The sequence below is a fragment of the Gardnerella phocaeensis genome (assembly GCF_048545075.1).
GTDB lineage: Bacteria > Actinomycetota > Actinomycetes > Actinomycetales > Bifidobacteriaceae > Bifidobacterium > Bifidobacterium vaginale_J.
In genome coordinates, this window is sequence record NZ_JBKQXS010000001.1 from 287,047 (window position 1) to 344,717 (window position 57,671).

General features: G+C 44.8%; 44 protein-coding genes and 2 tRNA genes (1 of these 46 running past the window's edge). 33 read left to right on the plus strand and 13 right to left on the minus strand.

Features of this window, described 5'->3' with window-relative positions; genetic code table 11:
- Positions 1-1,441: the 5' portion of a phosphoglucomutase (alpha-D-glucose-1,6-bisphosphate-dependent) gene (gene pgm / locus ACJV2T_RS01305; protein WP_004134346.1), read on the minus strand. The gene continues 233 nt to the left of window position 1, outside the view; the window shows 1,441 of its 1,674 coding nt (coding positions 1-1,441); it begins with the start codon at positions 1,439-1,441; its stop codon lies beyond the left edge, outside the window.
- 35 nt (positions 1,442-1,476) lie between these two features.
- Positions 1,477-2,601: a diacylglycerol/lipid kinase family protein gene (locus ACJV2T_RS01310; protein ID WP_419398911.1), complete on the minus strand. Its 1,125-nt coding sequence runs from the start codon at positions 2,599-2,601 to the stop codon at positions 1,477-1,479.
- Between the two features lie 280 nt (positions 2,602-2,881).
- On the opposite strand from ACJV2T_RS01310, the gene ACJV2T_RS01315 reads away from it, so the two are divergent.
- From ACJV2T_RS01315 to ACJV2T_RS01335, 5 genes are all read left to right on the plus strand, one after another.
- Positions 2,882-4,705: a L,D-transpeptidase gene (locus ACJV2T_RS01315; RefSeq protein WP_419398912.1), complete on the plus strand. Its 1,824-nt coding sequence runs from the start codon at positions 2,882-2,884 to the stop codon at positions 4,703-4,705.
- The gene (locus ACJV2T_RS01320) at positions 4,702-6,213 is read left to right on the plus strand and encodes an App1 family protein (RefSeq protein ID WP_419398913.1); all 1,512 of its coding nucleotides are present in this window, start codon (positions 4,702-4,704) and stop codon (positions 6,211-6,213) included. Before ACJV2T_RS01315 ends, ACJV2T_RS01320 begins: the two co-directional genes overlap by 4 nt.
- 136 nt (positions 6,214-6,349) lie before the next feature.
- The gene (locus ACJV2T_RS01325; protein WP_419398914.1) at positions 6,350-8,842 is read left to right on the plus strand and encodes a S9 family peptidase; all 2,493 of its coding nucleotides are present in this window, start codon (positions 6,350-6,352) and stop codon (positions 8,840-8,842) included.
- Between the two features lie 467 nt (positions 8,843-9,309).
- Positions 9,310-10,020, plus strand: coding sequence for a Crp/Fnr family transcriptional regulator (locus ACJV2T_RS01330; RefSeq protein WP_415683309.1), 711 nt, complete (start codon positions 9,310-9,312; stop codon positions 10,018-10,020).
- A 58-nt stretch (positions 10,021-10,078) separates the two neighbouring features.
- Positions 10,079-12,400 carry a transglycosylase domain-containing protein gene (locus tag ACJV2T_RS01335; protein WP_419398915.1) on the plus strand — a complete coding sequence of 774 codons (2,322 nt, stop codon included), beginning with the start codon at positions 10,079-10,081 and terminating at the stop codon, positions 12,398-12,400.
- Positions 12,401-12,581: 181 nt separating this feature from the next.
- On the opposite strand, the gene ACJV2T_RS01340 is transcribed toward ACJV2T_RS01335, so the two are convergent.
- A complete protein-coding gene (locus ACJV2T_RS01340) occupies positions 12,582-13,736 on the minus strand; it encodes a quinone-dependent dihydroorotate dehydrogenase (protein WP_419398916.1) in 1,155 nt (384 codons plus the stop codon).
- Between the two features lie 242 nt (positions 13,737-13,978).
- Between ACJV2T_RS01340 and ACJV2T_RS01345 the strand changes: the two genes are divergently transcribed.
- The 17 genes from ACJV2T_RS01345 to rsmD all read left to right on the plus strand — a co-directional run bounded on the left by ACJV2T_RS01345 (position 13,979) and on the right by rsmD (position 35,650).
- On the plus strand, positions 13,979-14,836 hold the full coding sequence (locus tag ACJV2T_RS01345) for a DeoR/GlpR family DNA-binding transcription regulator (RefSeq protein ID WP_064621441.1): 858 nt from the start codon (positions 13,979-13,981) through the stop codon (positions 14,834-14,836).
- A 481-nt stretch (positions 14,837-15,317) separates the two neighbouring features.
- Positions 15,318-16,520 carry a hypothetical protein gene (locus tag ACJV2T_RS01350; RefSeq protein ID WP_419398917.1) on the plus strand — a complete coding sequence of 401 codons (1,203 nt, stop codon included), beginning with the start codon at positions 15,318-15,320 and terminating at the stop codon, positions 16,518-16,520.
- A 122-nt stretch (positions 16,521-16,642) separates the two neighbouring features.
- Positions 16,643-17,191 carry a hypothetical protein gene (locus ACJV2T_RS01355; protein ID WP_419398918.1) on the plus strand — a complete coding sequence of 183 codons (549 nt, stop codon included), beginning with the start codon at positions 16,643-16,645 and terminating at the stop codon, positions 17,189-17,191.
- Positions 17,192-18,684: 1,493 nt separating this feature from the next.
- Positions 18,685-19,989 carry an AMP-dependent synthetase gene (locus ACJV2T_RS01360; protein WP_419398919.1) on the plus strand — a complete coding sequence of 435 codons (1,305 nt, stop codon included), beginning with the start codon at positions 18,685-18,687 and terminating at the stop codon, positions 19,987-19,989.
- A 552-nt stretch (positions 19,990-20,541) separates the two neighbouring features.
- Entirely contained in the window at positions 20,542-20,838 is a 297-nt protein-coding gene (gene rpsF, locus ACJV2T_RS01365; protein WP_004574062.1) for a 30S ribosomal protein S6, read from the plus strand.
- A 158-nt stretch (positions 20,839-20,996) separates the two neighbouring features.
- Positions 20,997-21,596: a single-stranded DNA-binding protein gene (locus ACJV2T_RS01370; RefSeq protein WP_419398920.1), complete on the plus strand. Its 600-nt coding sequence runs from the start codon at positions 20,997-20,999 to the stop codon at positions 21,594-21,596.
- 151 nt (positions 21,597-21,747) lie between these two features.
- A complete protein-coding gene (gene rpsR / locus ACJV2T_RS01375) occupies positions 21,748-21,996 on the plus strand; it encodes a 30S ribosomal protein S18 (RefSeq protein ID WP_004105399.1) in 249 nt (82 codons plus the stop codon).
- A 16-nt stretch (positions 21,997-22,012) separates the two neighbouring features.
- Positions 22,013-22,459 carry a 50S ribosomal protein L9 gene (rplI, locus tag ACJV2T_RS01380; protein WP_004105397.1) on the plus strand — a complete coding sequence of 149 codons (447 nt, stop codon included), beginning with the start codon at positions 22,013-22,015 and terminating at the stop codon, positions 22,457-22,459.
- 552 nt (positions 22,460-23,011) lie between these two features.
- A complete protein-coding gene (gene mvk / locus ACJV2T_RS01385; RefSeq protein WP_419398921.1) occupies positions 23,012-24,367 on the plus strand; it encodes a mevalonate kinase in 1,356 nt (451 codons plus the stop codon).
- 135 nt (positions 24,368-24,502) lie between these two features.
- Entirely contained in the window at positions 24,503-25,600 is a 1,098-nt protein-coding gene (gene mvaD, locus ACJV2T_RS01390) for a diphosphomevalonate decarboxylase (protein ID WP_419398922.1), read from the plus strand.
- Positions 25,601-25,609: 9 nt separating this feature from the next.
- Positions 25,610-27,925, plus strand: a complete 2,316-nt coding sequence (gene fni / locus ACJV2T_RS01395; RefSeq protein ID WP_419398923.1) for a type 2 isopentenyl-diphosphate Delta-isomerase — start codon at positions 25,610-25,612, stop codon at positions 27,923-27,925.
- 128 nt (positions 27,926-28,053) lie between these two features.
- Positions 28,054-28,248 carry a 50S ribosomal protein L28 gene (gene rpmB / locus ACJV2T_RS01400; protein WP_012913853.1) on the plus strand — a complete coding sequence of 65 codons (195 nt, stop codon included), beginning with the start codon at positions 28,054-28,056 and terminating at the stop codon, positions 28,246-28,248.
- 102 nt (positions 28,249-28,350) lie between these two features.
- Positions 28,351-30,843, plus strand: coding sequence for an ATP-dependent DNA helicase RecG (locus tag ACJV2T_RS01405; protein WP_419398924.1), 2,493 nt, complete (start codon positions 28,351-28,353; stop codon positions 30,841-30,843).
- Between the two features lie 290 nt (positions 30,844-31,133).
- Positions 31,134-32,282, plus strand: a complete 1,149-nt coding sequence (locus ACJV2T_RS01410; RefSeq protein ID WP_415683319.1) for a PfkB family carbohydrate kinase — start codon at positions 31,134-31,136, stop codon at positions 32,280-32,282.
- Between the two features lie 72 nt (positions 32,283-32,354).
- On the plus strand, positions 32,355-33,293 hold the full coding sequence (uriH, locus tag ACJV2T_RS01415) for a uridine-preferring nucleoside hydrolase UriH (RefSeq protein ID WP_419398925.1): 939 nt from the start codon (positions 32,355-32,357) through the stop codon (positions 33,291-33,293).
- A 116-nt stretch (positions 33,294-33,409) separates the two neighbouring features.
- Entirely contained in the window at positions 33,410-34,843 is a 1,434-nt protein-coding gene (gene uriT, locus ACJV2T_RS01420) for a uridine transporter UriT (RefSeq protein ID WP_419398926.1), read from the plus strand.
- Between the two features lie 222 nt (positions 34,844-35,065).
- Positions 35,066-35,650, plus strand: coding sequence for a 16S rRNA (guanine(966)-N(2))-methyltransferase RsmD (gene rsmD, locus ACJV2T_RS01425; protein ID WP_415683323.1), 585 nt, complete (start codon positions 35,066-35,068; stop codon positions 35,648-35,650).
- A gap of 458 nt (positions 35,651-36,108) precedes the next feature.
- Here the strand turns inward: rsmD and trmD are convergent, their stop codons facing one another.
- The 7 genes from trmD to cysS all read right to left on the minus strand — a co-directional run bounded on the left by trmD (position 36,109) and on the right by cysS (position 43,137).
- On the minus strand, positions 36,109-37,002 hold the full coding sequence (trmD, locus tag ACJV2T_RS01430) for a tRNA (guanosine(37)-N1)-methyltransferase TrmD (protein WP_419399077.1): 894 nt from the start codon (positions 37,000-37,002) through the stop codon (positions 36,109-36,111).
- A 68-nt stretch (positions 37,003-37,070) separates the two neighbouring features.
- On the minus strand, positions 37,071-37,670 hold the full coding sequence (rimM, locus tag ACJV2T_RS01435) for a ribosome maturation factor RimM (RefSeq protein WP_419399078.1): 600 nt from the start codon (positions 37,668-37,670) through the stop codon (positions 37,071-37,073).
- A gap of 1 nt (position 37,671) precedes the next feature.
- Positions 37,672-37,905 (minus strand): RNA-binding protein, encoded by a 234-nt coding sequence (locus tag ACJV2T_RS01440; RefSeq protein ID WP_004105376.1) that lies wholly within the window; start codon positions 37,903-37,905, stop codon positions 37,672-37,674.
- A 2-nt stretch (positions 37,906-37,907) separates the two neighbouring features.
- Positions 37,908-38,378 carry a 30S ribosomal protein S16 gene (gene rpsP, locus ACJV2T_RS01445; protein WP_033888579.1) on the minus strand — a complete coding sequence of 157 codons (471 nt, stop codon included), beginning with the start codon at positions 38,376-38,378 and terminating at the stop codon, positions 37,908-37,910.
- A gap of 116 nt (positions 38,379-38,494) precedes the next feature.
- The gene (locus ACJV2T_RS01450; protein WP_419398927.1) at positions 38,495-39,700 is read right to left on the minus strand and encodes an endonuclease/exonuclease/phosphatase family protein; all 1,206 of its coding nucleotides are present in this window, start codon (positions 39,698-39,700) and stop codon (positions 38,495-38,497) included.
- The gene (gene ffh / locus ACJV2T_RS01455) at positions 39,697-41,367 is read right to left on the minus strand and encodes a signal recognition particle protein (protein WP_415687283.1); all 1,671 of its coding nucleotides are present in this window, start codon (positions 41,365-41,367) and stop codon (positions 39,697-39,699) included. The genes ACJV2T_RS01450 and ffh overlap by 4 nt, the downstream gene beginning before the upstream one ends.
- Before the next feature lie 132 nt (positions 41,368-41,499).
- Positions 41,500-43,137, minus strand: coding sequence for a cysteine--tRNA ligase (cysS, locus tag ACJV2T_RS01460; protein ID WP_419398928.1), 1,638 nt, complete (start codon positions 43,135-43,137; stop codon positions 41,500-41,502).
- Between the two features lie 308 nt (positions 43,138-43,445).
- Here cysS and ACJV2T_RS01465 point away from each other — a divergent pair, with 308 nt between their 5' ends.
- From ACJV2T_RS01465 to rpmF, 6 genes are all read left to right on the plus strand, one after another.
- Entirely contained in the window at positions 43,446-44,783 is a 1,338-nt protein-coding gene (locus ACJV2T_RS01465; protein WP_419398929.1) for a nicotinate phosphoribosyltransferase, read from the plus strand.
- A gap of 223 nt (positions 44,784-45,006) precedes the next feature.
- The gene (locus ACJV2T_RS01470) at positions 45,007-45,336 is read left to right on the plus strand and encodes a DUF3039 domain-containing protein (protein ID WP_419398930.1); all 330 of its coding nucleotides are present in this window, start codon (positions 45,007-45,009) and stop codon (positions 45,334-45,336) included.
- A gap of 127 nt (positions 45,337-45,463) precedes the next feature.
- Entirely contained in the window at positions 45,464-46,012 is a 549-nt protein-coding gene (gene coaD, locus ACJV2T_RS01475; RefSeq protein WP_119527010.1) for a pantetheine-phosphate adenylyltransferase, read from the plus strand.
- Between the two features lie 15 nt (positions 46,013-46,027).
- Complete coding sequence (locus ACJV2T_RS01480) at positions 46,028-47,062, plus strand: SPFH domain-containing protein (RefSeq protein ID WP_419398931.1); 1,035 nt, start codon at positions 46,028-46,030, stop codon at positions 47,060-47,062.
- A 2-nt stretch (positions 47,063-47,064) separates the two neighbouring features.
- Positions 47,065-47,694 carry a YceD family protein gene (locus ACJV2T_RS01485; protein WP_415683328.1) on the plus strand — a complete coding sequence of 210 codons (630 nt, stop codon included), beginning with the start codon at positions 47,065-47,067 and terminating at the stop codon, positions 47,692-47,694.
- A gap of 329 nt (positions 47,695-48,023) precedes the next feature.
- Complete coding sequence (rpmF, locus tag ACJV2T_RS01490; protein ID WP_004574042.1) at positions 48,024-48,218, plus strand: 50S ribosomal protein L32; 195 nt, start codon at positions 48,024-48,026, stop codon at positions 48,216-48,218.
- 81 nt (positions 48,219-48,299) lie between these two features.
- On the opposite strand, the gene rnc is transcribed toward rpmF, so the two are convergent.
- Positions 48,300-49,139: a ribonuclease III gene (rnc, locus tag ACJV2T_RS01495; RefSeq protein WP_419398932.1), complete on the minus strand. Its 840-nt coding sequence runs from the start codon at positions 49,137-49,139 to the stop codon at positions 48,300-48,302.
- 138 nt (positions 49,140-49,277) lie between these two features.
- Between rnc and ACJV2T_RS01500 the strand changes: the two genes are divergently transcribed.
- From ACJV2T_RS01500 to ACJV2T_RS01510, 3 genes are all read left to right on the plus strand, one after another.
- Positions 49,278-51,452, plus strand: a complete 2,175-nt coding sequence (locus ACJV2T_RS01500) for an ABC-F family ATP-binding cassette domain-containing protein (RefSeq protein WP_419398933.1) — start codon at positions 49,278-49,280, stop codon at positions 51,450-51,452.
- A gap of 66 nt (positions 51,453-51,518) precedes the next feature.
- On the plus strand, positions 51,519-52,280 hold the full coding sequence (rph, locus tag ACJV2T_RS01505; RefSeq protein ID WP_116971322.1) for a ribonuclease PH: 762 nt from the start codon (positions 51,519-51,521) through the stop codon (positions 52,278-52,280).
- Positions 52,281-52,302: 22 nt separating this feature from the next.
- Positions 52,303-52,989 carry a non-canonical purine NTP pyrophosphatase gene (locus tag ACJV2T_RS01510; RefSeq protein ID WP_415687957.1) on the plus strand — a complete coding sequence of 229 codons (687 nt, stop codon included), beginning with the start codon at positions 52,303-52,305 and terminating at the stop codon, positions 52,987-52,989.
- A gap of 13 nt (positions 52,990-53,002) precedes the next feature.
- Here ACJV2T_RS01510 and ACJV2T_RS01515 read toward each other — a convergent pair.
- A tRNA-Leu gene (locus ACJV2T_RS01515) sits at positions 53,003-53,083 on the minus strand.
- A 70-nt stretch (positions 53,084-53,153) separates the two neighbouring features.
- Positions 53,154-53,226, minus strand: a tRNA-Thr gene (locus ACJV2T_RS01520).
- 572 nt (positions 53,227-53,798) lie between these two features.
- Between ACJV2T_RS01520 and pgi the strand changes: the two genes are divergently transcribed.
- Positions 53,799-55,493: a glucose-6-phosphate isomerase gene (pgi, locus tag ACJV2T_RS01525; protein WP_419398934.1), complete on the plus strand. Its 1,695-nt coding sequence runs from the start codon at positions 53,799-53,801 to the stop codon at positions 55,491-55,493.
- 987 nt (positions 55,494-56,480) lie between these two features.
- Entirely contained in the window at positions 56,481-57,668 is a 1,188-nt protein-coding gene (locus ACJV2T_RS01530) for a hypothetical protein (protein ID WP_419398935.1), read from the plus strand.
- Positions 57,669-57,671 lie beyond the last annotated feature (3 nt).

Genomic DNA, 57,671 nt, shown 5'->3' on the forward strand with positions numbered 1-57,671 from the left:
CGTCGTCACCGCTCAAAGCTGCGAACTTCTGCTTTTGCTCAAGCGTGGTTGGGGTATCGACGCGCTTATACCAGCTTTCGCCAAAGCGAGCAACCTGATCCTGGTGAAGCTGAGCTGGGTTCTTGCCAGTCTTTGCAGTAATTTCCGCAGCGAGCAAATCAGGAATCAAACCATCCTTATCGGTGGTCCACACGCGGCCATCCTTGCGCAAGAAGCTCATGCCGGAGCTTTCCTCGCCGCCGAAAGCAACTTCGCCGCTAAAGAGTGGGTCAACGAACCACTTGAAGCCAACAGGAACTTCCACAAGCTTTGCGTTAATAGAAGCAGCCACGCGGTCGATCAAGGAAGAAGACACAAGCGTCTTGCCGATAGCAGTATTCTTTGGCCAATCCGGGCGAGCGCCGCCGAACAAATACTCCACGCACACTGCAATGTAGTGGTTCGGGTTCATAACGCCCCAGTTCGGGCACACAATACCGTGGCGGTCAGCATCTGGATCGGTGCCGCCAACCAAATCGTACTTATCCCAAGCGCCAGCGTTAAGCTGATCAACTAAGCCCTTCATTGCGTAAGGGGAGCTTGGATCCATACGAATCTTGCCATCGTGATCAATAGTCATGAATCGCCAAGTTGGGTCAACTTCTGGACGCACAACGCCGATGTTCAAGCCATACTTTTCGTTCATAAGTGGCCAGTAGTTTACGCTTGCGCCGCCGAGTGGGTCAATTCCCAAACGCACGCCGCTGGAGCGAATCACATCGAAGTCAATTACATTAGCCAAATCGCTAACGTAGTGTTCGCGGTAATCGAAGCCTTCAACCAAGTCAGACTTGATTGCTTCCTCGAAAGGTACGCGCTTTACGGACTTGTAATTGTCGAGCAATTCGTTTGCACGAGCTGCAATTGCGTTAGTTACATCTGCAGGTGCAGGGCCGCCTGTTACAGGATCGTACTTAAAACCACCGTCGGTTGGTGGGTTGTGCGAAGGAGTGACGACAATGCCGTCAGCCAAGCCGTCGCCGCTAAAACGCTGAGTGCCGTCGGCTGCGCGATTATGCGTCAAAATAGCTTGAGAAACAACAGGAGTTGGCACGAAGTCGCCGCGAGAATCCACGCGAACGTGAACTCCGTTAGCAACCAAAACCTCAATAGCGGTTTTTTGAGCAGGCTCAGAAAGAGCGTGCGTATCGCGACCAATATAAAGAGGACCAGTTACGCCAGCTTTTTTGCGATATTCAGCAATAGCTTGCGTAATTGCCACAATATGAGCTTCGTTAAACGAAGTTTTCAAAGCAGAACCACGGTGACCGGACGTGCCGAAAATCACGCGCTGTTCTGGAATGTTGGAATTTGGAACTTCATCATAGTAAGCGCCAACCAAAGCGTCGACGTCGACTAGATCTTCTGGGGTGGCGGGCATTCCCGCATTTTTTGCTACCATAATTTTTTATTTTGCCACGGTGCTTGTATTTTATATTATTTGCTCACAGCAACGCTGGTTTTTACGCTTGCTGGCACTCTTACGCACAATGCTTGCTTGTCAACAGTGAAGCGCAAATGTTTCGTATAGCCCAAAATGTCGCCATCTACTTGCACTGGAGCAGATTTTTCTAATAGCACTTCTGCGCTAAAACCTTGCGTTTGGTCAATTCTTGAGCCTGCAGAAAGCGAATCCTGCTGTAGCGCGCGCCCGGTTAGCGTTTGATGTATTACTCCTCGGAACAAATTAGCCCAACCAATTAAACCGCCCGAAGTGTCAATAATCTCAAAATCAAGCACGCCATCGTCGTACGCTGCTTCTGGCATAAGCGAAAACATAGGAATCTGACCGCAATTTCCAGCCATAAGTGTGCGGAAAGACAATCCTTTTAGCACGCTTTCGTCGCCATTCGTACGCTGTAAGGTGACGGTTGCGCGATATTTTGGCATAAACAAATGCTTTACGCCAGAAACAAAATAAGCAAGCCAACTAATATTCTTTTTTAAGTTTGGATCAGTGTCGTCAATCATTAACGCGTCAAAACCAATGCCTGCAATAATTAAGAATGCGTGTCCATGATCTTCTTCTGTATTGTCGAGAATCGTTACGCGCCCAACGTCAACCTGCCTAGAGCCGTGAGAAGTTGCAACACGCAACGCAGCATCCACGTCGTTTACTGGAATTCCCATATTTCTAGCAAAAAGATTGCCAGTTCCAATAGGAATAATTCCCATCGCATGACCTTTACCGCTTACTGCGCTCGCAACAGTACGAACTGTGCCATCTCCGCCTACTGCTACTACTACGTTAGCTCCGTTTGAAAGCGCTTCTAAAGCGCATTCGCGCCCATCTTTATCTAATTGCGTATCAATAATTTCGTAGGTTAAATTGCGTTCTTTGCAATAATTTTTAATACTTTCGCGATACGATTCCGCTTGCGGTTTTGAAGGATTAAGTATGAATGCGTAATGCACTGAGTCGCCGTGTCGTTTAGCAAGTTTTTCTGCCAAATGATGACGTTTTAAAGCGCGCGAAACAATCATGATGACGAATGGCGCGAGTACAAGCGCGAATACAACCATCATAAGAGCAATAGTCGCTTGAATAGGCATAGTTGGCATACCTCCTATTCTTGCACATTATTTTTTCTACAATACTAAATTTTTCGGCATATTGCGAATATTTACGTTTTTTACACATTTGTATATTATTTATTGTTTTTTATAAATATTGTTTTGATTGCTTTCGCGCATTTTTCGTGCGCATTTTATAGCCATTTATATATCCGGTTATTTAGCCATTTATGCTCCTATGCATCGCTAATACTAATTTCGTGCGTCGCTAGTGATAAACTATTCAAACGTGTCTGTCGCATACAATTATTGAGCAGAGGTTTTGAATATGGCTGAATTACAGCAAAATTTTGAGGGAGATGAATCCTTCAATATTACATCTAGTAATATGCCTGATGATGCTAGTGACGATACTGTTGCTTTTATGCAGGTTCCTCAAAGTCATGCAGAAGATCAAATGGTTGATGATTCTGATAATTCTGTTAATTATGAGGGAACTCTTGCCGATAATTTAGGCGAAGTCGCAGATGAAGAAGACACTTCTGGAGATATTGTTGACGATATTGTTGACGATATTGCTGGAAACAAGAAGAACATGTTTGGCAATAAAAATGCATATGGCGTGTATGAAAATGCAACTCCTGCCGACTCAACTGCAACCGATTCATTTAGAGTAGTGGAGCCGAAAGCAAAGAAGCATCGTGCGAACCGTTCCGCATTGGCGTTAATGTATTCGCTTCTTATTTTTGTTATTTTGTTAGCTGCAGCATTTTTTGCACTTCATTTGTATTTCAACAACCGAGTTGCTCCAGGTATTGATTTTGGTGATGCTTCTATTACGCGTAATCTCACTGGATATCAGGAAGATGCTGTAAGCAAGACTGTTCAGAATGCTATAGATAATAGCAAATTAGAAATTAGTGACGATCAAGGCAATAGTATTGATGCAGATTTGAGTCAGCTTGGTGTCAAGATTGATAAGAACGCAACTGTAAAAGCTATTATGAATGCTAAGCGAGATAATTTATTTACTCGCATTATGCCTTGGGTTCGTCAAACTGTGAGCTTGAAGGCTGTGCGAGATGATTCCGCTTTGGATTCGTACTTATTGCATAAGTTTATTCGTGAAAGTGATCGCGCTGTACCTTATAGCGCAGTTTTCGACAAGGATTCTGGATCTTTCAAAGTAGAAGATGGCGTACCTGGTCGCACTATAGAAACTATGTCTGTTCGCGAAGCAGTAAAAAAGTTAATTGCTCACCCTGGTAAAACAGTAAAAGTTTCTGTTACATCTCGACGTACTGACGCTCCTATTAAGCTTGATGCAGCGCAAAAATTTGTAAACGATTTAAATAAACTTCTTGAGAAAAAAGTCACGTTTAATAACGGCGATGGCAAAGATTTTACTGTTCCAAAAGAAGCGATTGCGTCTTGGATTAGCGTAAACGCAGATACGACTCGCCGTAAGCTTTCTTACACAATTGATGCAGATAAAGCAGATTATTATTTGTCTCAAGTTCTTCCAAAAGAGCTTAATCAGCAAAAAATTAATCAGGAAGATGCAATCGATAAAGAAGGTAAGTTTATTTTCACAACGCTTAAAGGTTCTAACGGTGTTGAAATTAACTATTCCAATAATGTTGCGAAAAAGGCTGTAGAATCTTTGCGAAATGGCAATGATTTCAAGATGGCTGTTCCTGCAAAAGTCACTAAGTTTACAGTTGAAAAGAAGCTTGTTGAAATGCGCATTGTTGTTGACAAAACAACTCAAATGGCTTCTGTATATAGGAATGATGAACTTGTAAAAACATTCCCTGTTTGCACAGGTAAGCGCGGTGCTGATGATTCAGCTTCTGGCACATTCTTTATTTACTTGCGTTATGCTTCACAAGATATGCGCGGTAGGAACGGCGATGGCTCTCCTTACTTCTCTCCTGGAGTGCGTTGGGTTAGCTATTACCATGGTGGAGAAGGCTTCCACACTGCTTCTTGGAATTATAAGGGTATTGCAACTGGCGATGCTGCAAATCACGGCTCTCATGGTTGCATAAACATGTATGAGCAGGATGCTCACTGGATTTTTGACAATTGCCCACGTGGCACTATTGTGCAAATTGTTGGCACGACTCCGGATGGTCCGGTGCGCGAATGAGCGAATCTGTGGGTAACTCACTTAACAAAGATGAACGCGCTGAAGAACTTTCACTTTCTGCGCGTTCTAATCTTGAGTGTGTGCAAAGCCCACAATCTGTTCCGAAATTAGCTGCGTCTAGACGAATTAGCAGCGCGCCAATTCCTGTGCATGTTACTGCGACATTGTTTGACGCTCCTTCTAAAGCTGAGCGTATTGACAATAAGCCATTGCTTGTGCGTTTTGGTCGCAGGATTGTTACGTCTATTTTCGGCACGTGGATGCGTCTTGCTGGTCGTGTTGCTCGTCGTTTTGGCTGGTTTCCAAGTGTTGAGCCATATATTGGGTATGGAACGCATAGATATGCTCGATTGATTTGCAGGACTGTGTATGCTCCAAAGCTTGGTCATCATTCTGCTCTAAAACGCGGAATTTACGCTATGCTTGTTGTTCCTGCTGTGCGCGTGCGCGTTGCTTTGTCTATTGACGGTATTCCTGTAGAAACGGCTCAAATTGGCGATTCTGAAATATACGATAAGCCTGAAGGTTCGCGCGATGGCAGTGCAGAGTATTGTATTTCTGACCGTGCAGGATATTTAGATTTAATTACCGAGCGCGCTTTAGAGCCTGGTCGCCACGTTGTTTCGTATTCTGTTAGTGACCGTGAGCCTGTAAAAGCGAGTTTGTTTGCTATTGACGCAAATGTTCCTATTGGTGTTATTTCGGATGTTGACGACACTATTATGGTTACTCAAGCGCCTTCGCCAATTCGCGCTGCTTATAATTTGCTTATTATGAATCCTGCTCATCGTTCGCCAGTTGCTGGAATGTCTGAGTTTTTCCAGTCTTTAGAGCGTTTACGTGACGATATTCCATTTTTCTATCTTTCTACTTCTCCGTGGAATGTTGAGGCTTCAATTCGTCACTTTATTGATCGCGAAAAGTTTCCTGAGGGTCCTCTCTTGCTCCGCGATTTGGATCCGCGCCCTAAAACTTTTATTCCAAACGGACCGCAACATAAATTAGAATTTGCAACTCAGCTTATGGATGATTTTCCTGGTATGCGTTTTGTGCTTATTGGCGACGATGGTCAAAAGGATCCTTTAACGTATGCGAATATTATTCGTAAGCATCCAGGTCGCGTGCTTGCAGTAGGTATTAGGCAATTGCGCAAGAGTGCTACTGTTGAGGATTTCTGTCGTAAATTATCTCGTGATTTTGCTGTTGCTTTAAGTGCGTCTAAGCGCGCGTATATTTTTTCGGATGCTTTTGATAGTGCGTGCAAAGATGCGCAAGAAATTCCTACTATGGCGATCGAAAAATTAAATAATGCTAGCGAGTTTTCTGGTGATATTGATGACTTGGATGGTTTGCATGGTTTTGATGATTTGGATGATACTCAAATGCGCATAATTGAAGCAGAAGGTGCTGCTGGTACTTTGCAAGGCGTGCCATTTTTTGCAGCTCCGCAAGGCAAAGATTTAGCTAAAGTAATGCTTCCGTTTATAGAGGAAGCGATTGCGAAATAGCATAAGATAATTGCAAAATAATTTTGTAATATTAAAGAATTGCAGAAAATATTTCGTTACTAATATATAAAAGCTGAAGAAAATAGTTAATGAAATACTTAATGAAATACGTAATGAAAATAAAAGAGGTGTAGCTATGAATAATCAAGATTTCGCAAAGCCAAAAGCAGCAGAACGCATACCGTCGGCACGTGAATTTCATGGCGACACTTATATAGACGAATATGCTTGGATGAAAGATCGCAATAATCCTAAGCTTATGGAATACGTCAATAGTCAAAACGCTTATACTGAACAGCGTGTAAAGCACTTAGAAAACTTGCGTTCTACATTATTTGACGAGTTGCGCTCAAGAGTTAAAGAAACAGACATGTCTGTTCCTGTGCGCATGAATAATTACTGGTATTACGTGCGCACTGAAAAAGGCAAACAATACGCTGTGCAATGCCGTATGAAAGTCGAAAATAGTGACGATTGGAATCCGCCAACTATCGACAATTCTGCAAAACCTGGCACAACTGATGGTGAAGAAATTTTATTTGATGCAAACCTTGAATCTGAGCGCTCTGGTGGCAAATTCTTTAAAGTCGGTGGAATGGATTTGAGCACCGACGGTTTGCGAATGCTGTACGGTGTCGACACTCAAGGCGATGAACGCTTTAACTATTTTATTCGTGACTTTTCTACAAAAACATGTTCTTGGTCGCAGTTGGATGAATCGTGGGAAAATCTTGCTTCTGCTTCACTTTCTCCAGATGGAAAATGGGTGTTTTATGTAAAGCTTGATGACGCTTGGCGTCCTTATCAAGTTTGGAGGCATAAGGTCGGCACTAAAGTTTCCAGCGATGTAAAAGTTTTTGAAGAAACTGACGAGCGATTTTTTGTTGACGTGTATGAAAGTTTTGACGAACGATACATGATGATCAGCAGTAGTTCAAAGACTACGTCGCGCGTGCTTATGCTTCCTTTGAGCAATCCTGAAGGCGAATTCCGCATGGTTATTGAGCCGGTTGAGGGAGTGGAATACGATATTTCTTTCGCTTGCTTTGAGAATGCTGGCGAAAATGGTGAAGATATTCCGATTGCGATTGTGTGTCATAACGCTAAAAATCCTAATTTTGAAATTGACATTATTGATATGAGAGGAAATTCCGGCAAGTTTGATGAGCATGTAACGTACAAGCTTTCGGATGGAGTATGTATTGCTTCGGGTTCTCCTTATGGTTGCGAGCAGGGAGATGCTTGGCAAAAAGGTGCCGGAAGTGAGCCTATTACAAAGCCTTATAATTCGCCTCAAAATCCTGAAATATTGCAAAATGCAGTTGGATTGAGCATAAGCGGATTGTCAATGTACAAAAATTATGTGGCACTAGCTTACCGTTCTCAAGGTTTGCCGCATTTGGCTGTAATGAGCAAAAAGCGTGCTGTTGAAGATTTTTTGCAAGCAAAACCGTGGCGTTTTTGCGAAGTGCGACCGCTTTCTTCTAAGCTTGCAAATCAATTTACGGATCGACTTGCGGATCAACTTTCTTCTCAACTCACGGATCAACTTGCGGATCAACTTACGAATCAAGCGCAAGCCGAATCACGCGCTGCGCTCGCAAATATTTCACAAGAAGAAATCAACAATAATCGCTTATTTAGTATTTCTATGACTGGAAATCCTTCGTACGAAGCTCCGCATATGCGTTACGCTTTTGGCAGTTACGCAACTTTAGGTCAACTTCGCGAGTTGGATCCTTTAACAGGCGAAGATGTGTTGCTAAAGCAAGGTAAAATTTTAGGCGAATTTAATGAGCACAATTATGCTGAAAAGCGCGTTTGGATTACTGCTCGAGATGGTGAGCGTGTGCCAGTGTCTCTTGTGTGGCGTCCGGATAAAATTTCCAAAACTGACTCAATGTTTGTTACTGGTTATGGCGCGTATGAAATTAGTTCAGACCCTACTTTTTCTGTCGGTCGCTTGAGTTTGCTGGATCGCGGCGTGTTGTATGCGCAAGTGCATGTGCGAGGCGGCGGAGAAATGGGCCGCGCGTGGTATGAGCAGGGTAGACGCGTTAATAAAAAGCATACTTTTGAAGATTTTGTTGATGCCACGCGTGCTTTGCAAAATGCTGGTTTTGCTTCCGCTTGCCATACTGTTGCAAACGGTGGTTCAGCAGGAGGCTTGCTTATGGGTGCTATAGCAAATATGGCTCCGGAATGTTATGCAGGAATTGAAGCAGACGTGCCTTTTGTAGATGCTCTTACGTCTATGCTCGACTCTTCTTTGCCGCTTACTGTAACAGAGTGGGATGAGTGGGGCAATCCGCTCGATGATCCTGAAGCTTACGCTTATATGAAATCGTATACTCCTTACGAAAATGTGCCTTGCGCAAAAACGGAAGAGGGTCGCAAAAAGTTAGCTGATTTTCCGAAAATCTTAATCACGTCCTCTATTCACGACACGCGCGTGCTTGTTACGGAACCTTTGAAATGGCTAGCTAAATTGCAAGCTTCTGGTGTTGACGCAATTGCTCGTATTGAAACTGACGGCGGTCACGGTGGCACTTCTGGCAGGTACAGGCAATGGCAGGAGTTAGCTTATGAAAACGCGTGGTGCTTGCATGTTATGGGAGTAAATAGTTAGTCGGAAGCGGCAGAAACTTTACGCGACTGTAAAGTTTTGGTCGTTTGCGCGCCTTAATCCGGCAGAAACTTTACAGTCGTCGCAGTTTATGCCGCCTGTGCGTCTTAATTCGGCAGAAACTTTACAGTCGTGCGCAGTTTATGCCGCCTGTGCGTCTTAATTCGGCAGAAACTTTACAGTCGTGCGCAGTTTATGCCGCCTGTGCGTCTTAATTCGGCAGAAACTTTACGCTCGTGTAAAGTTTTGGTCGTATTCCGCTTTAAAAGCGGCAGAAATTTTACGCGACTGTAAAGTAAATGTCGTTTCCTCGCCTTTCGTGATATCATAGGTCAAGTGATGTGCGTTTTTCGTATGCGTCTTTCACTTGCGTCTTTCACTTGCGTTTTTCGCTTGCGTTTGCGCTCATCCACATACAGGTAGTTCAATGGAGATATCTACTTATTGCTTAATGAAGGGGTAGAGCAGCAATGACAACACTCAGCGTTGACAGCGATGAATTTTCACTGCAACATACCGCATTGTTTAAGCAAGTTCCAGCTGATCAAGTAAAAGAATTGATGCAGTATTTGCAAGAATCGACATTTAAAAAAGGTTCGGCAATTTTTAATGAAGGCGATACTGACCATCGAATGTACTTGCTTGAGCGTGGAAGAGTTAAATTAGTTCGTCATTCAAACGACAATCGTGTGCAATTGCTAAGTATTCACACTCCTGGCGAAATTCTAGGCGAAATTCCAGTTTTTGATCCTAGCGGCGGTCCTCGTACAGCTTCAGCAATATCTATTACGAACAACACTAGAGTTTTATGGCTAGAAAATGACGTGTTATTCAATTGGCTAAACAATCACCCTAGCGTTGCGGTAGATATGCTTCAAGTGCTTGCAGCGCGCATGAGAGCAAATAATGAGCGAATTTCCGACTTAGTTTTTATGGATGTTCCTGCTCGTTTAGCAAAGACTTTGCTGAATTTAGCTTCGAGATTTGGCGAGCCTATGAGCGACGGCTTGCTTGTGCCGCATGATTTGACGCAAGAAGAGCTTGCACAACTTGTTGGCTCTTCGCGCGAAACAGTTAACAAAGCACTTATGGATTTTGCAAACAGAGGCTGGATTATGCGCCAAGGCAGGTCAATTATTATTTATAAGCCTGGCATGCTTATCCGTCGAGCTGAGCGTTAAAGCGCGAATGTTTATGATCTCGGTTTCCAAGTAGAGGCAAACCTTTAGAATAGTACGCATGCCGAAAAAGAATTCACTGACTGTTCGCCGTGTGCTAGCGCTGTTCCTTACCTACATCACTTTGTGTGTTGCAGGAGGTGTTGCAACAAGTATTATGTTTGTTCCTGGCGTAATGAGCGTGAATAGCATAGTGAAAACAGTAGTGCCTTCACTTCGCGTTGACGGCATCGATTTTGACGTAACTGCTTTGCCGCAAAAATCGCGACTTTACGCTTCTGATGGCAAAACTATTATTGCAACTTTTTATGCTCAAAACCGCACTGTAGTGCCGCTTAGACGCATATCGCAATATATGCAGCGAGCAATGGTTGCTCGTGAAGACCGTCGATTCTTTGAGCATTCCGGCGTAGATATGCAAGGTGTTATTCGCGCATTCGTGCAAACATTCGTTAAAAAGGGAGATATGCAAGGTGGCTCTTCCTTAACTCAGCAATATGTAAAAAATGTGCTTATGATTAAAGCTCACGAAAATAACGATCCTTTAGCTGAGTACCACGCTTCTGAAGGCACTATTGCTCGTAAATTGCGCGAAATGCTTATTGCAATTCAAATGGAGAAAAAATACTCCAAACTTGAGATTTTGCAGGGATATTTAAATATTGCGCAGTTCGGTAGCAATAATATTTACGGCGTAGAAACTGCAGCTCACCGCTACTTCAATACGAGCGCTGCAAAACTTAATCTTGTGCAATCGGCAACTATTGCTGCAATTACAAAGAATCCTTCGCATTACGATCCTTCTATTGAAGAAAATCAGCCTGAAGCGCAAAAGCAGCGCAATATTGTTCTTGATTTAATGCTTCGCCAAGGTTTTATTACTAAGAGCGAGCATGATTCCGCTGCTGCTATTCCTCTTAAAAGCACTCTTAATATACAGAGGGAAGTTTCTAAGATTGGATGTCAAGCTGCAGGCGATGCAGCATTCTTCTGCGATTACGTGACGAAGAAAATTTTGCACTCTCGCGAGTTTGGTAAAACTGCTGCCATGCGCGAAAAGTTGCTTACTGAGGGTGGTCTTGATATTTACACAACTATGGATTTGCGTGCTAGCAAGGCTGCTATGAAAGCTGCTAGGGATACGATTCCTGTAAACGATAAGAGCGGTTTTGAAGTTTCAATTGCGGCAATTAAGCCTGGAACTGGTGAAGTTTTGGCGTTTGGTAGCAATCGTATTTATGATGCTACGGATGCTGCAAAATCAGATCCTACGCATACGGCTTTGAACTATGCTGTAGATGAGCGCGATGGTGGCGGTCTTGGTTGGCAGATTGGTTCTACGTGGAAGCCAATTAATATGGTTGCGTGGATGCTTGCTGGAAAGTCAATTAATCAGCCTCTTCGCACTTCTATGCTTTATAACAATGCTGATTTTAATTGCAGCAAATTCCGCGGAGTTGGTAGTTGGTCGGTTCAAAACTCCGGCGGTGGCACTGTTAACCCAGAAACGCCTTTGCAAGGTCTTGTTCGTTCTCACAATACTACGCAGGCGTCTATGGCTCAGCAAATTAAGCTGTGTTCTATTGCAGACGCGGCTAAAATTCTTGGATACCATAATTCGCCTCTTGGTCAGGAAAGTGTGTATTCTGCTAATTCTTTGAACCCGCCAATGACCATTGGTTCTGTGCAGGCTTCTCCTTTAACTGTTGCTAATGTGTATGCAACTTTGGGTGCAGATGGTGTTGCTTGCGATCCTATTGCTATTAAGCGAGTTATTGATAAGAACGGCAAGCGTTTAAGAGTTCCTAGTGCGCATTGCCATCAGGCTATTCCAAAGGGTATTGCACAAACTGCTGCATACGCACTTAATCAGGGTGTTGTTCAACCTGGTGGTGAGGCTTCAACAACTCAGCTTGACGGCGGACGTAAAACCTTCGCAAAAACTGGTACTAACGAACAGTACTACATGACCACAGCAGGATTTGTGCCGTATCAGGTGGCTTCGTTTGTGGCCGTCGGCAATACCGAATCGCAAAAGAGCTTCAACGGCATGACTATTAACGGCCGCACAATGGCAGGTTGGTATGGTATGTATATTGCAACGCCTGCGTGGAAGCAGTTTATGAACGACTATTTGAAGGCTGCCAACATTCCTGTTGACAACGATTATGGCAAGCCTGATCCAAAGTACACTGCCGGCGGAACGCTGCCTGGTATGCCTAAAACTACTGTTAAAACTGATCAGCAGAAGCGAGATGAAGACGCTAGAAAGCAGGCAGCGCAAGAACAGCAGGAAGAAGCTAAGAAGCAAAAGAACACGCAAGATCAGTACGGCACTGCTCGTCGCGACGACTATAACAATTCGGAAGGCGATAATTACTAAACGGCATTTGTTAAACTGCATTTGACAAACGGCATTTGTCAACTCGTAATTGCTAGTTAACTTGCTAAATACTGAGTTGTCTTATGCTGTTCCTACAAATAGACCCTTACTTATGCTACTTGATTGTGAGCAAAGTAAGGGTCATTTTTAGTGCAAATACGCACTGTGCAAATACGCACTGCTAGTTCAAATCAGCACCGACTGCATCTGCAACATGCTCAAAGCCGTCGCGTTTCAGAAGATCCGCAAGTCCGCGTTTCAGCGTCGTAATTTGTTGCGGTCCTCTGTACATAAGTGACGTAATAAACATAACCAAGTCAGCGCCTGAGCGAATCTTCTCATATGCTTGCTTTGGCGTAAATACTCCGCCAATGCCTGCAATAGCAAAGCGTTCGCCAAAAGCTTTGCGCGTGCGTCGAATAAGCTCGTTGCTTGCGCTGTAGGTAGGACCTCCGGAAAGCGCTCCTTGCCAATCTTGCGGAACGTCAAGTCCTGCGCGATTCTTTTGCAAGTTCGCAATACTTACTCCGTCAACTTTATGTTCTGCAAGTACGTCAAGCAAAGACTTGAACTGTTCCCAACCACCGTGCAAATTAAGCGGCATCTTAACTAATGTTGGCTGAGGTCGCTTAATAGTGTCAAGATCGGTGAATAATTTGTCAAGCGCTTCCGGCTGACTAAACGGTTCGCCAACGCGCGTGTTCGGGCATGAAATATTTACTTCGATTATTGAGCTTCTTCCTGCTGCGCGTTCCATGGAAATATGGTAGTCTTCAATTCCTTCTTCCAAGTCGCCAACTAAGTCGTCGTTTGTGCGCGCAATAGAAATAGACATATTCATAGACTTTGCATGCGTCCAAGCTTTTTCGGCTCGTGCAATAACGGCTTCGCTGCCATCGTTTGCTAGTCCTGCGTGCACAAGAATTGAGTCATATTCTGGAAGGCGATGATACCAAGGTTTTTGATTTCCTTCGCATGGTCGGCTTGTAGTAGAGCCAACTGTTTCAAAACCAAAGCCTGCGTTGTCTAGTACGGTTGCCATTTGGCAGTTTTTATCTAGTCCCGCGCTTAAGCCAAACGGGTTCGCAAAATCCACGCCCATAACGTTAGTTTCTAACACCGGGTCTGTGTAGTTAAGCATTTCGCGAAGAAGCCACATTAATCCAGGAGTGCGCTCGCTAAATTTGCAAAAATTAATCATGCGATCATGCGCTTCGTCTGGAGGAATGTTAAAAACAAAATGCGGTTTAATAATGTGTTTGTATGAGAATGTAAAAAGGTCGGTCGTTGCTTTATTGACGACATTGTGCAATGAATGTTCAGAAACGTAGTACATATTTATATAGTAGAGCATTATTGTTATATGCGCTATTATTTAGTGTTTTTGTGCGTTTCCTCACTTAGCGTAATTTCTTTAGTGTATTTTGTGCGTTTCCTCACTTAGCCCGCGTTCGTTTTTGTGCGATTTTTCACAAAACCTGCTTTGCTTGACAACAAAATGTGCGTTCTTTTCGTTTTAAGGCATTAAAACGCTCAATTACGTTTGTTTTTTGCGTTTACGTGTGCGATAATGTTCGTATGATTTCTTCGCAGCGTCAACATTTGATTTTAAGCCGTCTTCGTACGCGCGGTGCTGTTCGCATTACTGCGCTTTCTAAAGAGCTGAACGTTTCTGCTATGACGGTTCGCAGGGATATTGCCGAGCTTTCGGATCGCGGTCTTTTAAAGCGCGTTCACGGCGGCGCTGTAACGACTAATACTTTGCTTTCGGAGCCGCTGTTTTCTGTAAAGTCGCAAATGGACATTGGTTTGAAGGATGCTATTGCTCGTTTGGCTGTGGACTACGTTTCTCCGGGGGATGTGATTGCTATTGGCGGCGGCACCACTGCTTATGTGTTTGCGCAGCATTTGCTCGAGTCGCGCAGGGCTTCTGGCATTACGATTTTGACTAATTCGATTCCTGTTGCGGAGCTTGTGCAAGCGCTTGAGTCTAAAGATGTTGAGGTTATTGTTACTGGCGGCGTGATTACGCGCTCTAATTCGCTGGTCGGTCCTATTGCAGATAAGGTTGTTGCTTCTCTTCGCGTGAATACTGTTTTTCTTGGCACGCACTCTGTGTCTCTTCCTCGCGGATTCCTTATGCCGAATTCTTTGGAAGCTGCTACGGATATGGCGTTAATGGATATTGCGGATCGCACGATTATTTTGACGGATCATACTAAATGGAGTTGCACGTCGCTTTCACTGTTTGCTCGTTTTGATCAGGTTGATACTGTTATTACTGACGATGGTTTGGATGCTGATTCTCAACTTCGCACGCGTGAGCTTGTGAAGGATTTGGTTTTGGCACCTGTTATTGACGAGCGAGATGTTCTTGATGCATCTAATGGTGACGATTTAGCAAATTCTGAAGATTCTGACGATTTGCTTGATTAGTGTTTTTGCGAAGTTTGATTTTAATGCCCGAGTGAGTTGTTTACTTGTTTGCTCGGGCATTTTTTGTGTTTGATGTGTGTTTGGTTCTTAGTTTTGCTTAAAGCGCGTCAATGCTTAAATATTGCGTTTTTCCTTGTTTTATAAGGCATTTGAGCAATTGCAAAACTCAAACCTTAAAGAAAGCTGAAAAAACATTAAAAAAATCCAGTATATGGCGTGTCGCGTAATTTTTATCAAAAAATACAGAAAAGTGCCGTAAATATTTCTGCTTTTTAATGAATATAACTAATATTTATCAAGATTTTTGTATTTTTGGCGCTTAGAAATCTGAATTTTAGTGTTGAGTTTTCTGAGAGCTTGCGGTAAGTTTTAACTCAGTTACCGGTTGAATCCCTAGTTCACTGGTACGAGCGGGAAACCGCAAATGGCAAATTTTTCTTCGCATACCCTAGTGCGAAGGAGAAGAAGAAAGGAAAATATTATGTTGAATAAGAAGGCTATCGCCGCATTCGCTGCTGGCGCCACCCTCCTCTCTGGTTTCGCTTTTGCTGCTCCAGCAATGGCTGCTTGCCCAGCTAATCCACAAGTCATGAGCGTTGCTAAGGCTGCTACTAAGGCTGCTTACGATGAGTATGCTGCTGCTAAAGCTGTTTTGGATAAGATGACTGTTTCTGAGGATGCTACTGGTAATGTGCCAACTATCACACCAGCAGCTGGTAAGACTGTCAATTCCTATTACAAGGTGAACGCTGATACTAGTATCCAACTTTTTGATAAGGCAATTAAACAGGATATTAAGTCTGGCGAGGCTGATGCTCTTCGTGCTTTTGCTGCTAAGCGTAATGCTTATGTTGCTTCTAAGACTGCTAAGGATACTCAGCAGGCTAAGGTGAACGAGCTTAGTGTTAAGTATCTTGCTGCTAAGGATGCAGAGTCTTGCGCAACTCCAGATCCTGATAAGAAGCAGGAAGCTATCGATAATGTTCGCGATGCCGCTAAGACTTTGCAGAATGCTGATAACGATTTCGCTAAGGCTAAGAAGGCTTTCTATGCCGCTAAGGATGCTTACCGTAAGGCTCAGGCTGAGTTGAATGCTCGTTATGCTGCGTACCAGGCTGCTCAGGCTGCTTTGGATGCATTCGATGCTTCTGGTGTGAATGATTCTGCTAAGAGGCAGCGTTTAGCTGATGCCGTGGATCGTGCTGCTGCTCATTGGGAGCGCGCAAATACTGCTTATGGTGAAGCTGAGACTAAGTACAATGACACTAAGGCAGCTGCTCTTGCTGCTAAGGCTGTTTATGAGGCTGCTTTGCAGGCTTACAAGGATGCCTACAATGCAGCTGTCGCTGCTGGTGTGAACCCATCCTTGTTGCCACCAGTTACGACTGCTGATCCTTTGGATTTGAGCTTCAACCCTGTTCCAGGTGCTAAGGAGCTTTATGCTGCTGCTGTGAGTGGTAAGTTCGGTCCTGCTGTTCAGGCTGCTGCTCAGAAGGGTAAGGATGCCAAGGCTTCTGCTCAGCAGAACAACAAGAACAATGCTGCTTCCGCTGATGCAAAGGGCGGTGCATCTGCCTCTGCTGCCGCTCAGCTTCCTAAGAGCGGTGCTGCTGTAGCTATGGCTGCTGTTGCTGCTTCTGTGCTTGCTGGCATGGGTGCTGCTCTTCGCAAGATCCGTCACTAAGCTAAAAGCTGATTCTGCGATGAATCATTTTAAGCTTTAGCTTACTGGTTGATCGTTGAGTCGATTTTACTGTGAATTACTTAGTCTAGTGTGCTAAAAGGTGCGCTAGACTAAGTTTTTTTTTGACCTATAACCCTTTTTATAACAATTTTGTGCTCTTCGCCTCCTGTCTGCGCCTTCTACCGCACCCACGTAAACTTTCTGCCGCTTCTTCCGGTTCTGTTTCTTCCGATTCCGCACTTTCTGTTCGCGCCTTCTTCTCGCGCGCAGCCGACTTTTCCTTTACGCCGCTGCGCAGTTTCTGCCGCATTTTCGCGCGTAGCCGACCGAAACTTTACGCGACTGTAAAGTTTTTGCCGTTTTCCGCTCTTTCGCGACTTTTCCTTTACGCCGCTGTAAAGTTTCTGTCGCTATTCCGCCTTTTCGCGACTTTTTCTTTACACTGCTGCGCAGTTTCTGCCGCTACATACCGTTCCGCGCTTTCTGTTCGCACTTTCTGTCCGCGCCCGTGTAAAGTTTTTGCCGCATTTTCGCGCGTACCCGACTTTTCCTTTACACAGCTGCACAGTTTCTGCCGCCTTTTGCTGCGCATCCGACCGTTTCTTTACTCCGCTGTAAACTTTTTGCCGTTTTTTTCGCGCCTAGCTGACCGTTTCTTTACTCCGCTGTAAACTTTTTGCCGTTATTCCGCCTTTTCGCGACTTTTCCTTTACGCCGCTGCGCAGTTTCTGCCGCTTCTTCCAATTCCGCACTTTCTGTCTGCGCATTCTGCTCGCACTTTCTGCTCTCACCTTCTGTTCGCACCCACGTAAACTTTTTGCCGTTATTCCGCCTTTTCGCGACTTTTCCTTTACACAGCTGTACACTTTCTGCTGCTACCTACCGTTCCGCGCTGTCTGTTCGTTCCTTCTGTTCGCGCTCACGTAAAGTTTCTGTCGTTTTTTCGCGCGTACTTGACCGTTTTTTTTTACGTCGCTGTACACTTTCTGTCGCTATTCCGCCTTTTACCGACCGTTTCTTTACACCGCTGTAAACTTTTGCCGTTTGTTGGCGCGCATCCGACTTTTCCTTTACTCTCGTGTAAACTTTTTGCCGTTTTTTCGCGTGTAGCCGACCGAAACTTCACGTCGCTGTAAACTTTCTGTCGCTATTCCGCCCTTTCGCGACCTTTCCTTTACGCAGCTGCACAGTTTCTGCCGCTTTTTCGCGCGTATCCGACTTTTCCTTTACGTGACTGCACAGTTTCTGCCGCTACCTACCGTTCCGCACTTTCTGCAGTTTTTCCAATTCCGCACTCTGCTCGCACTTTCTGTTCTCGCCTTCTGCTCGCACTTTCTGTTTACACCGCTGTAAACTTTTTGCCGTTTTTTGGCGCGTAGCCGACCGTTTCTTTACGTCGCTGTAAACTTTCTGCCGTTTTTTGGCGCGCAGCCGACCGAAACTTTACACCGCTGCACAGTTTCTGCCGTTTTATCGCCTTAATCCGACCGAAACTTTACACCGCTGCACAGTTTCTGCCGCCTTTTGGCGCACATACGACCGTTTCTTTACACGGCTGCACAGTTTCTGCCGCTACATACCGTTCCGCGCTTTCTGTTCGCACTTTCTGTCCGCGCCCGTGTAAAGTTTTTGCCGCCTTTTGGCGCGTACCCGACTTTTCCTTTACACAGCTGCGCAGTTTCTGCCGTTTTTTCGCGCGTATCCGACCGTTTCTTTACTCCGCTGTAAACTTTCTGCCGCATTTTCGCGCGTACCCGACTTTTCCTTTACACGCTTGTAAAGTTTCTGCCGTTTTTTGGCGCGTATCCGACCGAAACTTCACGTCGCTGTAAACTTTCTGTCGCTATTCCGCCTTTTCGCGACTTTTCCTTTACACCGCTGCACAGTTTTTGCCGTTTTTCCGCTTTTTCGCGACCTTTCCTTTACGTGACTGCACAGTTTCTGCCGTTCTTCCAATTCCGCACCTTCTTTCCCTACCTTTTATCCACAATGCAAAAAATTTATTTACGCACGAATAATGCTTTAATAACCTTGCATTATGAGTAATTTTTATATAAACGATTTATTTTCGAATAGCGAACAAAATAAGCGTTGCTTTGCCCCGAAAACCAATGCTGAAAGAAAAGCAGTTCAAAGGTCGTCGCAACGCGGAGAAGCTGTGCGCGTGTACAAAAATCTTTACATGCGTAAAGAATATTGGAATAGTCTTTACGAAGCTGAAAAAATACGTCATATTGCGCTATCTATTATTGAATCGCACCCCGATTGTAAATTAACAGCTTCGACTGCCTCGGCACTTCTTGGGTATCAAGTTATGAAAGATTATGACAGCGAAAAAAATTGCTATAATAATACTTTTCTTAGCGAAAAGAAAAATTGTGCGGATGCAAAAGATATTAAAATTTATATTCGAAGCAACAAGCGAAAATCAAACAAGTATAACAATCAACTGAAAGTTATCCCTTCCGCAGGTTACGAACAGAATGGTATGAGCGACGATGTTCGCATTTTAACGCGTGAGAATAACAGTACTGGGCAATTAATGAAGCTTCCGCATGCAAGCGATTGCGTGACTGAAGAAATAAAAAGTCACTTGGTAGATAAAAGCACTATGTTGTTTGACGTTGCTAATAATTACTCATTTAGATTTGCTTTGCCTATTTTCGATTCAGCAGCGCGAGATAATGTGAATTTAAGCAGAGTGATCGAAATTTGCAAAAGTCGATACTGCGATTGCAAGAATAGCTGTAATTACAAGAATAATTATAATTGCAAGAATAACTGCGATTACAAAAATAACTTGAGTGACGTCGCTTGTAATAGCGAGATTGCAAATAATGAAACGTGTGCGAATATCAGTTTACACAAAAACCAACGCCATCATACAAGGAATTACGCTTATTTGGATGACTTGCGAAACTATGAAAAAACGAATGGTGGGACTAGTTTTTCATTGTCTTTTGAGCAAATTTTTGAGTGCGAACAAAAAAAGTTGGCTAAATTATGTAAGCTTTGCTTCTTTGCAAATGGTCTTAGCGAGAACGCTGGTGAATCCTTAGCTCGGGGGACAATGATTAATTTGGGATTTATGATACCAGAATTACAGCGTGAGTTTGAGATTCCACATGTAAATTTGAAGTATCGTTGCGACTTTTTGTGGAGTCTGAATAATGGGGAGTTGATTGTTGGGGAGTTTGACGGGTATTCGAAATACTACATTGATACAGATGATGCGCAATATAAGAATGTGAATCTTAATTCTTCAGAAGACAATAAAAATTTATTCGAATCGCGAAACCAGAGTGTTATTCATAAGAATATCGACAAACAAGCGGAACGTGAGGTATTGCTTATGAAGGAATGCGGCGTAAATAAAATCGTGCGCTTTAATTACTCGGATATTCTTGATCCTAGGAAGCTTGAGAAGAAACTTGCATCTGTTGGAGTGCCTAGAATTATTGGAAAATAGGCGATGCGTGCGCGTTCTGCGTAACTTTGCGCTCTTTCGCGACTTTTTCTTTACGCCGCTGTAAAGTTTTTGCCGTTTTTTCGCGCATATCCGACCGAAACTTTACGCCGCTGTAAAGTTTCTGTCGCCTTTTGCCGCGTAGCCGACCGTTTTTTCACGCCGCTGCACAGTTTCTGCCACCTTTTGGCGCGTATCCGACCGTTTCTTTACGCTCGTGTAAACTTTCTGCCGCTATTTCGCCTTTTCGCGACTTTTTCTTTACGCTACTGTAAAGTTTTTGCCGTTTTTCCGCTTTTTCGCGACTTTTCCTTTACACGGCTGTAAAGTTTCTGTCGTTTTTTGGTGCGTATCCGACCGTTTCTTTACACGCGCGTAAACTTTCTGCCGCCTGACACCATCGTTTAAGCGCGTAATTCTCGTCGTCACGAGCGTGCTGTAAAATAGCAAAGTTGTGTGCGGTTTTGGTGCTTGCCATCAAACATATCGCGCATATTTTGCAAACACACTCCTGCTGTGGAAGGTCCACAGCCGATAGTCCGAAGGAGGTGGGTGATGTCTGCACATAAGTATGAACTGATGTTCATTGCAAATCCTGAGCTGGATGAGCACGGTCTTAAGAAGTTGACCGAGCAGTATCTTGAGCTTGTCACCAACGAGGGCGGTTCCGTTGACGGTACCGATTACTGGGGTCGCCGCAAGTTTGCCTACGAAATTGAAGGCAAAACCGAAGGTAACTACGTTGTGGTGAACTACACTGCCGAGCCATCTGTAAGTGACGAACTTGACCGTGTTTTGAACCTTAACGAATCTGTAATCCGCACGAAGATTCTTCGCAAGGACGCTAAGTAAAAACTAGCAAAACTAAGTAAGCTCTAGTGATCTAGTGAATTAAATAAAAACTAGTTAAGCTAAATAAATACGTAAACGATCGCGCATAAGTTGCGCACAAAATTGCCAGTAATTGCTAACATGCGATTACGAGTAAAGCGAGAAAGAAAAGGCACGATATGGCAGGTGAAACAATTATTACCGTCGTGGGAAATCTCACTTCGGATCCTGAATTAAGGGCACTTTCCAACGGTGCTTCTGTTGCGAGCTTTACCATTGCATCCACACCTAGAACGTTTAATCGTAATACGAATCAGTTCGAGGACGGGCCTGCATTATTTATGCGTTGCTCAGCGTGGAGAGACTTGGCAGAACATTGTGCAAACAGCCTTTCTAAAGGCACGCGCGTGATTGCTCAAGGCAGGTTGTCGCAGCGTTCGTATCAAGCGCAAGACGGCTCGAATCGCACAGTTGTTGAACTTACAGTTGACGAAATTGGTCCATCTTTGCGTTATGCAACTGCGCAAGTTAACCGCCAAAGCTCTTCAACAGGTTTTGCTGGTGGCTCGCGTGCAGTAAATGCTGCTGGTACAGTTGCTGGTGCTGCTGGTGCAGGTTATGCTGGCGGAGCAAATTATGCTGCTAGCCAGGCTTCTCAGCATGCCGCAAGTTCTTCAGCTGCTGATCCATGGAGTGCTGCTGCGCCAACAAACGATAGTTTTTCAACTTTCGGCGCCAATTCTGATTTTGGTGGCGATTCTGAAGAACCTGAGTTCTAGCGTTTTAGTTGAGCTATAGATAGCGTATTTATTTGCTTATTTACGCACTTATTTACGCATTTATTTACGCGCTTACTTAATCCTTATAAATACATCATCAGTTAAATGTTATGCGAACAAAAAGCATAACGGATTTAAGAGAGGACATCTTATGTCACGCAAAAGGCCGCAACCACCGGTCAAGCCTTTCAAAAAGAAGCCAAATCCTTTGAAGGCTGCCAAGATTACTGAAATTGATTATAAAGACGTTGCTTTGCTGCGCAAGTTCGTTTCTGACCGCGGCAAGATTCGTTCCCGTCGTATCACCGGCGTAACCGTGCAGGAACAGCGCAAGATCGCGAAGGCAGTGAAGAACGCTCGCGAAATGGCTTTGCTTCCTTACGCCACTACCGGTCGCTGATTGAGAGGATAGGAATATGGCTGAAACCAAGGTTATTCTTACCAAGACTGTTGCCAACCTCGGTCACTCTGGTGACGTTGTTGAAGTTAAGGCTGGCTATGCACGCAACTACCTGATTCCTCAGGGTCTTGCTTTTGCATGGAACAAGGGTGCTGCTTCCCAGATTGAAGCAATGCGTCGCGCTCGTCTTGCCAAGGCTGTTGCCACTCGTGAAGAGGCAGTTGCAGCTAAGGCTCAGATTGAAGGCACCGTTGTGGAGCTTTCTGCTAAGGTTTCCGAATCCGGCAAGCTTTTCGGTGGCGTTTCTGCCGATAAGATTGCTGCTGCTTTGGCTTCCAAGGCTCAAGTTGAGGCTCGCGCAATTAAGGTTGCTACTATTAAGACCACTGGTGAGTTCCCAGCAACCGTAACGTTGCATCCGGAAATCACCGCTTCCTTCACTGTTAAGGTTGTGGCTGAGTAAGTAGCTTTGTGAATTTTACAAAACATGTTGCAGCAAGCAGATTCTTGCTTTTAGTGGTTTTCTGCTTGTAATACATGTGGATTGAACTTAAGCATTAGCTCTGCGTTTGTGTTGCATTGAGTTTTCTCATTGCGATGCTGCGCAGAGTTTTTTTATTGGTGCGCGCTGGTCGGTTTTACATTTCTATTCCCTGCGCGACCTTTTCTTTACACGACTGCGCAGTTTCTGCCGTTTGTTGGCGCGTATCCGACCAAAACTTTACACTCGTGTAAACTTTCTGCCGCATTTTCGCGCGTATCCGACCAAAACTTTACACTCGTGTAAACTTTCTGCCGCATTTTCGCGCGTATCCGACTTTTCCTTTACACTCGCGTAAAGTTTCTGCCGTTTTTTCGCGCGCATCCGACCTTTACTTTACACAGCTGCACAGTTTCTGCCGTTTTCCAAATGTGAATGTGTTGTAAGTGTCACGTGCGTAACGTAGTTTTTTAAGTTCTACTCGACTAAATTAGAACAGTTGGAAAATTGCGAATTATAAAGGAGATACAAACTGTGCTGAAAAGCAAATATGAACTGGCTGACGAGCTTAGTATGAACGCAAAAGCGCAAGATGCCAGCATATCTGCTATTCGCAATGACGAAGAGTATGCTTGTAAAAATTCCGCAATTACGAATTCAGCAAGCGCAAATCTTTCAAGCGCAAATCTTTCAAGCGAAAATCTCGTAAGCGAAAATCTCGTAAGCGAAAATCTCGTAAGCGAAAATCTCGTAAGCGAAAATCTCGTAAGCGCAAATCTCGAAAACGCAATAAAATACAGCAATCACAAAGGTTACGGCGAAACTTGCGCGAAGGTTATTCTTTTCGGCGAACATTCCGTAGTTTATGGCCATTCTGCAATAGCTTTGCCGCTTAAAAACTTGCGTATGCGCGCTGTTGTAACTAGTTGCAACGAATCTTTAGCATCTGCATCAAGCAAATCTTTAGCACCTGCATCACTCGAATCTTTATCTTCTGCACCACGCGAATCTTTAGCGCCTGCTTCGTGCGAATCTTTATCTTCTGCACCGCGCGAATCTTCAGCATCTACTACGAATCTCGATTCGCATATAACTCTTTCGTGCCTTGACTTTACTGGCAAACTTTCCGAAATTCCTGCGCGCTTTAATAGCATACGAACAGCAATCCGCGCGTCTCTAGAGTTTGCAGGGTGGAGCGGTGAGAATTTGCACATTTTTACTGAGTCTGATTTTCCAGCAGAACGAGGTCTTGGTTCGTCTGCTGCCGCTGCCGGTGCTGTAATTCGTGCGATTCTTGACTATTATGGCGTTGCAGCTAGCGATGATGAGATTTTTAAGTTGACGCAGACTGCTGAGTGCGTGGCTCACGGGCGTTCTTCAGGCTTGGATGCAACTGCAACTGCTGCTTCCTGGCCTGTGCGTTTTAGTCGTGGCTGTTTTGATCGCATGGAAATTAACATGCGTGCGTGGCTTGTTTTGGCGGATTCTGGATGCAAAGGAATGACTCGCGAAACAGTTGAAGCTTTGCGTTCTCGTTTGGAATCGAATCCTGTTGAAGTTGGCTCGCAGCTCAATAAATTGGGGGAGATTGCGGCTGTTGCAGAAGATGATTTGGCGTTTGGTCGCATTGAAAATATGGGTAAGCAAATGACTTTCGCGCACCGTATTTTGGCGGATTTGGGCATAAGCACTGCGAAACTTGACGCACTGGTAGATGCTGCTTGCCAACATGGCGCGTTGGGTGCAAAGCTTACTGGCGGAGGTGGCGGAGGATGCGTAATTGCGCTGGCTGATAGCGAAGATGCAGCTAAGCGAGTGAGTGAAGCTTTTAAAAATGCCGGTGCTTGCGATACGTGGATTGTGAATATAGGTGATTCTGCAATAAATTGAATCTTATTTTTACTTGAAATGTGGCATAAACTTTGCAGTTGCTTAAATAAAAGAAGCTTGTGCGCACTGTTTTGCTAAAATATTGCTTAGCACATTAACAAACGAGAATTACGTATCTGCCGCAAAAGGAACAGCATGCAAAATGTTGAAATTCAGCCAAAAATAACGTTTGACGCTAGTCTTTCACCCAACTCAGCTTTTGCTAAAGCAAACGCGAATATTGCGCTGATTAAGTATTGGGGTAAGCGCGACGAAAAGCTGATTTTGCCTTATACTTCCTCGCTTTCTCTCACACTTTCGGATTTGTCTACAACTACAAGCGTAAGTTTTGCGAATAATCTTGAACAAGATACTTTTACTTTAGATAATGAAAAGATTTCGCCGTCTGCAAAAACTTTTCGTCGCGTAGTCGCTATGCTCGATTTGGTGCGTGAAATTGCAGGAATTTCAACGAAAGCAAGCGTTGTTTCGCATAATATTGTGCCAACTGCTGCCGGTCTTGCTTCGAGCGCGTCTGGTTTTGCAGCTCTTGCGTCTGCTGCCTCGTACGCTGCTGGATTAAACCTAACTTCACGAGAACTTTCTAGACTTGCAAGACGTGGTTCTGGCTCAGCTTGTCGTTCGATTTTTGGAGGACTTTCTATTTGGCATGCAGGTTGCGACGACGAAACGTCTTACGCAGAGCCTATTGAAAACGCACAAGTTGCGCTTAAAAATTTAAACCTTGCTATGATTGTTGTTACTTTGGACGATAGCAAAAAGCCTATTTCTAGCCGAGAAGCGATGCGCAGAACGGTTGAAACTTCGCCGACGTATATGCAATGGGTTGAGCAGTCGAAGGACGACCTTGAAATTGCTAAAGATGCCATTAAGCGAGCAGATATTGAGCAATTGGGCGAGGTTGTTGAACGCAATGCTCTTGGAATGCACGAAACTATGCATAATGCTGTTCCGTCTGTGAATTATTTAACTAGTAAAACGCATATTGTGCTTGAAGCGGTTAAAAATATGCGAAATGATGGCTGGCTTGTGTGGTCTACGATGGATGCTGGTCCGAATGTGAAAGTGCTTACTTCTGGAGATGATGCTTATCGTGCGATGTGTCAGTTGCGTGCGCTGGTTGAGGATGGTTTGCGTAATTCTAGCGTTTTTTGTAATACAGAATATTGCGAGCCGAAATTTGCGATTGCGTTGCCAGGTGACGCTGTGACGGTGAGTACGAGTTTAAAATAGGCGGATAATATGACTCAAGTGCGCTCTAATGCCCCAGGAAAGCTTTATATTGCGGGCGAGTATGCTGTTGTTGACGGCTGTGCTGCAATTGTTGCTGCTGTTAATCGTTACGTGACGGTTAGCGTAAGTGATGAAACTTTAAGCGAAGAGTTACGCGAAAATTTGCAGAAAAATGCGCCTAGTAACAGAAATTATTGTGGTGTAATTACCTCAGATGGCGAAAAATATAAACCGCTTCTTTGGGCGCGCGCATCCGACGGAAGTATTGAAACACAAAACGACGGAAAATATGCTTACGTGCTCGCTGCAATGTGCGTAGTCGACGCTTATGCTAGTGAGGAATGTGCGCCAAATATTAACCGAAAAAGCTACAATGTGCATATTTCTAGCGAACTTGATGACGCAAAAACCGGTAGAAAATACGGTCTTGGATCTTCTGCTGCGGTAACTGTTGCGGTTATTCGCGCGTTGTGCAAATGGTACGGTTTGAATCTTTCGACTCCAGAAATTTGCAAGCTAGCGTTGATTGCGTCGTCGAGTGTTAAAAAATCCGGAAGCGGTGGGGACGTTGCAGCCAGCTCTTATGGCGGTTGGATTATGTACCGCGCGTATAGCCGCGAGTGGCTTGAAGCTGAGCTTACGCTAGTAAAATCCGGATGCTCTGATTTCGGTGAGTTGTTGCATAAAAAGTGGCCGCGACTGGAAGTTAAGCGTTTAAACGTAGATAAGTCGCTAAAACTTTTAGTCGGGTGGACTGGTTCTCCTGCGTCTAGCGCAAAGCTAGTAAGTAGCGTCGAAAGTAGCGTCGAAAATAGCGTCGAAACTAGTGCTTTTGACAATAAAAATCAACTTTTTACTTACGAAGATTTTTGCAAACAAAGTGAGATTTGCGTGCAAAAACTTGCGCACGCAATTGAAAAGTTTGAAATAAGCGAAATTTCTAGCGGTTTTGCTCAAAATCGTGCGTTGTTGCAAAAATTAAGTGCTCTTACTGGAACTGTTATTGAAACGCATGAACTTACAAAATTTATTGAAATTGCGACTTGTGCCGGTATTCCTGCAAAAACTAGCGGTGCAGGTGGGGGAGATTGCGCAATTGCGCTGTCGACAATTTATGACAATAATGTAATTGAAACTATGAAATCTACTTGGGAAGCCAATGGAATAAAGCCATTGAATATTGATGTTACGGAAATTTTTGGAACTGGTAAGCCTTCTGAAAATATTGTATTAAACGCGTTTGCTGAGGGTCGCGAGCCTAATGCGCAATCTGCTCAATCTTGCACAATACAAAACCGCAAAGACGCGCATATTGCGCTCGCGGACAAGCAATATAAAACTCGCGCAGATTCAGATTTTGACAAAGTGCGTTTTGTGCCGAATGCTTTGCCGCAAGTCGCGCTTGAAGAAATTGACGCTAGCGTGAACGTGCTAGGAAGCGAAGTATGCGATTCTGTGCATTGGCGCTCGCCGATATATATTAACGCAATGACCGGCGGAAGTGACGCTGCTAAAAAAGTGAATGCAAGTCTTGCTAGAGTTGCTGCAAAAAATTCTGTTGCTATGGCGAGTGGATCTTTGAGTGCTGCTCTTCGAGACGAAACTTTACTCAGCACTTTCAGTGTCATAAGAAGCGAAAATCCACATGGATTTGTGATGGCAAATGTTAGCGCTGGAACTAGCGCGTCTGATGCATTGCGTGCTGTAAACATGATTCAGGCGAATGCGTTACAAGTGCATTTAAATGCTGCACAAGAGTTGGTTATGCAAGAAGGCGATCGCGATTTTCGAAATTGGTTGCGCAATATTGAGTCTATTGTCAGTGCGTGCGAAGCTATAAAAGTGCCTGTGATTGTGAAGGAAACTGGATGCGGAATTTCTGCTAAAGATGTTCAGCGTCTTAAAGATGTTGGAGTGCGCACTGTAGATGTTTCTGGTCGTGGCGGAACTAATTTTGTAACAATAGAAAATGCTCGCAGGAACTTAGGTGACTGTGATTATTTGGCTGATTGGGGTCTTACTACTGTTGAGTCGCTAGTTGACATACGCAAGTGTGATTCGTTAAAAAATATGGAAATTTTTGCAAGTGGAGGAGTTCGCACGCCTTTGGATGTTGTGCGTGCGTTGGCTTTGGGTGCTTCGGCAGTTGGTGTTGCTGGCGAGTTTTTGCATACGCTTATGCATGAAGGTGAGGACGCGCTTTCTTTGCAAATTGATAACTGGCAGAAGCAAATCAAGATGATTATGGCGCTTCTTGGATGCAAGACAGTTAAGGATTTACAAGAAAAGACTGAGTTCGTGCGTGCGGATTGTCTTGGTAAGTGATATACTTGTGTAGTTGTGCGTTCAAGCGTGCTTATTTGTTTATGCAATGTGCGTAAGTAATTTGCGTAAGTAGTTCGTGTGTTTGAATGACGCAAGACTTGCAAGTCAAAGAAAATAGGAGTCCAATTATGGCAGCTCGTTGCGCAGTATGTGGCAAGGGACCTCAGACTGGTTTCACTGTTTCACATTCGCATATCCGCAATAAGCGCACCTTCCGCCCGAACCTTCAGCCGGTTCGCACCACCATTGATGGCGAGAACGTTCGCCTTCGTGTGTGCGTGAAATGCATTAAGGCTGGCAAGGTTCAGCGCGTTGAGGCGTGATTCGCGCATTGTATTGCGTTTAAATTGTAAGGCCCTGAGTGTTGCTCGGGGCTTTTTTGTATTCGCATATTTTTCGCTTGCGCGTTATATTCCTGATTGCGAATGATTTATAATCGAAATATGCTAAATACGCCCACGAACTCAGCCAAAATGCACACTTCGCTTTCTACAATAATCAGCAATAAGCGACGCGTTTCTGCATTAAAATCTTTGGGCATAGTCACAGTCGAAGACGCGTTAACTTACTACCCGTTTAGAGTCACAAGTCCATTGAGAATTGCGAACTTAAAAGATGTAAAAATTGGCGAAGAAGTGGCATTCTATGCGCAAGTCCAGTCAATTAACGTTGTGCCTATGAACGCTCGTCGCGGTTTTAGAATCGAAATTAATGTTTTGCAAGATACGCAAGCAGTAGCTCAACTTATTTATTTTTCTAAAAATCGTCAATACGCTCAGTGGCTTTCCGCAAAGATGCATGTTGGCGAAATGGTTGTTGTTGGCGGCACGTCTAGCGCTTTTAATGGTAAATTGCAATTTACGCATCCTCAAATTCTAACCGTATCTGCTGTAGAAGAAAGCGATAGCTTACATCAATCTCGCGATACTGTAAGAAGAGTGGAAGATGGTTTGGCGCGTATGAGCGCGCCTATGCCCGTGTATCATGCAAATTCGCGAATCTCTAGTGAGCATATTCACGAAACTATACTTTCTATACTTTCTGCACTTTACGCAGTTTCTGAAGATTCCGCAGTTTCTGAAGATTCCGCACTTTCTGAAGATTCCGCAGTTTCTGAAGATTCCGCAGCTGGCGCTACTGAATCCCTGCAAATCCCAAATATTACGCCTGAATCAGTGCTAAAAAAACGTAACCTCATGACTAGAGCGTCAGCAATATACTCAATTCATAATCCGCAATCAGTTGACGAATTTTACAAAGCTGTTGACTCGTTGCGCTATGAAGAAGCTTTTATTTCCCAAGTAGCTGTATTGCGATCTCGTGAAGATTCTAAAGATAATCAAGCAAAATCCTGTAATAATTCTCTTCTAAGAAATGAATTTGTGGAAAGTTTGCCGTTTGAGCTTACTTCAGGTCAAAAAGATGTAATTGATGAGATCGTACGCGATATGCGTGAGCACCATCCGATGCGTCGATTGCTTCAAGGTGAAGTTGGTTCCGGAAAAACAGTCGTTGCGCTCGCTGCAATGCTTGAGGCAGTTGGATCAGGCTATCAGGCTGTGCTTGTGGCTCCTACTCAAGTTCTGGCGTCTCAACATGCCGAAAATTTGCGCCAAATGATTGCGCGCGCGAATCTAAAAGTGCCTGTAATCGTAGTAACTGGCGGCATGAGACTTGCGGATCGCAGACGTGCGCTAGCGAGTGTTGCGAGTGGAGAGCCTTCGCTTATTGTTGCAACTCATGCAGCGTTCTCGTCGACTTTTAAGCCGACTAATTTAGCTTTGGTAATTATTGACGAGCAACATCGTTTTGGTGTTGAGCAGCGCGATGTTTTGTTGCGCAAAATGAGTGTAGATTCGCATGATAGTGCTGAAAAGGCTTTTACTCCGCATCTTTTAGTAATGACTGCAACGCCTATTCCGCGCTCTGCTGCTATGACGTGGTTCGGCGATTTGGACGCTTCGTATTTAACTGAATTGCCTGGAGGTAGAAAACCTATTCGCACTTTTGTTGTGCAAGAGTCGGATGCGAATACTATGGCGAGAATGTTTGCGCATATTCGTGCTCGCATTGATGCAGGTGAGCGTGCGTATGTTGTTTGCGCGCATATTGATGATGATTTTAGTGATGGTTCTAGTAGTGGTTCTGGTAGGGATTCTGATAGGGATTCTGCTAGGGATTCTGATAGGGATTCTGCTAGGGATTTTGCTAGGGATTTTGCTAGCGATGAATCTGAAGGTTTTGAAGATGTTTCGCAATCTGTGCAATCTAATCAATCTGAAGAAAATAGTGCAGATTCTTTGCGCAAACTTCATACAGTTAATGGCATTTTGAAGCGGCTTTCAGCTTTGTCGCAATTTAAAGGCGTTACTTTTGCTAAGCTTACTGGTCGCGACGACGATGCTACGAAACGCGAAACGATGGAACGTTTTGCGCGCGGAGATGTGCAAGTTCTTGTTGCTACAACGGTTATTGAGGTCGGTGTTGACGTGCCTCAAGCGAGTTGCATTGTGATTTTTGACGCGGATCGTTTTGGTCTTGCGCAATTGCATCAATTACGTGGGCGTGTTGGGCGTGGTGGCACGAATTCTTGGGCATTTTTGGTTGCGCAAACTGAGGATGGAAGTCTTGCTCAAGAACGTTTGCAAGTTGTTGAAAATTCGCTAGATGGTGCCGTAATTGCTAAGAAAGATTTGGAATTGCGCAATGTTGGCGATGTTCTTGGCGATAAGCAGTCGGGTGGTCGCTCGAGTTTGAAGATTTTGCGAGTTGTTAAGGATGCAAAGATTATCGCTATGGCTCGTGAAGATGCGTTGGAGACTTTGCAAAAAGACGCTCATCTTGTTTCGTTGCCGTATCTTGCAGGTGCGGTGCTTGATTTTACGAGAGGCGGAAGTGCGCAAATCGTAAGCAATTAAAATTCTAAAGTTTTGAATTTGCACGCAAAATATCTTATAAAATTAAAATATTGTATGAATAAAATATCCTATAAATAAAAGTATAAAGAAAAAATTATTGCATATTTATGCACTTAATTTAGTAAAAAATACGGCAATAAAGCTATTTTTAATTTATAATTAATATCAACTTTTGTTAGATATAATATAAAAAAACAACAAAATTACATAAATTTACGTGCATATTATGAGAATTGTGAATATCCTAGATAGTAGGCATCATTTGTAATCACAATAGAGATGAGGCGACAATGACTGAACGCGAACAACAAATCTTGACTTGGATTCAACAAAACCCGATGATTAGCCAGCAGGAACTTGCAAATCTCGCAGGAATTACTCGTTCAGGTGTGGCTGCTCATATTTCCAATTTAATTCGCAAAGGCTATTTACGCGGTAAGGGATATATTGTTACTCCTCCAAGTTATGTGACTGTTGTTGGCGGAATTAGCATGGACGTTCTCGGCATTGCTTGCGGAGATTTGATGGATTACACGTCTAATGCTTCCCACGTGCGCTACATGCTAGGCGGTGTTGGAAGGAATATTGCAGTCGCGTTGGAGCGTCTTAATATTCGCACAAGCATGGTTTCTGTCTACGGTGGCGATCACAACGGAGAGCTTTTCCGCATTGATGCTGCTGCAAACGGCTTAGATATTGGCTACGCGAAGCAACTTCCTGAGTCGATGACTGCTTCGTACATGTATGTTGGTGACGCTTCTGGTCAGCGTTTGCTTGCTTTAGACGATATGAGTATTTACGATCACATGACTCCTGATTTTTTGCGTGAGCGCATGTCTATTATTGAAAATGCTGATATTTTGGTGTTGGATACTAATATTCCGCAAAAGTCAATTGAGTGGCTATGTGACCGTTATCGCCGTCCTATTGTTGTTCGCGCAGTTACGGATGCAAAAGCTCCTCGCGTGCTTTCTAGATTGTCTCGTATTGACACTCTTATTTTAGATACTGCTGAATCGCAGGCTTTAACCGGCATTAATGCTGTTGACGAGCGTTCTGCAATTCGCTGTGCGAATGTGTTGCTCAAGCGTGGAGTAAAGCGTGTATTTGTAAATGCCGGTCGCGCAGGAGTTGCGTATGGTGTTTCAAATGAGGGAGTGTCGTTCTATCCTGTACCAGTCAAACGCGTCCAGAGAATGATGCTAACTCGCGGAAATAGCAATGTTGGCGTTGAAGCTGTCGGCAATGACAACGGTTCTAGTGATGCTGCTACTGCTGCGCTTATTTACGCGCGGTATAACGAATTTGATTCTTCAAAAACTGGCAGATTTGCGGTTGCTGCTGCAGCTTTGAATACTGAATCTATGCAGCCTGTGCATGAGTCGTTTAATCCAGAACTTATTTCTAAACGCATGACGAATATTCATGAGCGTGCTTAATTTTGCGTTTTTACGCGAAGTGTATTCGTCACGATTTGCTTCCAAAATACATGTGCTTATGAAGGAGTTGGTATGACTTCCATCATCCTAGATTGTGACCCTGGTCATGACGATGCGATGGCAATTTTATTAGCTGTTGGCAATCCTAGTATCGATTTGCTGGGCGTAACTACGGTTGGTGGAAATCAAAGCCTAGAAAAAGTAACATACAATGCTCGAGCAACTCTAGAAATAGCTCATGCAACTAATATTCCAGTTCATGCCGGATGCGACCGTCCTATGGTTCGTCCGCTAAAAGTTGCTGCTGCTGTTCATGGAGAAACTGGATTAGACGGCGCGAATATTCCAGTGCCAACTAAACCTTTGGATAAAGGGCATGCTGTTAACTGGATTATTGACACAATTATGAGCCATGAGCCTGGCACAATTACGCTTGTACCAACCGGACCTCTTACGAATATCGCTATGGCTGTGCGAATGGAGCCTAGAATTGTCAGCCGCGTTAAAGAAGTAGTTCTTATGGGTGGCGGCTATCATAGTGGCAATTGCAGTGCTGTTGCTGAGTTTAATATTAAGACGGATCCTGAAGCTGCGCATATTGTGATTAATGAAAATTGGCGAGTTACGATGGTCGGCTTAGACTTAACTCACCAAGCTTTGTGCACTTTAGAAATACAGAAGAAAATTAATTCTATTGGAACGCCTGTTTCCAAATTTGCTTGCGATCTTATGAATTACTTCCGTAAAGCTTATAAGAATAATCAAGATTTTGTTGATCCTCCAGTGCATGACCCTTGCACAGTCGCTTATTTGATTGATAAAAGTGTTATTAGCACAAGGCGTTGCCCACTTGATGTTGAAATAAACAGTGACTTAACTCTTGGCATGACAGTTGCAGATTTGCGTGGCACTGAGCCTTCTGAAGAAGAATGCCATACGCAAGTTGCTACAAAACTTGATTTCGATAAATTCTGGAATTTGATTATAGATGCGATTAAGCGCATTGGGTGATTGTTGGTGACGTTTGAATGACTTTTGAATGACTTTTGTATAACTTTACATTGTGTAATGTTACGTTGCGTAACTTTACGTTGCGTAACTTTACGTAATTAAGCGGAGGTTAGATTATGGCTGAGGTTGAATCTCCAACATTTTCTACGCGTATGCTAGATAAGGGTGGACGTTCCGTTTTGGCGTTAATGGTGGCGTTTCTTGCTGCTATTTTTGCGTTCCAGCTAAACGTTTCTATGCTTTCGCCAGTGTTGACGACGATGTCAAAAGAACTTCATACTACAGATACTCAAATCGCTTTAACGCAAACGGTATTCTTTACTGCTGCAGCATTATTTTCGCTATTTTTGCCGCGATTGTCTGATCTAATTGGGCGTAAAAAAGTACTTTCCGGAATTCTTATCTCAACTCTTTTTGGAAGCATTATTTCTGCGCTAGCTCAAGACGTTAATATGCTTATGCTTGGGCGTATTTTGCAAGGTGCTTCCGGGCCTGTATTGCCAATGTGCTTAATTATGTTGCGCGTGCGCGTACGGCAAGAAAAAAGTTACGCAAAGTTGATGGCAATATTAAGTTCCGTAAATGGCGGTATTGCTGGATTTGATGCTTTATTAGGTGGTTGGCTTGCCAGTAAATACGGATTCCGTTCTGTTTTTTGGATTATGGCTTCAATCGCAGCTATTGCTGTTATTATGATTATTGTTTTAGCTGATGAATCTCGCTCGGATGCTACTAGCAGAATGGATTGGCTAGGAGTTATAACGCTCGGAATTGCGTTTCTTGCAATATATCTTTCTATTAATGAACTTAGTAATAAACTAGCTAAATCTAACTGGCTTATGGTGCTTATTCTTGTGCTTGTTGCTGTGCTGTTTTTCGCAATATTCTGGAAAATCGAAGTTTTAAGCGCGGCTCCGCTGGTTTCTACAACATATATGAAGCAGCGTCGCACATGGGGTTTGCTTTTGTGCACTTTATTGACAATGACTGGCGTGTTTGCTTTGATAAATGGCGTTGTTATAAAGCTTGCTAACGATAGTAAGTTTGGTGCAAATATTGGCACGAATATGGTAAGTTTCGTAACTCTTACTCCTTACGCAATTATTGGACTATTGTTTGGCACTATTTCGGGCGTGCTCGCTGCAAATTACGGGTACAGGCTTGTGTTGCGTATTGGAATTGCGTTTAGCATGATTTGTGTTGCTTTTGGCGTGTATGTTGCTTATATGCCGTCTGCTTGGGCTTTAGCGCTGTTTTCAGTGTGGGTAGGCGTGAGCTATTCTGGCATGGCAAATATTATGCTTAATGGATTGGGTATCGTGCTTTCTCCAAAAGATAATCCGGGATACTTGCCGGGTATGAACGCTGGAGCTTTTAATTTGGGAGCCGGCTTGAGTTTTGCAATTTTGTATGCTGTGATGACGAATGTTGCGTCTTTAAGTGGCGTAACATGCGGATACGTTGCTGCAATGGTTGCCGGCGTCGTTTTGCTCGCTTTTGCGCTCGCTTGCTCGTTCTTAATTCCGGATCCTAAGGCGGCGGATAAGTAATATCTGCTTTTTTGCAAAGTTTCTGCCGTTTTTTCGCGCGCATCCGACCGTTTCTTTACACAGCTGTAAACTTTCTGCCGTTTTTTGGTGCGTAGCCGACTTTTTCTTTACACCGCTGTAAACTTTCTGCCGTTTTTTCGCGCGGAAACGACTTTTTCTTTACACCGCTGTAAAGTTTCTGCCGCCGCGTGCGTGTCTGTAGGTTCCAGCTAAGCTAGAAGTATGCACATTATTGCTGGACGTTTTAAATCTTTGCCGCTTACTTCAGCGCAGTCGTGTACAAGACCTACTACAGATCGCACGAAAGAAGCGATATTTTCTAGGCTTGATTCGTGGGATGTTATGCACAATGCGCGCGTACTTGATCTATTTGCTGGCACGGGAGCGCTCGGAATTGAGGCGCTATCTCGTGGCGCGCGCGAGCTTGTGTCTGTTGAAGCAAATTCGCAAGCGGCTGCGCTTATACTTCGCACGTCGAAAGCGTTGCAGAGTTCAAAGGCTTGGGATTCTGCGCTTTCTATGAGGGTTCTTCGAAAGCGCGCGGAGCAGTTCGTTGCAGATTATAGTGGGGAAGCGTTTGACTTGGTTTTTATCGATCCGCCTTATGCTTACGAAACTGCGGATTGCGAAAGTTTATTAGCTTCGATGATTGCGAGCGGAGTTGCGAGCGTTTCTGCGGATACGTTGATTGTGTTTGAGCGTAGCGCGCGAAGTGTTTTGCCGACTATGCCTGAGGGCTGGGAGCTGTTTGATACGCGTAATTACGGAGAAACTTCCGTGCTGTTCATTCAGCCTAAGCGCGATTGATTTGATTCGGCTTCGTTACAATCTGCTTTCGCTTTCATAGCGTGGCGCGCGTTCGTGCTTAGTGTGGCGCGAGTTTCGGGGGATTTCTTTCCTCGCACGTCCCGTCCTTCGTCGCTTTGGCTGTTAGAGATTTTACTGTCTGCTTTGTTCTTAAAAGAATGTTGCTTCCTCAGTCCTCTTTTAGTGCTCGTAAAGAAATCTCCCAAACTCTGCGTGTTTAATCGTTAATAACCGTGTCTATCGCAGAGATTTTTCGATTTTTCTTCTTCGCTTGGCGAATCAGCAGCCTGCGGCTCTGACGTTCGCCGCGCTCAGTGCGAAAAATCTCAAATCTCTACCACACGAATATTAGTACATTGAAGCTAGCGTACTAAACAGGTTGTGGTGTGGTGGTAGTGAGATTTGGCGTTGTGTGTGCGGCAGCAATACTGTTGCCGGAGTATTTCCGGCTTTTGTTGCTAGAGCGAGTTTTTGCGGGGGTATTCGCCGGAAACTTCCCATCCGAGCGACATAAGCGTTTTTCGATCCGCTTTATCTAGCTTGCGGCAGTCCAATTTCTCAATCAAATCAGGTCGAATTTCGCTTGTGCGAGATATAGCTTCATCTCGACGAAAACGATCAACTTTGGCGTGATTCCCGGAAGTGAGCACTTCCGGAACGCTTATACCGCGCCAAGTAGTTGGACGCGTGTATTGATGATGTTCCAAAAGTGCGTCCGAGCCTGTGTACGACTCTTCAACAATCGACTCAGGATTTCCCATAAACCCAGGGATTAAGCGCGTAATTGCCTCAAGCATAACGCTTACTGCAACTTCTCCGCCATTTAGCACGTAATCGCCGATTGAATACTCGCGTACGTCAATTCCTTGCGCGCGGTAATATTCTGGAATCCTAGCGTCGTAGCCTTCGTATCTGCCGCATCCAAATACCAAATGCTTTGCGTTGCTTAATTCCGTTGCGTCTTTTTGTGTAAATAGTGGGGCAGAAGGGTTCGGGAATATAAGAATTGGCTTAGTTGAGTATATTTTATTAGGAGTGATTTTTGCTTCTTCGTAACTATCGCACGTATCGCAACTATCGCACGTATCGCACGTATCGCACGTATTTTTTACTTCAGATTTTGGCAAGTTAAGCAGCTCATCTAAGCATTCCGCCCAAACTTCGGGCTTCATAACCATGCCAGCGCCACCGCCAACCGGCGTATCGTCAACCGATTGATGCACATCGTGAGTCCATTTGCGTAAATTGTATGCGCGAATTTGCAACAAGCCATTATTTTGCGCTTTGCCTAACAAGCTTAGGTCTAGCATACGAAAATATTCTGGAAATACGGAAATAATATCGATGTCCATCATAAGGCACTCTACTATGAAAACTAATAAAACTACGAAAACTTATAAAACTTATAAAACTACGAAAACTACGAAAGCCCCGGAATTAAACCGCCCGGAGGATCGATAGTCAAATACCCGTTTGTAACGTCAACTTCCGGCACAATAGCTTCAACAAATGGCACGAGCGCTGTTTTATTCTCTTCGTCAACCGGATGATCTAAACGGATTTTCAGTAACGATTGCGCGCCATCGAGCACATCCACAACTTTTCCAATAGTGCAAGCCGGCAGCCCCAGATGATTTTCTTCGCACAATCGCGCTTGCAAACCGACTAAATCCTTAATATACCAAGCATTTTCGGCAGCAAGTTCTTGCGCATCTTCTGCATGCACATACAATTCAGTGCCATTAAGTGCTTCTGCATCGTTGCGATTTTGTGATTCTTCGAATAGTAAAATCCAACGATTTTTGAACGTTCTTGCGTTCTCAATAACGAACTCGCGCTCGCCATCTGCAGTGCACAATACATTTCCAGGCTCAAAACGTTCGTAAGGCTCATCTGTAAAAATTTGTACAGTGACTTCGCCTTTTAAACCTTGGGCTTTACCGATACGACAAACCCTCAGCAGGTCATTACGACTTTGCTGAGGGTTGTCAAAAGATTGTTGGTCTAATGCCACGTTCATCTCACTTACGTACGTCCATAATGTCAACGCGCACATTGTGGTTGCTCAAAGCTTGCACAACAATGCGAATTGCATTAGCGGTACGACCATTGCGGCCAATAACGCGACCGATATCTTCAGGATTCACGCGCACTCGAAGCAATTCGCCGCGAGCATTTTCGTGAGAACGTACCGACACGTCATCTGGAAAATCCACGATGTTCTTAATGAGATGTTCAACAGCTTGAGCCAGCATGATTACTCAGCCTTTTCCTCGGCTTCGGCAGCTTCCGCAGCTTCAGCTGGGGCTTCTTCGGCTTCGTTTGCAGCGGCTTCAGCTGCAGCCTGAGCCTTAGCAGCGGCTTCAGACTTAGCGGCCTTCAGCTTCTGAGCTTCAGCTTCAACAGCTTCAACGCGAGCCTGTGCGTCTGGGCCAGCTTCAGAAGTCTTCAACGTGCCTTCGGCGCCGTCGAGACCCTTGAACTTCTGCCAGTCACCAGTGATCTTCAAGAGCTTCAACACTGGTTCGGTTGGCTGTGCGCCAACGCCAAGCCAGTACTGTGCGCGCTCAGAATCAATCTGAATCATAGATGGCTGCTTGTTTGGATCGTAAACGCCGATCTCTTCGATGGACTGACCGTTGCGCTTGTTGCGTGAATCAGAAATGACTACACGGTAGAAGGCATAGAACTTCTTGCCCAATCGCTTAAGACGAATCTTGGTTGCCAAAATGGCTCTCCTTATAACTAGAGTCGTGGAATTTCGTTCGGGTGTGGGGCACTCCTTGCGAGCTTCCACATGTTCCTCACGTGGTCGGGAAGAGGGCGCCGATTCACGCGAATAACTTATCTATTATGCCTGCGCGCTTGGACGTTTTTATCTAGTGATTGTAGGTCGATTGTTGCGATGTAGGCTAGGTGATCAGTGCCGTTAACAACTACATTCTTTTGCCATAGTGCGTTAGATTTACAGTTTTTTGCGCAAAATAGCACATGGTCAAGTGTAAGATTTGGCCACTTAAGCCATGTAGGCCATGTGCGTAGACGCTTTCCAAGCGAAAGTGCAACGTCTGTAAATCCGTATTTCAAAAGCGAGCGAAAGCTTGGGTGGTCGATTGTGGAATTAAGATCGCCAGTAACAATAGTGAGAGTTGCTAAATCGCAAGTTTTCGAAGTAGATTCGTCAGCGCATTCGTTAGTGCATTCGTTAGTGCAATCGGCGAAAGAATCAGTAGCAGAATCAATAGTCGCAAGTGCGCGAATTCCATTACTCCAAGCAGTGCACCCACGCATCGGTGACTTTGGATGCGCAGAAGCAAATTTCACTAAAACTTTTTCATTTGCATCAAAATCTAAGCAAGTTGTAACGCTTGGTACGCTTGCAGCTTCAATTTTTACGGAATTATTGCAAGTAGAAATCGCGGAATATTGCGTAAAAATAGCGTTGAATCCGCCGTTATTATGCTCACTTTGCGCACCTACGTGCGAAGTTGGAAAAATCTCGTATATTCCAAGTTTTTCAAGATTTTTTACTAAAGACTCGCTTAATTCTTGTAAAAGTAACGTATTTACGTGATATTTTTTCGTTATTTCTATTATTTCGGATGCGCTCGCTTTTCCGTATCTGCAATTAAGAGTCATCACGCGTATTTCTTGATGCTGTTCCTTGCATTTTTTGCGCGACAATCTGCTTTCGTGCAACCTACGCAATTTTGCAAACCAGTACGGCGTATACGACTTAAGCGAAATCAAAAATAGCGCAGCGTACGCAATGCATAAATATCCGTAAGATTTCGCGTAAGATTGCGCTAAGTTATGCGATTGCGCTAAATTAAGCGATTGCGCAACTTTTTCTGCGCAGCATGTATACAGCAAAAAACCGCCAAAATTACACAAAAACAGTGCTCCCACAACGTAAGTTGCAAGTGGAAGCAGCGCAATAACATACGGAAGTGGGTTATATTTATCCGCACCTGCTGGCAGCCAACGCAGAAGCTGCCACAAAAGAAGCGGCACAAATATAACCCACAAAAACGCCAATACTAAAATCATCGACCGAATAAGCCAGCTAATCCGCCGCCAAAGTTAGGTGGCAGTTGATTATCTTGATTTGCGTCTTCGGAATTCATAAGTTCCTTAAGTCCTTCAGGAAGATTCTGAAGATTTGGTTGCTGCGGCTTTGCAAAAGCAGAACCTGCAACATCGTCGCTAGTAGATTCGCCAGAAAGACGCTCACGCAACGCGCGCTCTTCAGCTTCCCTGCGCATTGGATTTCCGGACTTTCCGCCCTTCTTCTTGCCTTTCTTGTCTTTGCGCTTCGACTTTCCGCCAGGACCACCGAATCCAGGCATGCCGCCCATGCCTGGCATTCCAGCGCCACCGCTCATTCGCTTCATCATTTTTGCAGCCTGCTCGAAACGTTGCAAAAGTGCATTAACTTGCGAAACGCTCACACCTGAACCAGCAGCAATTCTCGCGCGGCGAGATCCGTCAATAATCTTTGTATTTCTACGCTCTTGAGGAGTCATAGAGCGAATAATTGCCTCAGTGCGGTCAATTTCCTTATCGTCAAACTGCTCAAGCTCTTGACGGTGAGCAGCCATTCCAGGCATCATGCCCAAAAGCTTCTTCATTGAGCCAAGCTTACGAACTTGCTGAAGCTGCTCCAAAAAGTCATCCAAACCAAAGCTGCCTTCAGCTATTTTTGCAGCAGCCTTGCGCGATTCTTCTTCGTCGAACTGCTTCTGTGCGTGCTCAATAAGCGTCAAAATATCGCCCATATCAAGTATGCGTGAAGCCATTCGATCAGGATGGAAGATTTCAAAATCCTTCAAGCCTTCACCTGTAGAAGCAAACAAAATCGGCTTTCCAGTAACGCTTGCAACCGAAAGTGCAGCACCGCCTCGAGCGTCGCCATCAAGCTTAGAAAGCACAACGCCAGTAAAGTTCACGCCATCGTTAAAAGCTTGAGCAGTGCGAACAGCATCCTGACCGATCATTGCATCAATAACAAACAGCACTTCTTGCGGTTGTACGGCATCGCGAATATTGCGTGCCTGCTTCATAAGCTCTTCGTCAACGCCCAAACGACCTGCGGTATCAATAATCACAGTGTCATACATTTTTTCGCGCGCATAATTAATAGAATCGCGCGCAACCTTAACCGGGTCGCCTTTAGTGAACCATGGCAAAGAAATCGCACTTCCGCCATTTTGCACGCCCTTTTCTGGAGCAAATACAGGAACTCCTGCGCGTTCGCCAACAACTTGCAGCTGCGTGACTGCATTAGGTCGTTGCAAATCTGCTGCTACAAGCAAAGGAGTATGACCTGCATCTTTAAGCCAGTAGCCTAGCTTTCCAGCAAGCGTAGTTTTACCTGCACCTTGCAAACCTGCAAGCATAATTACAGTTGGAGGATACTTCGCAAAATTAAGCTGCCTATCTACACCTGCGCCCAATACTTGCGTAAGCTCGTCGTTTACAATTTTCACAACTTGCTGAGCTGGGTTTAAAGCGTGCGAAACTTCCTCACCAAGAGCGCGCTCGCGAATTCGAGCAGTGAATGAGCGTACTACTTCCAACGCAACGTCTGCATCGAGAAGTGCGCGGCGAATCTCGCGAATTGTGCCGTCAATATCGGATTCTGAAAGCTTGCCTTTGCTGCGCAAATGCTTAAAAGCATTGGAAAGGCGGTCTGTTAACGAACTAAATGCTGCCATAGTTTTCCATTCTACCTGTTGTTGCTAACGTAACTTTAGTGCAATTGCTAACTTGATTTGCTAACTTAATTTGCTAACTTGATTTGCTAATTAATACTTTTGCGTTTTCTTTTGTTTTTGCGTTACTTTCGTTTATTGCAAATGCCAAGATGATCCTTGCGAAGTATCGACAATTACAATTCCTGCGTTATTTAATGCGTCGCGAATAGCATCTGCAGTAGCAAAATCCTTCGCTTTTCTAGCATCTGCTCTAGCTTTAAGTTGCAAAGTAATTAAAGAGTCCAAAGCTGAGTGTTCTTTGCTTTCCTTGCCATTTGAGCTTTCTGCAGACGATTGATTATCGTTCGAAGCCCACGTTTGTGCGTAAGGATCCAAGCCCAAAGTATCTAACATAGCTCGCACTTGCAAAACAGCGAGATATATGAGCTTTTGTACGCTTTCGCTTTGTGCTTGTGAAGAATCTTTGCTGCAGTCGTCAATAAGAGCATTTCCTTGACGAATTGTAGTAAATATTTCTGCGATTGCGCCAGAAACGTTAATGTCCTCGTTCATAGCGCGAGTGAAATCTTCCGGAAGCTCATCTGCGTTAACAGAGCGCACTTCTTCGCAAGTTGGCTTCTTGTCAAGCAATCTGCCAGCTCTCTCGAGGAAGTTCATAATGCGATCGTAAGCCGATTTCGACTCCACCAAAGCTTGGTCGGACCACTCCAACATTGCGCGATATTGCACTGCTCCCAAAGCATATCGCACAACCCAAGCCGAATTATTTGCCAAAACTACTGGTACGGAAAGCCCATTTCCCAACGATTTTGACATTTTTTCACCTTTGGCGGTAACCCATGCTGAATGCATCCACACATTGGCGCTTTCCCAGCCAGCAGCACGCGTTTGTGCCATTTCGTTTTCGTGGTGAGGGAAACGCAAATCCAAGCCACCTCCGTGAATGTCGAAATCGTCGCCAAGATAACGGTGGCTCATAGCAGAGCATTCAATATGCCAACCAGGGCGTCCTTCGCCAAAAGGAGTTTTCCAGCGCGCGTCCGGCTGATCGAAATCGCAAGGTGCTTTCCAAAGTGCGAAATCCCTAGGATCGTGTTTGTCTGGTGAAGCATCTGCAGGATCTGTTGGATTGTAAATATCGTTTTCAGCAGCGTCTACGCTTGGACCCTTTGCGTCTGCGATAGCTGCGGCTTCGTCTGCGCAAGTTTCATTTTGATTCTGATTTTGGTGCGTTAATTCGCCGTAATGCTCCCAACTTGGCACGTCAAAATAAACATTTCCAGTAGGATTTCCGTCGTTGTCTTTAATAACATATGCGTGACCGCGCTCAATCAAACGCTCAATCAGCTCAACCATGTCTGTAATATGACCTGTTGCGCGCGGCTCAACTGTTGGCGCAAGCACTCCTAAAGTATTGTAGGATTTTGTAAACTCGCGCTCGTAAATATATGCTCGTTCCCACCAATTTTGCCCTGATTCATTGGCTTTTTTCATAATTTTGTCGTCAATATCTGTGACGTTTCTAACAAACGTGACTTTGTATCCTAAACGCAGCATCCAGCGACGGATTATATCGAATGCAATCGCTGCGCGAATATGGCCAATATGCGGAGAACTTTGCACTGTGGCACCGCACACGTACATGCCTACTTGACCAGGCTTTTTAGGCACGAAAGTATTCGTTGAATGTGAAGCCGTGTTGTATAAGTGCAGGTTTTCTGCGGCTTTAGTAACTTTTGCAGTCTCTTCGTTCAAACTCTTATTAAGCATAATTGCTATTATACGCACTTGACTATAGTCCACCGCGCGCGCCTCCACGCGTTATTTCCTTTACAACTACGTATTTTTCTTTACAACTACGTAAAGTAATTGTCGTTTTTTGGCGATATTTCGACTTTTTCTTTACAACTACGTAAAGTAATTGTCGGCTTTGCTGTTTCGTGCGTCGGTTCTTTAGTTAGCGATACAATTATTGCGATTTGGTTTTAGATTTAGCTTTAGCAATCCAATTAGATTCATATCTATTACTTATCTATTACCTAGCTGTTTTTATTTTGTTCGTTACTGAAAGGAATATCATGGCTGAGATTTCATCTGCTCTTATGACGGACATGTATGAATACACTATGCTCGACGCTGCTCTTAAAGACGGCACCGCAAATCGCAAATGCGTTTTTGAAATTTTTACGCGCCACTTGCCTCAAGGCCGTCGTTACGGAGTTGTTGCTGGCATGGGTCGCATTTTGGAAGAGTTGCAAAAATTCCATCTTTCGGAAGATGATTTACGTTTCTTAAGCGATCGCAAAATTGTTAGCGCAGAAACCATTGAATGGCTGAAAAATTTCCGATTCCGCGGTAAAATTTCCGGTTATCGCGAAGGCGAGATGTTCTTCCCTAACTCGCCAATTTTGCAAGTAGAAGGCACTTTCGGCGAGTGCACTTTGCTCGAAACTCTTCTGCTTTCTGTTCTCAATTACGATTGCGCGGTTGCGTCTGCTGCAGCTCGCATGGTTTCTGCTTCCGCAGGTCGTCCTTGCATGGATATGGGCGGTCGCCGCACAAACGAATATTCTGCAGTTGCTGCATCTCGTGCCGCAGTAATTGGCGGTTTTAAAGGTACTGCAAATCTGTTGGCTGCAAAACTTTACGGATTGAAGGCAATTGGAACCGCAGCTCACTGCTTCACTCTTGTTCACGACACTGAGCGTGACGCTTTCACTTCTCAAATTGCAGCTCTTGGCAAAGGCACTACGCTTCTTGTTGACACTTATAATATTGAGGAAGCTGTAAAGACAGCTGTGGAAGTTGCAGGTCCAGATCTTGGCGGAATTCGTATTGATTCTGGAGATTTGTGCGCTCTGGCTCGTCGCGTTAGGAATCAGCTCGACGAATTGGGTGCTAAAAACACAAAGATTACAGTTACGAACGATTTGGACGAGTATGCTCTTGCTTCCTTACAAAATGCGCCTGTGGATTCTTACGGAATCGGCACAATGCTTGTAACCGGTTCCGGCGCTCCAACTTGCGCAATGGTTTATAAGCTTACTGAGCGCGAGGGAGCAGATGGTGTAATGCAGCCTGTTGCCAAGCGTTCTAAGAATAAAGCGACTGTGCCTGGACGTAAGTTGGCGTATCGTTCATACGATTACAGCAACGATTCTTGCAGTGTAGCTGATTGCGAACACGTGATTTCCGGTTCGGAAGTTGCGCTCGCTCAGTTTAAGCCTAAGGATTCGTGGGAAAATCTGCTAGTTGATTACATGGTCGACGGTGAAGCTGACGAACAGTTTATGGGTCACGATGCGATTATGCGTGCCCAGGATTATTGCGCTTCTGCTTTGAAGCGTTTGCCTTTGGCTGCGCAAAGTTTGATGCGCGGAGATCCTGCAATACCAACAGAAATTCAAGTACTGTAAAAGTACTATAAATTAATCTTTTTAAAACTAAACTTTACTAAATAAGATTGCAAAAGGACCGCAAATAATTCATGCGTAAAGATTAGCGTTTCTGACAGCTTTTTGAGCGTTTGTTGCGATAATGCTTTATGCTTGGTTTTGCGAATAAAATTCAATTAAATTTTAGTGCGTTACGAAATTCGTTACGAAATTCGTTACACAATGCGTTACGAAAGGATGCGAGATGTTTTCATCTTTAGAAGCAGATAATGCGTTAGATGCTGTTATGGAATCTGGTTCGCAATCCGCAGATCCAGACTCTGGTTCCGGCACAAGCACTTCTGTTCTAGAACGTCCAGAAGTTGACGAAGATGCTCGTCTAGATGATGGTGGTAATGCAGATCGTTTTGCGCACTATGTGTCAAAAGACAAAATTGACGAGTCGCGCTTAACTGGTCGACCAGTAGTAGCTTTGTGCGGTAAAGTGTGGATTCCTCGACACGAAGCAAATGACTACCCAGTTTGCCCTGAATGCAAGCGCATATACGAGGAATTAGGAAAGTTTAATTTTTAAGCAATTATGTTGCGTATTTAAGTAATTTATATTGCACATCAGCGTTACTTCTATCTTTAACGATAAAAGTAACGCTATTTTATTAATATATTTTTGTTCTGAGCGCAATGGGTGATAATCTAAGAGCATGACTATAGCTGTGTGCCCCGGCTCGTATGATCCAGTCACTGCCGGCCATTTAGACGTAATACAACGTTGTACGCATCTATTTGATGAAGTACATGTGCTAGTTGCGGTAAATGCTGCAAAGACTCCGTTATTTTCTGAATCTGAGCGCGTAAAAATTATTCAAGAAGCAATAAATAATTTGCCGCAATCTCAAAATAGCTTCAATCGCGATTGCAAAATAGTAGTAACTTCAACAGCTGGTTTGATTACTGACTACTGTACAAAAGTTGGTGCTACAGTAATCGTAAAAGGCTTACGTCAAAACGGTGATTATGAGGCAGAACTTGGGATGGCGCTAGTGAATCGCAAATTAGCAGGTATCGAAACGCTTTTCCTTCCTGCTGATCCTGTGCTTGAGCATGTTTCAAGCTCTGTGGTTAAAGATGTTGCTCGTCATGGTGGAAACGTTACTGGCATGGTTCCAGATAACGTAATACCCTTATTAAAAAAGCTTTTTAATGAACAATCATTAGGCGTAGATAACAATTCACCTATGCTGAACAATTGAACAGGAGAGTAGAAGATGACAAATAAAAATGAACTTACTGACGCAACTTCTGGATTATCTAGTGAAGGAGATGACACGATGGAGCGCGAAGTGCAAGTTGATCGCAATCAAAAGCTGCCATTGCATCCAGTTCTCGCAGATGAAGAAGATGCTCAAGATGGCGTTGTAAATAAAACGCAATCCAACGTGCGAAGTGCGCATGAAGGCGATCTATTAGTTGATACAGATGCTGACAACACAGAAACGTCATCTGTTGCAGCAGTCGGAAGTGTTTCTGATGCGGAAAATGTGCGAGATAATGGCGTTGATAGTGCAAAGCATAACAATAAAAATAGCAAAGCAGCTTCTTCGTCAGCATTTTCTGCTTTCCCTCTTCCAGATTTACGAGAGCGAGAAGACGGTGGTGTTATTGACTTTGAAGAAAATGAATCTGAAACTTCAAAAGTAGCCGCAGAAGCAGTAAGCGATGAAGTGCGTTCAAAGAGTCGCGCTGAATTTACTACAGTTTACGACATTATTGACGCAATGGAAACAACTCTTTCGGAAGCTAAGAATGTTCTGTTTGCTGCAGGAATGGTAAAAATTGATCGCGATGAGTTCGTTGATCAGTTAGCGCGTTTGAAAGATATGCTTCCTGTGCAATTGGAGCGAGCTTCTGCATTAATGCGAGAAGCAGAGCGACGTTTGCGTACAGCGCAAGCGCAAGCAAGCTCTATTGTTTCTTCAGCGCAATCTCAATCTGCAGAAATAATTGAAGAAGCGCAAGAGCGTGCTCAATTCTTAGCAGGTCAAGAAAACGTAACGGCTTTAGCAAAACAGAAAGCTCGCGATATTCTCGCTACTGCGCAAGCAAAATCAGACAAGCTTACTCAAGGTGCGGATCAGTATTGCGCAACTGTTATGGAAGGCTTAAAGCAGCAGCTAGATAAATTAGAGCAAGACGTGCAAGCGGGTCAGCGAGTGTTAGAAGATCGTCGTCGAGCTGCAGCACACGTGCAAAACGACATTAGCTCATCATTGTATGACGATGATGAAGAGGAAAGGAATTAGTAATGGCTTCGCATCCATCCCAATCACCGTGGGCTGTTCCAGTAGCGCAAATGGCTGCGCGCGCTGGTAGTAGCATGTCGTTGCATCGCGTATTTCCGGCGCCGGAAGGTATTGGAGATTACGTTATTGGCGTAAAGCCAGGCAGTGATGTTATGGTTGATGGCGATTTTGATGCTGTGGTTGACGGCTTAATGTTTCAGGGCAGTATTACTGCTCCGGTGCATGCAGAATGTACTCGATGCTTGATGCCGCTTCGTCGCGATTGGAAAGTGGATGTGTGCGTATTCTTTCCATATGCTGACTCGCGTTCTAATCGTTCGGATAATCGCAATACTCGTGGCGATGCGGATGAAGACGAGTCGCAAATTTGGGATGAAAATGACGAGTCGGGCAATGTGTATCCGCTAGTTGCGGGTGGCGATTTTGCGGATATTGAGGCGCTTATTCGCGACACGATGGTAAGTGAGTTGCCGTTGCAGCCGTTGTGCGAGCCGGATTGTCGCGGACTTTGCTCTCAGTGTGGCGAAAACTTAAACGAGCATCCAGATCATCATCACGACGTTACGGATATTCGTTTTGCTGCTTTAGAGGATTTGAAAGCTCAGCTTGAGCAGAATGAAAAACGGAATTAATACGCGCGTGTAAAGTTTCTGCCGTTTTTGGGTTGATTTCCGACCGAAACTTTACATCGGTGTAAAGGAAAGGTCGTCTGCGCGCCTTATTTCGACCGAAACTTTACACTCGTGTAAAGGAACTGTCGTCTGCGCGCCTTGTTTCGACCGAAACTTTACATCGGCGTAAAGTTTCTGCCGTTTTTTCGCTGAAAAGCGGCATAAACTGCGCGAGCTTGTAAAGTTTCTGTCGCACTAAATAGAAATCAGGTTGCGCAATTTGTACGGCGCTTGCTGTAATATACAGAACGCTTAAGCTCAATCGATTGAACGAAATAGAGGAAAGAATTATGGCACTGCCTAAGTACAAGACCTCGCGTGCTAATACGCATTCGCGTCGCGCTAATTGGAAGGCGTCTGCCGTGCAGACTGTGACTTGCCCGAACTGCGGTTCTCAGGCATTCCCACACATGGCTTGCCCATCTTGCGGAACCTTCCGTGGTCGTGTTTACCGTGAAGCTATTCGCTCCGAGCACACCAAGTAGGTTTTATTAACAGAAACCCTGCCATCGACGGGTGGCAGGGTTTTTCTTTTTCTTGCGTATTGTGGCTGTGAGTGGTGGGTGTTACTTACGCGCGTCGAGAGCGTGCCAAGCGATTTCGGCGGCTGCAAGTTGCGCTTTTCGTTTGCTAGAGCCACTTCCGACTCCCAGCACTTCGTCGCCATCCTTATGCGCCAAAACCGCGCGAGCTTCAAATACTGGAGCGTATTCTGGCCCAGAAACAGCCATTCGATACTCTGGATCTTCCAAACCCATATCGTGAGCTTTGACTGTAAGCGAAGTCTTCCAATCTAGAGCTGGTCCTTCAGTTAGCACTTCAGCCAAAGTGTCGTCAATCAAACGATGCACAACTCTGCGAGCTTCATCAATTCCATGTTCAACAAAAGTTGCACCAATAAGCGCCTCAACAATATCGCACAAAATTGAATCTTTATTGTTTCCGCCCTGCTCCATTTCTCCGCGACCGAGAAGAATATACGAGCCAACATGCAGCTTTTCGCGCGCAACAGCAGAAAGCGCCCATTCAGACACAGCTTTCGCTCGCATCTTTGCAAGCTGACCTTCAGTCATGTCGGGATGTGCAGAAAACAGCGTTTCCGTAGAAACTAACTCAAGAACAGCATCGCCCAAAAACTCAAGTCGCTCATAATTTCGTGTGCCAGGATGCTCGTGCGAGAACGAGCGGTGGGTGAGTGCTTCTACTAAAAGATCCGGCGAAATAGTTGTGCCTAAAGCGTTTAAAAGTTCCTGCGTTGGGTCTCCAGGGCGAGTTTCATCGCCATCTAATCTCAAAACTCCATCTTCGTTGTGTTTCGCATGTGAGTTGTTTTGATTATTTTGATTGTGTTTGCTCTGCATATTCTGTTGATTTTGTTGATTCTGTTGATTGTTCTGAGTTTTCATAGCACGTATTATTATAGTCCACTACCAACACAAGCGCTTTGAAGCTTCGCGCTCGCATTTGCTCTCGCATTTTTCTATATTTCCTATATTCTTCCTTTCCTTCCCTTTCGTATAAGTGTCCAGCTATATTTGTGGATTATGCCTACGTATGATTTGGGATTAGAACGAGTTTCGCTAGAATTTGCTACAAAAACGATTTTTACAGATGTAACTCAAGGTGTTTTTGAAGGCGACAGAATCGGTATTGTTGGAAAAAATGGCGACGGAAAGTCAACGCTACTTCGACTACTTGCCGGTAAAATGCAGCCTGATTCTGGTCGCGTCACGAAGCGTGGTGGGCTTACTTTTGGAATGTTGGATCAGCGCGATCCATTGGACGATAACGCAACTGTGCGCGAGGCTGCTCTTGAAAATCGCGAAGATTACGAGTGGGCTGCAGATCAGCGTTCGCGCGAAATTGTAGAAGCGCTTCTTGGCGGCATAAATTTGGAAGCGAAAGTAGGCACGCTTTCTGGAGGTCAGCGCAGGCGCGCAGATTTAGCAAGATTATTGTTGCACGACTGGGATATTTTGGCTTTGGATGAGCCTACGAATCATTTGGATGTTGTGACGATTCATTGGCTTGCGGAGCATCTTCTTCACCGCTGGCAGGACGGTCAAGGTGCGCTTTTGATTGTGACGCACGACCGCTGGTTCTTGGACGAGGTTTGCACTTCGATGTGGGAAGTGCACGACGGCGTAATAGATCCGTTTGAAGGCGGTTACAGCGCGTACATGCTTCAGCGAGTGGAGCGCGAACGCCAAGCGGATGTGCGCGAAGAGCGTCGCAGAAATTTGGCGAGAAAAGAGTTAGCTTGGCTTTCCAGGGGTGCTCGTGCGCGTTCCACTAAGCAAAAGTTCCACGTAAAACAAGCGCGTGAGCTTATTGCAGATGTGCCGCCGCTAAGAGACACTCTTGAATTGAAGAAAATGGCAACTTCGCGTCTTGGTAAGCAAGTTGTTGATTTAATTGACGTTACGCAAATTTTCGACAACGCTCAGCAGCTAAAAAATATCGATCCGGATATTGCAGAAAACGCATCTTCGTCTGAATCGAATGCAGAAAAATCAAATAAAGTCGATATCGTAGAATCTGCTTTTGCGCAACCAACTCACGTAGGAAGCGTTACTATTGCCGTTGACGAAAATCAAGAAAATGCTGCGGAAAATACTGCGCCAAAAAATTCTGCGGAAAATACTTCGGAAAATACTGCTACGAGCGCGCAAAACATTGCAGAGACTTCAGCTGCATCTCGCAAAACTATTACTGGACGCATGATTTTAGACGATGCAACTTGGCTTATAGGACCAGGCGATCGTTTTGGAATTGTGGGCGCGAATGGAGCAGGAAAGTCGACATTATTAAGCATTATTGACGGATCTTTAAAGCCTACGCTTGGACACGTAAATATTGGCAAGACTGTAAAATTTGCCGTGCTTTCGCAGCGGTTAGAAGAGCTTGAAAAGCTTGGAAAATATAAAGTAAAAGAAGTTTTGAGTCGCTATAAGCCTAGCTATATTATCGATGGCAAAGAAGTGACTCCAGGTCAGCTTATGGAAAGGCTTGGCTTTAAGCCTGAGCAGCTTATGACACCAATTGCGGATCTTTCGGGCGGTCAAAAGCGACGTATGCAGCTGCTGCTGATTTTGCTAAACGAGCCAAACGTGCTGATTATGGATGAGCCTGGAAACGATCTCGACACTGACATGCTTGCAGTTATGGAAGATTTGCTCGATACTTGGCCTGGCACTTTGATTGTTGTTTCGCACGATCGCTACTTGCTTGAACGCGTAACAGACCAGCAATTTGCGCTTATTGACGGCAAAATTCGTCACCTTCCAGGCGGTGTAGATGAGTATTTGCAAATTGTAGAAAAGTTGCAGCGCGATCACGAAAATAGCATTAGTGCTAAGAATAGTAGTGGCGCTGCTAGTAACACTAGTACTGCTAGTAACACTAGTACTGCTGGAACTTCAAGTACTGCTGGCGCTTCAAACACTGCAAATTCTGTAACTAAAGAAACCAAAGAAAGTGCAGAAAGTGCGCCGAAACTAACCGGCAAAGCCTATCACGATGCTGCAAGGCGAGTTTCTGCAATCGAGCGAAAACTTGCAAAGCTTGAAGAAGAAAAGTCGCAAATTGAAGCGCAAATGGCTGCGCACAACCCAAGTGACTTTGTGGGACTTCAATCTCTTAACGAAGAACTTCAAAAAAACGAGCAAGAAACTAGTGCTCTTGAGGATGAGTGGATGGAGCTTTCTGAGCAGCTTTAGCGCAAAATTGCTACGCGCTAAGAAGATAAAATAGAAGATAACAGCCACGTGCTAAATTTGTGAGGTATGACTCAAATCAAGGATATGTTGGAATCTGTAAAACCAATTCGCGTTGATGGTCGTGATGTTGACGAGCTGAGGCCTGTGCGCATAACACGTAAATTTACTGATGTTCCTGAAGGCTCTGTGCTTATTGAGTGTGGCAATACGCGCGTAATGTGCACCGCAACTTTTACGGTTGGTGTGCCTCGTTGGCGTAGAGATTCCGGTTTGGGTTGGGTAACTGCCGAATATTCTATGCTTCCTAGAGCAACAGCCGAGCGAACTGATCGCGAATCTGTGCGTGGAAAAATTGGTGGTCGCACTCACGAAATTAGTCGTCTTATTGGTCGCTGCTTGCGCGGTGTAGTCGATATGAAAGCGATGGGTGAGTGCCAGATTCAGATTGATTGCGACGTGTTGCAAGCGGATGGTGGAACTCGTACTGCTTCCGTAACTGGAGCTTATGTAGCTTTGGTTGATGCGCTTAATTGGGCAGAAAAGAATGGTCATATTCGCTCTGCTGCAAGTGTTATTAAGGATTCTATTTCCGCTGTTTCTGTAGGCGTTATTAACGGCACGCCTATGCTTGATTTGCCTTATGTTGAAGACAGTCAAGCTATGACAGATATGAACGTAGCTATGACAGGTTCCGGCACTTTCATTGAAATTCAAGGTACTGCAGAACATCGTCCATTTAATCGCGACGAATTAAATACTTTACTTGATTTGGCAACTAAAGGTAATCGCGAATTGCAAGCTGCTCAAAAAGCCGCTTTAGCAAAATAGAAGAGATTGAAGGAGAACGGGCGTGAAGCTTATTGTGGCAACACATAATGAGGGAAAACTCGTTGAAATCAAGCAAATTTTAGAGGAGCAATTGTCGAAGCTCGCAAACAGTTTCGAGCTAGTAACTGCAGGTTCTCTTGGCTTGCCTGATCCTGTGGAAACTGGTGTGACTTTTGAACAGAATGCTTTGCTCAAAGCGCGTGATGTTGCTGCAAGAACAGGTTATCCTGCTATTGCAGACGATTCTGGTCTTATTGTCGACGTGCTTGGTGCTGCCCCTGGTATTCTTTCTGCCAGGTGGAGTGGTGTGCATGGGGACGATAAAGCTAATAATGAGCTTCTTTTGCGTCAACTTTCTGATATCCCAGATCAATGTCGTACTGCTCGTTTTCGTTGTGCTGCAGCTCTTGCTATTCCGGATGGTTGCAGTGAGGTTCCTGAAGGCAGTGTTATGTCGCATTCTCACGGCTTCGAGACTGTTCGAGTCGGAGAAATGGTTGGTCACTTGTTGCGTGAGGCGCGCGGAACTAACGGTTTTGGCTATGATCCGCTATTTGTGCCAGATATTCAGCCTATTCGCGATGGTGTGCAAATGAAAGGTTTGACTAGCGCGGAGCTGACTCAAGAAGAAAAGAATGCTATTTCGCACAGAGGTAATGCTTTGCGCGCGCTTTTGCCGGAGTTGAAAGCATTATTTATTACTGAGTAAGCGAAAAATTTCGTGCGCGAGATGGGACTTGAACCCACACGTCGTAAGACACAGGAACCTAAATCCTGCGCGTCTACCATTTCGCCACTCGCGCATAGACTCATATAAATAATCGAGCGAATAAAAACAAATCAAAAGTATTAATACACTCGAGTGAGTCAGAGAGCCGCTTGACAGAATCGAACTGTCGACCTTCTCATTACGAGGGAGACGCTCTACCGACTGAGCTAAAGCGGCATTGTTGCCCGAGACGCATTCGCGACTCGCGCACAAGAAAAGTATTTTATCGTATTTTTTTAAATTTGTCCACTTTGGCGCGCCGTACAATAATATGTATTAAATAAATGTGGATATTAGTGTGGTAGAGATTTGAGATTTTTTGCACTGAGCGCGGCGAACGTCAGAGCCGCAGGCTGCTGATTCGCCAAGCGAAGAAGAAAAATCGAAAAATCTCTGCGATAGACACGGTTATTAACGATTAATACGCAGAGTTTGGGGGATTTCTCTACGAGCAATAAAAGAGGACTGAGGAAGCAACATTCTTTTAAGAACAAAGCAGACAGAAAAACCTCTAACAGCCAGAGCGACGAAGGACGGGAGCTTGCGAGGAGAGAAATCCCCCGAAACTCGCGCCACTCCAAACAAGCTGTAATAAAACTACAAATTTTTTATTCGTAAATTATCAGTGTGATTGTGTTCATTTTTGTGTTAAGCTTCGCGTGTTTCTGTCTGCTTTTGTGAGTATCTTGTGAATTGGACTATAGTGACGATTGCTGTCACGTAAGTTGAAGAAATGAAAGGACCTTACAATGGCCATCAATCCGCCAGTTGACGCCGTAAAAACCCCAGAGTGGGCTGCATTGCAGAAGCATTACGACGAGTTGCAATCAGAAGGCGTTTGCCTGAAGAAGTGGTTTGCCGAGGATGCAAATCGCGTGGATAAGTTGAGCTTCGAAGCTGGAGATCTCCACTTCGATCTTTCTAAGAATTTAATTAAGCCTGAAACTCTTAAGCTTTTCGCCGACCTTGCAAAGGCTGTAAAGCTTGACGAGCGCACTAAGGCAATGTACACCGGCGTGCACATTAACAATACCGAAGATCGTGCAGTTTTGCACACTGCTTTGCGTCGTCCTGCAGAGGATGCTGGCAAGTTCATTGTTGACGGTCAAGATACCGTTGCAGACGTGCGTGAAGTATTGGATCGCATTTACGATTTCGCTAACGAAGTTCGTTCCGGCGCTTGGAAGGGCGTTACTGGAAAGAACATCAAGACTGTTGTAAACATTGGTATCGGTGGTTCCGACTTGGGTCCAGTCATGGTTTACGAAGCCTTGAAGCCATACGCTGACGCTGGCATTAGTGCTCGCTACGTTTCTAACATTGATCCAAACGACATGGCAGAAAAGACCAAGGATTTGGATCCAGAAACTACGCTTTTCATCATTGTTTCTAAGACCTTCACCACTTTGGAGACTTTGACTAACGCTCGTACCGCTCGCACCTGGTTGCTTAATAAGCTTCAGGAGTCCGGTGCTATTGACGGAAGCGACGCAAAGAAAGCTGAAGCTGTTGCTAAGCACTTCGTGGCTGTTTCCACCAACCTTGAGAAGGTTGAAGAGTTCGGCATCAACCCAACCAACGCTTTTGGCTTCTGGAACTGGGTTGGCGGTCGTTACTCTGTGGATTCCGCTGTTGGCACTTCTTTGGCTGTTGTCCTCGGCCCAGAGCGCTTCGAAGAGTTCTTGAAGGGCTTCCACGCAATCGACACTTACTTCGCTGAGACTCCATTTGAGAAGAATGTTGTGGTTCTTCTCGGTATGCTCAACGTTTGGTACCGCAACTTCTACAAGGTTGCTTCTCACGCTGTGCTTCCATACGATCAGTACTTGCACCGCTTCCCAGCTTATTTGCAGCAGCTCACCATGGAATCTAACGGTAAGTCTGTGCGCTGGGACGGCACTCCTGTAACAAGCGAAACCGGCGAAATCTTCTGGGGTGAGCCAGGCACCAACGGCCAGCACGCTTTCTACCAGTTGATTCACCAGGGCACTCAGCTTATTCCAGCTGATTTCATTGCTTTCGTGAATACGCCAAATCCTACTAAGGATGGCGATCAGGACGTGCACGAGCTCTTCTTGGGCAATTACCTTGCACAGACTAAGGCTCTTGCTTTCGGCAAGACTGCTGACGAAGTTCGCGCTGAAGGCACTCCAGAAGAGATTGTTCCAGCTCGCGTGTTCAAGGGCAACCGTCCAACCACGTCCATTTTCGGCGATGCTTTGACTCCATTTAGCTTGGGCGAGCTTATTGCTCTCTACGAGCACATCACCTTCGTTGAAGGCACTGTTTGGGGCTTGGATTCCTACGATCAGTGGGGTGTGGAGCTTGGCAAGCAGCTTGCAAAGCAGATTACTCCTGCAATCTCTAAGGATGATGAAGCTTTGGCAGCTCAGGATGCTTCTACGCAGAGCTTGATTCGCTTCTATCGCGCTCATCGCAAGTAAGATAGTAGTCATATAGGCAATCGTTTTTAGCGATTGCTAGTTTAAAGCCTCTTGGCGTTAATTCGTCAAGAGGCTTTTTGTTTAGCATCTGCCACTGAGTTTTATAAGTGTTAGGCTGTGTCGAGCGTGCGCGACGGTCTGCTTGAGCGCTGCATTGCGCGCGCGAAAGCAACTCGGAGCGCCGAGCTTGCTCAGGGTTGAAAGCACAGTGTGCTTTCAACGCAAGCGAGGTCTGCCTTCGTCTCGATTGACGAAGGCAGGGCAGAGTTGTGTGGCTGTGCTTTATAAACTAGGTTGTGGCTGGCGTGCGCTGACGGCCTGCTTGAGTGCTAATCCTCACGGCATAGCCGTTCGGCTGATTTGGCATGTAAAGTCCACTGGACTTTACATTTGAGCCAAATCACGCTTTGAAGGAGCTTGAAATGCGTTATGCAATTTCAAGCTCAGTCAAAGCGCGCACGAAAGCAACTCGGAGCGCCGAGCTTGCTCAGGGTTGAAAGCACAGTGTGCTTTCAACGCAAGCGAGGTCTGCCTTCGTCTCGATTGACGAAGGCAGGGCAGAGTTGTGTGGTATTGCATTGGGAATTCGGTCGCGCTTACGCAAATGTAGTTTCGGCGTGTCGAACAAGAGTGGCTATATTGCAACGTTTTTTGAGTGGGTTGGGGGAGTATTCAGGAGTTTCCTGAGAGTTTTCTGAGAAAAATCTTTAAAAACCTTGAAATTGACATTTTTACGAAAAATAACGCATAATACTGTATTTTTTACTCTTAAAAATAGTTTAAGTGAAATATTTCCGCAAAAACATCGATGTTTTTTGTTAGTGAGCTGCGTGTCGGCTCTTGACTTTTGCGAACGGGGGGGGGTATGTTAATAACAGCTTCCAGCCAGATGTTCTGCGCTGGTAGTTGTCACAAAAACTTAAATTGTGAATATTTAGATTTTTCTTCGCACACATGGTGCGAAGGAGAAGAAGAAAGGAAAATATTATGTTGAATAAGAAGGCTATCGCCGCATTCGCTGCTGGCGCCACCCTCCTCTCCGGTTTCGCTTTTGCTGCTCCAGCAATGGCTGAGGTTACTGTTCCAGATACATGCCCAGCTGAAAAGCCTCTTAAGAGTGATAATGCTGCTGTTACTGCTCAGGCTAAGAAGGATTGGGAAGCTGCTAAGAAGCTTGTTCCAGCTCAGCCAGTTAAGCCAGTAGCAGGTGAGAATGTTGATTCCAGCATGTATGTTGCTGATGGTGCCGAAGGCAAGCTTAAGATGAAGGATGGTGTGCAGGTTACCGCTGATAATGCAGCAAAGTATGTAGCTACTAAGGCTTTCGTAGAAGCTACTAATAAGTATGTAACTGACTTGGCTGAGTACAATACAAAGAATGCTGCAGCAGAGCGTTTGCATAATTTGTATCTTCGCGCTTTGGAATTTGAGAATACCTGCTCTACGCCAGATCCTGATAAGAAGCAGGAAGCTATTGATAATGTTCGCGATGCCGCTAAGAACTTGCAGAACGCTGATAATGCTTTCGCTAAGGCTAAGAAGGCTTTCTACGATGCTAAGGCTGCATTCCTTAAGGCTCAGGCTGAGTTGAAGGCTCGTGAGGCTGCTTGGGAGGCTGCTAAGGCTGCTTATGATGCATTCGAAACTTCTGGCGTGAATGATTCTGCTAAGGAACAGCGTTTAGTTGATGCTGTAAATCGTGCTGCTGCTCATCTTGTTCGCGTAACTGCAGCTTATAATGATGCTGAGGCTAAGTACAAGGACACTAAGAAAGCTGCTCTTGAGGCTAAGGATGTTTACAACAAGGCTTTGCAGGATTACAAGACTGCGTATAATTATGCAGTGTCTGTTGGCGTGAACCCAGCTTTGTTGCCACCAGTTAAGACTGCTGATCCTTTGGATTTGAGCTTCAACCCTGTTCCAGGTGCTAAGGAGCTTTATGCTGAGGCTGTGAGCGGTAAGTTCGGTCCTGCTGTTCAGGCTGCTGCTCAGAAGGGTAAGGATTCCAAGGCTTCTGCTCAGCAGAACAAGAAGAACAATGCCGCTGACGCAAACGGTGCATCTGCCTCTGCTGCTGCCAAGCTTCCTCAGAGTGGTGCTGCTGTAGCTATGGCTGCTGTTGCTGCTTCTGTGCTTGCTGGCATGGGTGCTGCTCTTCGCAAGATCCGTCACTAAGCT

Excerpts from the sequence above, each read along its gene's own strand:
- ACJV2T_RS01470 (WP_419398930.1), top strand. The coding sequence starts at position 45,007 with ATGTTTTCATCTTTAGAAGCAGATAATGCGTTAGATGCTGTTATGGAA.
- ACJV2T_RS01335 (WP_419398915.1), top strand. The coding sequence starts at position 10,079 with ATGCCGAAAAAGAATTCACTGACTGTTCGCCGTGTGCTAGCGCTGTTC.
- rsmD (WP_415683323.1), top strand. The coding sequence starts at position 35,066 with ATGCACATTATTGCTGGACGTTTTAAATCTTTGCCGCTTACTTCAGCG.
- uriT (WP_419398926.1), top strand. The coding sequence starts at position 33,410 with ATGGCTGAGGTTGAATCTCCAACATTTTCTACGCGTATGCTAGATAAG.
- rpmB (WP_012913853.1), top strand. The coding sequence starts at position 28,054 with ATGGCAGCTCGTTGCGCAGTATGTGGCAAGGGACCTCAGACTGGTTTC.
- rph (WP_116971322.1), top strand. The coding sequence starts at position 51,519 with ATGACTCAAATCAAGGATATGTTGGAATCTGTAAAACCAATTCGCGTT.
- fni (WP_419398923.1), top strand. The coding sequence starts at position 25,610 with ATGACTCAAGTGCGCTCTAATGCCCCAGGAAAGCTTTATATTGCGGGC.
- ACJV2T_RS01405 (WP_419398924.1), top strand. The coding sequence starts at position 28,351 with ATGATTTATAATCGAAATATGCTAAATACGCCCACGAACTCAGCCAAA.
- rplI (WP_004105397.1), top strand. The coding sequence starts at position 22,013 with ATGGCTGAAACCAAGGTTATTCTTACCAAGACTGTTGCCAACCTCGGT.
- rpsF (WP_004574062.1), top strand. The coding sequence starts at position 20,542 with ATGTCTGCACATAAGTATGAACTGATGTTCATTGCAAATCCTGAGCTG.
- rpmF (WP_004574042.1), top strand. The coding sequence starts at position 48,024 with ATGGCACTGCCTAAGTACAAGACCTCGCGTGCTAATACGCATTCGCGT.
- ffh (WP_415687283.1), bottom strand. The coding sequence starts at position 41,367 with ATGGCAGCATTTAGTTCGTTAACAGACCGCCTTTCCAATGCTTTTAAG.
- rpsR (WP_004105399.1), top strand. The coding sequence starts at position 21,748 with ATGTCACGCAAAAGGCCGCAACCACCGGTCAAGCCTTTCAAAAAGAAG.
- ACJV2T_RS01315 (WP_419398912.1), top strand. The coding sequence starts at position 2,882 with ATGGCTGAATTACAGCAAAATTTTGAGGGAGATGAATCCTTCAATATT.
- ACJV2T_RS01330 (WP_415683309.1), top strand. The coding sequence starts at position 9,310 with ATGACAACACTCAGCGTTGACAGCGATGAATTTTCACTGCAACATACC.
- ACJV2T_RS01325 (WP_419398914.1), top strand. The coding sequence starts at position 6,350 with ATGAATAATCAAGATTTCGCAAAGCCAAAAGCAGCAGAACGCATACCG.
- ACJV2T_RS01450 (WP_419398927.1), bottom strand. The coding sequence starts at position 39,700 with ATGATTTTAGTATTGGCGTTTTTGTGGGTTATATTTGTGCCGCTTCTT.
- trmD (WP_419399077.1), bottom strand. The coding sequence starts at position 37,002 with ATGGACATCGATATTATTTCCGTATTTCCAGAATATTTTCGTATGCTA.
- ACJV2T_RS01310 (WP_419398911.1), bottom strand. The coding sequence starts at position 2,601 with ATGCCAACTATGCCTATTCAAGCGACTATTGCTCTTATGATGGTTGTA.
- uriH (WP_419398925.1), top strand. The coding sequence starts at position 32,355 with ATGACTTCCATCATCCTAGATTGTGACCCTGGTCATGACGATGCGATG.
- coaD (WP_119527010.1), top strand. The coding sequence starts at position 45,464 with ATGACTATAGCTGTGTGCCCCGGCTCGTATGATCCAGTCACTGCCGGC.
- cysS (WP_419398928.1), bottom strand. The coding sequence starts at position 43,137 with ATGCTTAATAAGAGTTTGAACGAAGAGACTGCAAAAGTTACTAAAGCC.
- ACJV2T_RS01320 (WP_419398913.1), top strand. The coding sequence starts at position 4,702 with ATGAGCGAATCTGTGGGTAACTCACTTAACAAAGATGAACGCGCTGAA.
- ACJV2T_RS01370 (WP_419398920.1), top strand. The coding sequence starts at position 20,997 with ATGGCAGGTGAAACAATTATTACCGTCGTGGGAAATCTCACTTCGGAT.
- ACJV2T_RS01440 (WP_004105376.1), bottom strand. The coding sequence starts at position 37,905 with ATGCTGGCTCAAGCTGTTGAACATCTCATTAAGAACATCGTGGATTTT.
- ACJV2T_RS01350 (WP_419398917.1), top strand. The coding sequence starts at position 15,318 with ATGTTGAATAAGAAGGCTATCGCCGCATTCGCTGCTGGCGCCACCCTC.
- ACJV2T_RS01410 (WP_415683319.1), top strand. The coding sequence starts at position 31,134 with ATGACTGAACGCGAACAACAAATCTTGACTTGGATTCAACAAAACCCG.
- pgi (WP_419398934.1), top strand. The coding sequence starts at position 53,799 with ATGGCCATCAATCCGCCAGTTGACGCCGTAAAAACCCCAGAGTGGGCT.
- mvaD (WP_419398922.1), top strand. The coding sequence starts at position 24,503 with ATGCAAAATGTTGAAATTCAGCCAAAAATAACGTTTGACGCTAGTCTT.
- ACJV2T_RS01340 (WP_419398916.1), bottom strand. The coding sequence starts at position 13,736 with ATGTACTACGTTTCTGAACATTCATTGCACAATGTCGTCAATAAAGCA.
- ACJV2T_RS01485 (WP_415683328.1), top strand. The coding sequence starts at position 47,065 with ATGGCTTCGCATCCATCCCAATCACCGTGGGCTGTTCCAGTAGCGCAA.
- rnc (WP_419398932.1), bottom strand. The coding sequence starts at position 49,139 with ATGAAAACTCAGAACAATCAACAGAATCAACAAAATCAACAGAATATG.
- ACJV2T_RS01500 (WP_419398933.1), top strand. The coding sequence starts at position 49,278 with ATGCCTACGTATGATTTGGGATTAGAACGAGTTTCGCTAGAATTTGCT.
- ACJV2T_RS01480 (WP_419398931.1), top strand. The coding sequence starts at position 46,028 with ATGACAAATAAAAATGAACTTACTGACGCAACTTCTGGATTATCTAGT.
- ACJV2T_RS01345 (WP_064621441.1), top strand. The coding sequence starts at position 13,979 with ATGATTTCTTCGCAGCGTCAACATTTGATTTTAAGCCGTCTTCGTACG.
- rimM (WP_419399078.1), bottom strand. The coding sequence starts at position 37,670 with ATGAACGTGGCATTAGACCAACAATCTTTTGACAACCCTCAGCAAAGT.
- ACJV2T_RS01530 (WP_419398935.1), top strand. The coding sequence starts at position 56,481 with ATGTTGAATAAGAAGGCTATCGCCGCATTCGCTGCTGGCGCCACCCTC.
- ACJV2T_RS01465 (WP_419398929.1), top strand. The coding sequence starts at position 43,446 with ATGGCTGAGATTTCATCTGCTCTTATGACGGACATGTATGAATACACT.